This window comes from Gemmatimonadales bacterium, assembly GCA_036500345.1.
GTDB lineage: Bacteria > Gemmatimonadota > Gemmatimonadetes > Gemmatimonadales > GWC2-71-9 > Palsa-1233.
Window position 1 is genome coordinate 1 of the sequence record DASYCE010000013.1, and the last position, 57,671, is coordinate 57,671.

Here is a 57,671-nt window from a genome sequence, read left to right on the forward strand (position 1 = left end):
TCCGATTCTCCCTCGGGATTGAGCAACACCGTCGACGCGGCATGCCAGATCGGCTTCCGCGATGCCGGCGCCGTCCGAGCCGATGCGGGCCGCGATTCGGGGAGCCAGATCCACGCGGCAATGACGTTGACGAAACAGAGAGCGGACGCAATGAACCCCGGGGCCTGCCGTCCCCAGTGCGTGGTGAGCGACGCGATCCCGGGGCCGAGGATCACGCCGGCATTCGTTGCCGCCGACAACCATCCCAGTGCCCGCGCGCGGTGTTCTCGTTCCACGGTGTCCGAGACGTAGGCCTGCGCGACGCCGGTCGTTCCACCGCCGAGCCCCTGCACGACCCGCGAGAGAAAGAGGAGCCAGAGGGAGTCCGCGAGTCCGAAGACGAGAAATGCCACCGACGATGCCAGCAGGCCGATGATCAGCGCGGGGCGCCGTCCATATCGATCGGAGACTCGTCCCCACAGCGGTGCCGCCACCAGCTGCGCGATCGAGAATGAGGCGATCAGCCATCCGACCGTCTCGGCCGTGGCGTGGAAATGAAGGGCGTAGAACGGGAGGAGCGGGATCACGATCAGTGATCCGAGCATGTCGACGAAGTTGAGCCCGATCAGGACGCTCAACTGGTTGAACTGTTCCCGTTTGGTGCGCGGTGCCGCATTCATGCGATTCGACGACTCCGTTCGGCCAGCAGGAATGCCCCGGTGCTGATCACGGTGAGGACCACACCGTACGCCGCCGCTTCGCCGAACGCCCCACCCCGGATCGCACCCAGGATCTCGAGCGAGACCGGCCGGGTGTCGTAGGTGTAGAGAATGATCGACGTCATGAAATCTCCCAGCCCCGTCACAAAGGCTAATGCCGCAGCACCCGCCAGGACCGGAAGCAGGAGCGGAAAGATCACGGTCCGAAATGCCCGCCACGCCCCCGCGCCCAGCGATGCCGCTGCCTCATCGAGCGACGGATCGAGCGCCCGGACCGCTGCAACCATCGGCCGCCCCACCACCGGAAGTGAGCGGATCAGGTAGGCCAGGGGAAGGAGCCAGAGCGTGCCGATCAATACGATCCGTCCGGCGGCTGGTTGCAGCACCGAGAACATCGTCGCCAACGCAATCGCGTAGACTGTCCCCGGGACCGCCCACGGCAACGCCAGCCCGGCTTCGAGCCAGCGGGAGAATCGCCGCCGCGGATCGCGCGCCACCATGGCCACCGCGAGAGCCAGCGCCGCCGCAACGCCGGCAGCAAGTGTCGCCATCCACAGCGATGTGGCGAAGGGGCGCCACTGTACGGGATCGGTAATAAGCGATACGTAGTTGCTGCCGGTCCATGCCGCGGGCAACGCGGTCGAGGTCCACCCGCCTTGCGCGACGAACGAAACCATCAGCAGCATGAGGTGTGGCAGCAGCAGCCAGCCGGTTACCGACCATCCGATCACACCGAGCACGATCCGCCTGCGCCGCGACCCGGTTCGTACCGGCGCCGGCGCGATCCCTTTCCCCGCCCCGCGGACGCCGGCGCCGCCAATTCGTGATGCCATCACCAGTGCCACAATCGCCAGTGCCACGAGAGACAGCGTCTCGACCATGGCGATCGGGATGTCACCGTTGAGGCGGGTGCTGACGATCTGCGTCGGGAGCACGCGAAAGCCGCCGCCGAAGACGTATGGCGCCGAGAATGACGCCAGGGACGAAAGCGCGGTGAGGAGCGCGCCGTTGCCGATCGCCGGACGCAGCAACGGGAGGAGGATCGTACGGATCGCGCGGCTGCGACCTGCACCGAGAGCAGTGGCGGCCTCAAGCAGCGCCGGGTCGAAGGTGGCCAGCGCGCCGCGCACCAGCAGATAGGTGTAGACGTACATCGTGGTGGCGTGAATGAGGATCACCGCGCCCGCGCCGTCGAATCGCCACGGCGGCGTGTCCGAGCGGGCGATTGCCATCACGAGGTGCGCAAAGATGCCGCTCTCGCCGTAGAGGAAGAGAAAGGCGACCACGCCAACCAGCGGCGGGAGGACTGCCGGGAGCGCCAGCAGAGCGGACACAACCCGACGGCCCGGGAAGTCGGCGAGCCGGGTGAAGAGTCCGAGCGAGACGCCGAGGATGCCGCCGAGCACGACGCTGGCGATTGCGAGCCCGGCCGAGTTGATGACAGCGCGCCATTCATTCGGATCGGTGAGAAACGAGTGGATCGGCCCCGTGGTCCACGCACCGTGCACCCGGATCGCATCAACGCCGACGAGCACCATCGGCTCTACGACGAGCCACGCGAGGGCGGCGAGGAGGAGCGGCGCGATCAATCGGCGCATCACGCCGACGCGCCCCAGGCGTGAGCACCGATCCCCGTCGGCTGCAGGCGGACTGCATCGCCTTCTGCCGCCGCATCGGGGCGCGCCGCCACTTCGATCTCCTCGCCGCTTGCGAGGCGCACCGTGAGCACAGCATTCGCACCAGCGAACCGGCGGCGAGCGACTGTTCCCGCGAGCGTGCCTGACGGCGCCAGCTCGACCGCTTCAGGCCGCACCAGGAGACGCACCGCGCCGGCAGTGCCGGGCGCTGCGGTCGCTCGCCATTCGCCACCGCCGGCGGTGACCCGGACGATATCGCCGTCAGCGCCGACAACGGTCCCGGCAAGCTCGGAAGTCCGGCCAACGAACTGCGCCACGAACGGCGTCGCCGGCTGCTGATAGAGATCCTCGGGACGCCCAAGCTGCTCGAGGACGCCACGATGGAGGAGCGCGATCCGGTCGGCCAGGTCGAACGCCTCTTCCTGTTCGTGCGTCACCAGGATCGTCGTGATCCCGGTGCGGCGCACCAGATCACCGAGTTCCTTCCGCGTCCGCTCACGAAGCGAGGGGTCGAGGTTCGACAGCGGCTCGTCGAGGAGCAGGACTCGCGGACGTGGTGCGAGGGCGCGCGCGAGGGCGACCCGCTGCTGCTGGCCGCCCGAGAGCGATGCGATGTTCCGGGACTCGAAGCCGCTGAGATCGACCATCGCCAGCACCTCGGCGGTGCGCGCGTCGCGTGCTTCGCGCGGCATCCGCTCGGAGGCGAGACCGTACGCGACATTCTCGCCGACCGTGAGATGCGGGAAGAGTGCGTAATGCTGGAAGACCATGCCGCAGCGACGCTCGAGCGCCGTCCGCGACGTGACGTCGTCGCCGTCGAGGATGATCCGCCCGGCGTCGACGCTCTCGAAACCGGCGATCATTCGCAGCAGCGTCGTCTTGCCGCTGCCGCTCGGCCCGAGCAGCGCGATCAGTTCACCGTTGGCGACCTCGAGCGACACGCCGGCCACGACCGTTGTCGCACCGAACCGCTTGGCCACATTGTCGAGACGGACGGTGCTCATTTCCCCTCCTCGCGACGGCCAGTCCCGCGGACGCGGTGATCCCAGTATCGCATCCAGTCGGCTCCGTGCGCCGCGAGCATCGCCCAATCGATCGGCGCGGTCACCATCTGATGATCGACGTCGCGGACCCACTGCGGGACGCGATCGGCGGGGAGATCGGTGCGCGCCGGAAGACGCCAGCTCTTCTGCGCGGTGAGAATCTGCGCGTCGATGCTGCCGACAAATTCCTCGAACCGTTCGGCTGCTCGGCGGTGCTTCGTTCCCTTCACGATTGCGATGGCGTCGTCGATCACCGGTGTCCCGCTGGCGGGAAAGGTGTACCCGAACGGCATTCCCTGGCTTTGCCAGATCAGCATGTCCGGAAGATCCCACAAGGTGATGGTCCCTTCGCCCCGTGCGAGCTTCTCCGCCAGGATCGCCGGATTGAGCGCGTAGGTGCGCGTCTGCGCGTCGAGACGGCGGAGCCACGCCATCCCCTGCGCCGTGTCACCGGTCCGCTGCATGCTACGCATCACGATCATCCCCCAGATGGCACGCATGGTGCCGCTGGCGACGGGATCGCGAATCAGGATCTGGTCGCGCCATCTGGGAAGGAGGATGTCGTCCCAGTCCTTCGGCGCGTCCGCTGCGGTGACGAGGTTGCGGTTGTAGGCGATGACCGACGGCGTCCGATAGACCGGCCAGTACAGATCGTGCGGACCGATCCCTTCGGAATCGACATTGCGCCACCAGCTGGGACGGTATGGTTCGATGAGCGAGTCGGCAACGCCGGCGTCGAAGAGGGTCGTCGGTCCGCCGAACCAGATGTCGGCCACGGGATTCGGCTTCTCGAAGCGGAGCCGATCGACGACGTCCTGGCTCCCCATGTCGAGCCAGCGGACGTCGATGTCGGGATTCGCCGCTTCGAAGGTCCGCTCCATCAGCTCCAGCAGGCCGCGATCATGCGGTGAATAGATGGTCAGGTGTTCGCGATGGTCGCGGGAGCAGGAGGAACACAACAAGATCGCGAGCGTGAGGCCGATCCTTCGACTGCGCAGGCGCTGCGCGCCCGCTCCGCTCAGGATGACAGGCTCACGACGCACGATCACTAGTGCGCGGCAGCGTTTGGCCGCTGGCCCACCGCAAGAAGGTTCGCCCAGAGGCGCCACGCACCGGGAACCACGACGGGGAGCTGCCGGTGGAACGACAAACCGGTGTACACCGCGATGCCCTTCCCGACGTGCGCAATCAGCAGCCCACCTTCGCGCGTGATGTCGCCGGCGTCGTGCGTTTCGAGAACAGGTGTCCACGCCGGATCCCAGCTCGCGGGGAAATCGAGGCCGCGTTCCTGCACCCAGTTGTCGAAGTCGCGCGCGCCGATCGGATTGGGCCAACGGAGCACCTGCTGTTGCGGAGCGATGAGATGCACCGGTGCGGTTTCGTCGGTCACGCGGTTCTGCGTCGGCGCGCCGATGTTGAGCGGGCGCGGCGCATATCCGCCGCGAACGTACGGCGTCTGCTGGTACTGGATGATCAGCGTCCCGCCGGCCTCGAGCCAGCGCATCAGGCGCGGATTGGCGCGATCGAGCGACTCGTCGGCCTCGTACGCGCGCGGTCCGATCACGATCACCTTGTATGGCGCGAGCGATCCACGTTCAAGCGCATCGCCGGTGAGCAGTTGGACGTGGAGCCCGGCGTCGGTCATCGCCTCGGGCATCAGGTCGCCGCCGCCGCGCACGTATCCGATCGTCCCGACCGGCGCGAAGGCAATGTCGGTGACGACGATCGCGGACCTCGCATCGGTGACGATGTTCCGGTCGCGGATGTGCGGATAGCGGATTCGCTCGAGCCCGGTGTCGAGGGTGTCGTGGCCGCTGACGACGCGCGCGGAGATCTCGTATCGCTGCGCCGGCGTCGCAGCCGGCGTGGTCACGGTGAACGCCACCGTGGCGCGTTCGCCGACGCGGGTGAAGTGGACGTGCTGCGGCGCGGCGGTGGTCCAGCCGCGCGGCAACGCCAGCGAGACGACGGCGTCGGCCGAGTCCTGTTCGAGATGCTGCAGCACCACCTGGAACTGGTGCTGGCGCGTGCTCGCCGGCCAGAGGAGTTGCGACGGCTGGAGATCGACGGTGATCGGCTGGACGATTATCACCGGATGGCGCACTTCGCCGAGGACCGGATCGCGGAATCGCGCGGCAAGTTCGCGAGTGACGGTCATGTACTGACTGCCGGCCACGTGAAAGAGGAACGCCGCTTCGATCGGTGGCGCCTCGGGTTCACCCCAGAGCGACGGCGGACCGCTCCACTGGAACATCGCTCCCGCCAGCGGCTTCTCCAGATAGTACGGCGACGAAGGCGCGGCGTGATTCGCGACCGTCATCGTTGCCGTGCATCGATAGAGCGCCCCCGGTGCAACCGACGGCATCGAGCCGGCACAATCGCCTTTCCCAATGCTCACGCCGTCGTGCGGAACGAGCGCCGCGGTCACTCGAGCGGTATCGTGGCCGGCATTCCATACGGTCAGTGTCACGGGGACCGCTTCACCAGGCGTCACCTCGTCGCGGTCGGTCGTGGCATCGACGACGATCCCCTTCTCGATCAACTGCACTTCGTTGGCGTGCACGTCGTTTGCCGGCGGTGCTTCGCGCGGGATCCCCGCGAAGAGTGAATCGTCATTGCCGGTGATCGACGGGATCCGCTCAACCAGCCGCAGGCCGGTCCGCGAAGGGCCGAGCTCTTCGAGACCGCCCTGATTCTGGGACCGGTGCTGGGACCGGCTTCGTGCGGCGATCTGGCGCAGCGACAAGCCGACCGCGGGGTCGATCACGCCGCCGTCGAAGGTCAACGTGCCGCTCGTCCCTCGCGCATCGCGATAGAGCTTCGACGGCTGCCACGGAGGGAGATGCTCCTGCGAGACCAGCTCGGGGAATCGTGCCGGGTCGCCGGCGGCACGGTATGCCTCGGGGGTAAGAATTCCCGCGACCTGGTGATGACCGTGCCCATCGGCCGGCGTGCCGGAGAACACGGACACCACCACCTGCGGACGGAAGCGCCGGATGATGCGCACCATGTCCTTGAGGACCGAGTCGCGATTCCAGAAGCGGAACGTTTCGTCGGCCGTCTTGGAGAAGCCGAAGTCGAAGGCGCGGGTAAAGAACTGCTGGGCGCCGTCGATCTTCCGCGCCGACACCAATTCCTCCGTCCGCAACACGCCGAGCGACTTGCCAAGCTCGCTGCCGATCAGGTTCTGACCGCCGTCTCCGCGCGTGAGCGACAGATACCCGGCGGTGATCCCATCGCCACGCGCGAGAATGGTGAGGAGTTCGGTGTCCTCATCGTCGGGATGGGCGCCAATCATCAGGACGCGCCGCCAGCTTCCGGCGAGCTTCTGCTCCTGCGCGAGACGGGCGAGTCCGCCGGTGCCGGCACCACCGGTCTGAGCGGCAATGGGCGAAGCGACGGCTGCGATACCGACAATGAGGCACCCGGCAAACGCCAGGTGACGATATATACGAGTCATGGTTGCGGGGGCGGAGGTTCGACTGGTGGCGAGCCGTCGCGGGGACGGTCCTTCGGCGTCCGCTCGCGACCAATGGCGAACGCCAGAATGAATGAGATCAACGCAGCCAGGAGCAGTGTCTCTCCCGCGCCGCCGCCGCTGCCGTGCAACAGCAACAGCATCCCGACCGACGCGGAGATCGTCCCGATCCCCCGGAGGACTTCCTCCAGGTTGCGCCAATGGGTCTTGATCCCCCAATGGATGGCGCCGATCAGCCCCGCGATCCCCATCGCCAGGATGACATACCAGATCCCAATCCAGTAGCGCTTTCCGATCATCGGCGACCCTGGCGCGGCGGACGGACTGCTTGGCGATGAGAGAGCGAAACCGGAACGCTAGCGGTCGATGGGACGGGCGCCAAGGGGCAACCACCGTTTATCCCCGGTGCTCCCGGAGGAAGTCGAACGTGTAGATCCCGGTTCCGTGACCATCGCTCCAGCGAATTCGGAGACCATAGGCGCCGACGAGTTCCAGCGCCTCGGCGTGAACATCCCCGGGAACGCTGGACGGATCGAGGATCCGGCGCCCCGACATCTCATCCACGCATGCGGCGCAGGGGCAGGCCAACCGCAGCGATCGGAGGCCAAGAATCTGCGGCTCGGCGCCCTCTCCCCAGTCGATTTCGATCGCGTCGGGCCGTCGGCGAATCGCCCGCGGGACCTGTTTATCTTGGTGGCGCATGATCGAATCTTAGCCCCGGACCCGATGCCGATGCCCGAAACCGCGACCACCATTGCCTCCGGCAATCGCACCCTCACGATCCATTCACTTCCCGCGCTGCAACAGGCCGGACTGACGCGCCTCGACCAATTGCCGTTCTCGATCCGCGTCCTGCTGGAGAATGCGCTGCGGCACCGCGGGCACGGCTTCGTCACCGACGAGCATGTGCGCGCCCTCGCGTCGTGGACCCCGGCAAAGGCGGGGACGGCAGAGATTCCGTTCCTTCCCGCGCGCGTGGTGCTGCAGGATTTCACCGGCGTTCCGTGCGTCGTCGATCTTGCGGCGATGCGCGACGCGATGGCCGCGATGGGAGGTGATCCGGAGCGGATCAATCCAGTCGTCCCGTGCGACCTGGTGATCGATCACTCGGTGCAGGTCGACCACTACGGCACCGCCGAAGCGTTCAAGCTGAATGTCGCGCTCGAGTTCGATCGCAATGCGGAGCGGTACCAACTGCTGAAGTTCGCCCAGCGCGCCTTCAAGAACTTCAGGGTCGTGCCCCCGGGCACCGGGATCGTGCATCAGGTCAACCTGGAATATCTCTCGCCCTGCGTGCAGGTCCGCGAACAATACGGCGCGGTGACTGCCTATCCCGACACACTGGTCGGTACCGACTCGCACACCACGATGATCAACGGCCTCGGCGTCCTCGGCTGGGGTGTGGGCGGCATCGAGGCGGAAGCGGTCATGCTCGGCCAGCCGTACTTCATGCTCCTCCCCGAAGTGGTGGGGATGAAGCTGACCGGCGCGCTCCCCGCCGGCTGCACGGCCACCGACCTGGTCCTCACGGTCACGCAGCAGCTGCGCAAGCACGGCGTCGTCGACAAGTTCGTCGAATTTTTCGGACCGGGGCTTCATCAACTGCCGATCGCCGATCGCGCGACGATCGCCAACATGGCGCCGGAGTACGGTGCCACCTGCGGCTTCTTTCCGGTCGATGCCCAGACGTTGCGCTACCTCGAGCAGACCGGACGCGAGCCGGCGCAGGTCGCGCTGGTCGAAGAGTATTGCCGCGCCCAGCAGCTCTTCCACACGCCGGAAGCTGCCGATCCGCAATTCAATGCGATGCTCGAACTCGACCTCTCCACCGTCGTGCCGAGCGTGGCCGGTCCCAAGCGTCCGCAGGATCGGGTGCCGCTCGACGGACTGCACCGGAATTTCGACGAGAACCTCCCCGCGCTGATGCAGCCGACCGTTCCCGCGGCACGGCGGAAGCAGGCGGAGGTCGCGCTCTCGCGCTGGAACGGCGAAGGGGGCGCACCGCCGACCGGACATCCCGGGGCACCGGATCACTATCCGGTCGAACTCGAAGGAGCGGTCCACCAGGTCCACGACGGTTCGGTGGTGATCGCCGCGATCACGTCATGCACCAATACGTCGAACCCGTCGGTGATGGTCGGCGCAGGACTGCTGGCGCGGAAGGCGGCGGCCCGCGGGCTCAAGGCGCGGCCGTGGGTGAAGACATCGATGGCACCGGGGTCGCGCGTCGTTACCGACTATCTCAAGCGCGCCAAGCTCGACGGTGATCTCGACGCACTCGGATTCCAGACGGTGGGATACGGCTGCACCACCTGCATCGGCAACAGCGGCCCGCTCGCTGATCCGATCGCCACGGTGATCGACGAGCATTCGCTGGTGACGGCGTCGGTCCTCTCCGGCAATCGCAACTTCGAGGCGCGGATCCACCCGCAAGTGCGCGCCAACTATCTGATGTCGCCGATGCTCGTGGTCGCGTACGCGCTCCTCGGCCGCGTCGACGCCGATCTCAATCGGGATCCGCTCGGCACCGACCGTGATGGCAAGGAAGTCTTCCTCCGCGACGTGTGGCCAACGCCGAAGGAGATCGCCGAGACGATGAGCGCCTGCCTCGGGCCCGATCTCTTCCAGAAGCAGTACGGCGCGGTCTTTGATGGCGACGAAGAGTGGCGCGGGCTCAATGTTCCGGGCGGATCACGGTTCGCGTGGGATCCGAAGAGCACCTATATCCGGAATCCGCCGTTCTTCGCAAACCTGCCGAAGAACCCACAGCCGCTGACCGACATCAGCGACGCCCGCGTCCTCGCGCTGCTCGGTGACTCGGTGACGACCGATCATATCTCGCCGGCCGGTGCGATCCCCAAGAGCGGCCCTGCGGCGCGATACCTGCGCGAGCATGGCGTCGAACAGCCCGACTGGAACACGTTCGGATCGCGGCGCGGCAATCATGAAGTGATGATGCGCGGGACCTTCGGGAACGTCCGCATCAAGAACCGTCTCGTTCCGGACAAGGAGGGGAACTGGACGATTCACTTCCCGTCCGGCGAGGTGATGAGCATCTATGACGCGGCGATGAAGTACATCGACAGCGGAACGCCGCTGGTCCTTCTCGTCGGCAAGGAATACGGCACCGGATCGTCGCGCGACTGGGCGGCGAAGGGGACGACGCTGCTCGGTGTGAAGGCGGTAATCGCGGAGAGCTACGAGCGGATTCACCGGTCGAACCTGGTTGGCATGGGGATCCTGCCGCTCGGCTTCGAAGAAGGAAAGAACGCCGCGAGCCTCGGGCTTACGGGGAAGGAAGTCTTCTCGATCAGCGGGATCGCCGCAGCGAAGCCGGGTGGGACGGTCACGGTCACGGCGACCGACCCCGACACGAAGAAGACGACGACGTTCAAGGCGCTGGTGCGGCTCAACTCTCCCGTGGAAGTCGAATACCTCCAGCACGGGGGAATCCTGCAGCGCGTGCTGCGGATGTTCGCGAAGGGCTGATTGCCCTAGCGGTGAAACCAGAGCGCTGTCGCGGCGCCGACGATCGTGACCCACATCGTGATCCACATCGTCACCAGCCAGCGCGACTGTTCGCCGAGGCGGCGTTCGAGCATCACTTCGAGTGCGACGAGGCGATCATCGAGTCGCTTCTCCATTCCGTGGATCATTCCGATCAATTCGGTGCGGAATTCCGCGAGCCGCTGGTTGAGCTTGGCGTCAAGCCGGTCGAAATTGCGCTCGTTCAGCTCGCGCAGGTCATTCCGATATGTGATGTCCATCTGATTGAACCAATCGACCAGCTCGCGGACGATCTGCTCGCCGAACCGGTCATAGAGGGCCTTTGAAAGTCGCGCGGTCACCGGCATCAGTCGCTCGTGGTTGAGACGAGCGAATACAATAAAGACAGCTTTCCTGCTCAACGCAGCAGTTGTACGCGGTGGTGGTGCGAATTAGTGCGAATGCGGGCCCGAGGGATCATCACCTGAAGGGGCCGAAATATCGTCCGCTCCTTTGTGCCGCGTGAACGGACCTTCGACAGTCCGCGCATTGATCCATCCGGCAAGCGTGCTCTCATCAGGGATCGCCGCGGCGCGGTAGTACGTCTCGATCACGTTGATCGCGCGACGGCAATTGTCGATCGCCTTGCCGTAGGTCCGGACTGCACCGACATGGAGGCCGCGGCCGGTGTCGATCGTGGTGCCGGTCGCCTCGAACTGATCGAGTGCGGTGCCGAGGTCGTCGACGAAGTGATCGCCAAGGCCGAGGGGAATCAGCGTATCGACGCGGGCCGCCGTCGCTGCGAGCAGCGATCGGGCTTCGAGGAGAAAACGCTTGTTCGGGCCGGAGCGCGGCATGGAGAAGACGCCGAGAATGGTTGGATCGTCGTCGATCGCCTGGGCCGCCACGCTGACGACGCGTATCAGGAGCTCATCGCGAATCTTGCGTCGCGCGGCCCGGCGTTGAAGCACGCCTGCGCGCCGGCCGCTCCGACCGGCGGACTCCTGCAAGCCGAGATTGGTGACCAAGGTGACGGCGGCTTCGAGGCGTTGCAGCGCGACCCTGAAGCCGTTGTCGTCGATCGGGTGTCGCTGCGCGTAATCGAGGGCGCGCCGCGCGGCAGAGAGTTGTTGCCGAATCCTGGCCTTCATGGTGGACCTCCTGATTGCCCCGCCGCCTTGCGGCCGGGTAGTGAATCCGTGAGCGAGATCGGAATAACCTCGCGGGCATGCGATTGACGACATTGCGGTTGCAGCGGTCGTGCCATGAGCGATGGCGTTGTTGCGCAAGGAGTTAGCCGAGCCGTCAGGGACGGCGTCGAGAGAATCGTCCGGAAATCGGACAATGTGTCAAGTTGCGGAATGGTACGGGCGAGGTGTTGAACCACTCCGCTCACGGCGAAGTGCGGTCGGCAGCGCGAGCAAGTGAGCGGGCGCAGCGATAGGGCGGCGGTACGATCGGCACCTGGAGGGCGATTGCCGAATCGAACGATCGGTCGATTCGAGCCGTGATTCTGCGGCGCGATCAGCGGATCGGCAGTTCAGTGACTGAGGCCGACGAACTCGAGCAGCTGTCGGTTGCGCGATCCGCGATCCGGACGAACCAGGAACGTCGATCGACGGCGGGGCGACCTCTCCTGCAGTTGCAATCCACCCGGTGATTGCGAACCGATGAGTGCGATCGACTTCGGGACGGGCCCGGTCGGCGGATTCATCGATCCGGCAGGGGGTGTGATGATGTCGATTCGCCGAGGATCGAAGTGGATCGGATCGTACGTGAAGCGACGGCTGAGAATCGCAGCCGGGGTAGCGAAGGATGCGCGCGGTGCTGTCAATGGTCCGACCGGCGGTCGTGATCCGGTCAGTGCGGGAAACGCGGAGGTGCGGGGAGCGACAGGCTGAGGGCAGCAGCTCAGGATTGGCATCGGCACGGCGCCGCAGCTTTGGGCAGCATCGTCGCCGGGGTCGGCCGCGGGATCCTCCGGTCGGCACAGGTGGATTGGCTGCTGACAGCTCGCCGATGGGATCGATCAGACGCGGCATGTCAGGGGCGGCTGGCCGGCTGAATGACGTCAGAAGGATAGTTTTCATTGGTACCCCCTGACGCGGAACGGCCCGAAGCGACGCGTCGGAGCTAATCAATCAAAGGATTTCCAGATGGCCGACCAGCCGCCGAAGCAGTTCGTCTTCTACATCGCCGCAACACCGGAGAAGGTGTGGGAGGGATTCGTCTCATCCGAGTCGAATCGAATCCTCTTCATGGGGGCCGACCTCGAGACCGATCTCACGCCCGGCGGCCCGATGAACTGGGTCGGCAGCGGCAAGGACGGCCAGCGCGTCGCGTTTGTTCACGGGAAGGTGCTCGAAGTGGACCGGCCGAAGCGACTCCGGTACACCTTTGCAGTGGGACCGTCGGAGAAGTATTCCCGCGTGACGGTCGACCTCGTGGCCGAGAGCGAGGCGACGCAGGTCACGTTGACACACGACCAGTGGGCGGAGGACGACACCACCTACGGGGCGACCGCAGACGGGTGGCCGCGGATCCTGTCGCGGCTCAAGACGCTGATCGAGACCGGAAAGACGTTCAAGCCGCACTGACGCAGCGACTTACTGCTTCCGTCCGAACACCAGCGTCGGCGACCCCATCGACTGGCCGGCATACACGGCTTCACGATGGATTCGCAGCTCGGTCCCGTTGGCGCCAAGCGACCATCGATCGATCTGCACCAGATCGGCATCTTCCGGGCGACTGGTGGTGTGTACCACCAGCGTGTCGCCGATCCATTCCACCTTGCTCGTGGCCTCGGTCGAGGTACCGATCAATCGAAGCGTGTTGACGCGAGGCGTTCCATCGAGCGCGTAGACGGCGTGCTGCTTCCCCGTTCCCGATGTCTCGCGATCGACGATGATGGAGTCCGCAGCCTGCGTGACGACATACGTCGCTGATTTCGGAGTGAACGAACTCGAATCGCTGCGCGCGACGTCGAGGATCCAGGTGCCGCTCAAATCGGGATGCGATGCGCGCTGCGCCAGCGCGTTCCTGCCGCCGGCGAGGCTGAGCAGCAGGGTGACCTCCGGCGCGATCGACCGGGCGCGCGTCATGGCTTCTTCGAAAAGACCATCGTCAGCGGCACGTCCTGCCCGCCGACGTGCAGCGTGCGGAGCATCGTCATCGTCGATTTGTCGGCCGAGAGCGAGAGCCGGTTGTCTTCGCTGAACTCTGTTCCCTGAAGCGACCCACTCGAATGATCGACAAGCGTATCGTGCGACCATCCGGCGGTGGTTGACATCTCCACCGTCTGCCCTGCGACGGTGGCGGTATTCTTCCAGACCTTCCCGTCGACTCCCTCGACCGTGTGTACCGACACGTTCCCCACGGTGGTGCTGGTCTGCCGATCCATCGTAACGGTGTCACCGTGCTGGACGATGGTGTAGATCGCGGACGCCGGGAGAAACTGACTCGCCGCACTCCGGATCGGGTCGAGCACCCAGGTGCCGCTGAGGTCGGGACGCGGGCCCTGCGCTGCGGCGGACAGCGCAATTGCGGCGGAGAGCACCAGGGCGCTCGAGAGGGTTCGGAACGAGTGTGACATGATGGTGCTCCGAGGTGTCGGAGGGAGCGAGCGGGAGGTTACGGCTTGCGATTGAACACGAGGGTGGCCGACAGCACGTTCTGTCCGCCGACATCCACCACGCGGCTTGACGTCAGCGTCTTCCCGTCGGTGCCGAGGGTCCAATGGTCGGTCTGGGTGAAGTCGTATCCCTGCGAGGTGCCGGTCGTGATGACGACCAGTCCCTGCGAGTCGAACGTGGCGGTGCTGGTGGTGGTCACCGTTTCGGGGCCGATGGGCAGCGTGTTCTGATAGGGCTTCCCGTCGGTCGCGACAACGACATGCGAGGTCGACGTCCCGATCGTCGGCGCCGTCGTCTCGCGGTCGATCGTGATCGTGTCACCGTGGGTGGTGATCGTCCACGTGGCCGAAGTGGGGAGTGGAGCAGGTTCCGAGGTGCTCTTCGACGCGTCGAGGACCCAGGTCCCAGCGAAATCGGGGTGGGCGCCCTGCGCCGCACCCCGGTTGGCAATCATCGCGACGGCAAGGACCGCCGCGCCGATCCCGCGGCGTATCATGCGACGAGATCCTTGAGCTTTTCGCCGGTCTCACCTTCGCGCAGGCGAACGAGAGCACGATCGCGCAACTGGCGGATCCGTTCCCGCGTGACGCCCATCATCCGGCCGATCTCCTCGAGGGTACGCGGCTGGCCGTCGTCGAGCCCGAAGTAGAGGCGCAGGACCTTGGCGTCGCGCGGCGGCAGCGAATCGAGTGCGGCTTCGATGTCGGCGCTCTGCGAATTCGCCATCGTGTGCGCATCGGTCTGTTCCTGCTCGGCCAGCGCGAAGCGCTCCATCCGCTCGTTGCCATCGCCTTCGCGCGTCGGATGATCGAGACGGACCGCCTCGGTGTTGAGCGACGACAGCGAACGAACCGCTTCCTCGGTCAACCCGGTGGCGCGGGCGAGCTCGTCGGTGGTGGGCATCCGCCCGAGCTGTTCCTTGAGATACGTCGTGGTCTTGCCGAGGCGCGACAGATCCGCCGTACGGTTGAGCGGCACCCGAACCGGACGGCCATGACGGGCAATCGCCGCCTGGACCGCCTGGCGGATCCACCAGACGGCGTACGAGATGAACTTGACGCCGCGATCGGGATCGAACTTCCGCGCCGCGGTCATGAGGCCGAGGTTCCCCTCGCCAATCAGGTCGACGAGCGGCACGCCGCGGTTCTGGAACTTCTTGGCCACGGACACGACGAAGCGGACGTTGTGCCGTGCCAGCCGTTCCTGGGCGAGGATGTCACCCTGAAACGCCCGGCGCGCCAGCGCCATCTCTTCTTCACGATTGAGCAGCGGGACCCGCGAGATCTCGTCCAGGTACAGATCGAGACTCTCCCGGCCTTCATCGACCGCCCGGGCGATCTGCGCCGGACGGAGCGACCGCCGCTTTCCGCGAGCACGAATGGTCACGTCCAACTCCTATCCCCTCGATCCCGCCGTCAGGGAGCGACCCCAAGTCGCACCACTACGCGAGAATATCGGCCCCGCAAGCGAGGCGAAAATAACTCTGCCGCAGCACTTTAGCAAGCTATTGATCGTAAAACCCTGTGAAACATGAACTTCGCTTTGACGGTCCACCGTGAAACAGGAGCCGATCATCGGCGCTGTCATGCCACATACGCGCTCGCGGTGCCCGGCGTTCCCGGTTGACAGCTGTCTGACATGAATGCCCGGACTGGGGCTCTCACTAGGAGACGCCCGAGCGGCGGGATTCGTCACTACAGCGCTTTGATCTCGGTGACGAGGCGGGTAAGCGAGGCCTTGGCGTCGCCGAAGAGCATCGACGTCCGGGGCTCGTAGAAGAGGGCGTTTTCGATCCCGGCGAATCCGGCACTCATCCCCCGCTTCAGCACGATGACGCTTCGCGCCTTGTCCACATTGAGGATCGGCATGCCATAGATCGGGGAGGATGGGTCGGTCCGCGCGGCGGGGTTGACGACGTCGTTGGCGCCGACCACCAGCGCCACGTCGCACTGCTCGAATTGGGGGTTGATCTCCTCCATGTCGAGGAGCTTGTCGTACGGCACGTTGGCTTCGGCGAGAAGGACGTTCATGTGGCCCGGCATCCGTCCCGCCACCGGATGCACGGCATACTTCACGTCGCCGCCGCGCTTCTCGATCTGTTCGGCGAGCTCCTGCACCACATGTTGCGCCTGGGCCACCGCGAGACCGTACCCCGGCACGACGATCACGCGTGAGGCATACGCCAGCTGCACGGCGGCGTCTTCGGCGGAGATGCTGCGCACCGTGAGACCGGCCGACGACGTCGTGCTCGCCGCCACCGCCTGGCCGCCGAATGCCCCGAAGAGGACGTTGGCAAACGACCGGTTCATCGCCTTCGACATCAGGATCGACAGGAGGAAACCCGACGCGCCGTTGAGTGCGCCGGCGATGATCAGCACGTTGTTGCCGATGGCAAAGCCCGTCGCGGCGGCGGCGAGGCCGGCGTACGAATTGAGGAGCGAGACGACCACCGGCATGTCGGCGCCGCCGATCGGCACCACGAAGAGGACGCCGATCAGCAGCGACACGCCGATCATCGCCCAGAACGCCATCGGGTTGGCGGGATTGATCACCAGCCAGACGAAGAGGCCGAGGGTGACGGCGAGGAGCCCGATGCTGGTGGCGTTCTGCAGCGGCCAGGTGATCGGGCGGCCGGGGAGGAGTTCCTGCAGCTTCCCGAACGCCATGATCGAGCCGGTGACGGTGAGCGCGCCGAAGAGCGTCTCGAAACCGAGGGCGACCATCGTCCCGTGGCTGATCCCTGCGCCGAAACCCTGGACGATGAACTCGTTGACGCCGACCAGCGTCGCCGCGAGCGCGCCGAAGCCGTGCGAGATAGCGATCTGCTGCGGCATCGCGGTCATCGGCACCTTGGTCCCCATCGGAATGCCGATGAGCGTGCCGACGATGAGCCCCACGATGATCCATTCGTATGTCACGATCTGCTGCTGCACCAGCGTCCCGACAATGGCGAGCAACATGCCGATCGCGGCCTGATTCATCCCGCTACGGGCACGATCGGGATGAGTCAGTGATCGCAGGCCGAGAATGAAGAAGACCGACGCCGCGAGATAGGTGACCTGAGTGATCAGTTCGCGAATGTTCACGTGCCGGACTCCGGGCGCTTCGGCTCGGAGGGTTTGTGCCGGAACATCTTGAGCATGCGATCGGTGATGGCGAAGCCGCCGACGACGTTGACCATCGCGCACGCCACGGCGATGCAGCCGAGAATGTTGCTGATCCGGTGATCGCCGGATCCGGCGGCGACGATCGAGCCGACCAGTGAAATCCCCGAAATGGCGTTGGTGGCCGACATGAGCGGGGTGTGCAGCAGCGGCGGGACACGCATGATCACCTGGTAGCCGAGGAACGCTGCCAGCACGAACACGTAGATCTGGATGACGGCGGTTGCGGACATTCAGGTCACCATCGCTTTCACGATATCGTCATCGAGATTGAGCAGGAGCTTTCCGTCCTTGCGCAGCAGGTCGAGCAGGGTGATCACGTTGCGCGCGAACATCTGCGAGGCATGGATCGGCATGGTGCTCGGCAGGTTGAGCGGGCCGATGATCGTGACGCCGTTGTGCTCGACCGTTTCGCCGGGGCGAGTCAGCTCGCAGTTGCCGCCGGTCTCCGCCGACACGTCGATGATCACCGATCCCGACTTCATCGATTCGACCATCGCCGTGGTGATCAGCTGCGGCGCGGGACGTCCCGGAATCGCGGCGGTCGAGATCACCAGGTCCATTGGACCGATGGCGCCCGCGATCGCGGCGAGTACGCGCTGCTGCTGATCCTGCGCCAGCTCCTTCGCGTATCCGCCCGCTGTCGCGGCGTCGGCGGCGACAGCTTCGGGGGCGAGGAATTTTGCGCCGAGCGACTTCACCTCCTCGGCAGCCGCGGGACGGACGTCGAAACCGGTCACGATGCCACCGAGACGACGCGCCGTCGCGATTGCCTGGAGACCGGCGACGCCGGCACCGAGGACGAGAATCTTCGCCGGGGTGAGCGAGCCGGCGGCGGTCGTCAGCATCGGAAGGAATCGTCCCAGCGCGCCGGCGCCAATCAGCGTCGCCTTGTACCCGGCAACCGTGGCCTGCGACGACAGGACGTCCATCGATTGCGCCCGCGTCGAGCGCGGAACCTTCTCGAGGGCGAGGAGGGTGATGCCATTGGCTGTGAGCGTCTCCACCGGCGCCGACGGTTCGCGGCCGGCGAGGGCGATCAGTACGGAGCCGCGCCGCAGAACGTCGACCTCTCCCGGCGCCGGGCGTTGCACCTTGCAGACCACATCGGCCTGAGCGACGTCGCGCGGATCGGCGAGATTGGCGCCGGCGGTTGCATACGCGGCGTCGTCGAACCATGCCGCTGCTCCGGCGCCGCGTTCGACGGTGACGATATCACCCGCCTTGACCAGGCGCACGACCGCGTCGGGGGTGAGCGCAACCCGGCGCTCGCGCGCAGCGGTCTCCTTCAGAACTCCGACGTGCATGAGGTGATGCTCCCCGATCCGAGGCGCTGCCAAGGTAACCCCCGCCGCGGTGGACTTTCAACGGAGCATTTGACAGGTTGCGCCGATGCATCAGACCGCAACGGCGTGTGCACCGGGCTCCATCGGCAACGTGGGGCCCGGGATCGACATTGTCGGGCTCGCGGTGGCGGGGCTCGGCGACCGTGTCACACTGACCCGCCGCAGCGGGACGGGGATCACAGTCGTCGCCGCGGGACATCCCGATCTGCCGACCGATCCCGCGCGTCATTCGAGCGCCATTGCCGCGGCGGCGGTCTTCAGGCGCGCACGTTTCAACGATGGCGTCGACATGGTGGTCGAAAAGGGATTGCCACTCTCCGGCGGGCAGGGCGGCAGCGCGGCGTCGGCGATCGCCGGGGCGGTGGCGGCAAATCACCTCTGCGACGCGAAGCTCGACACCATTTCCCTGCTCGAATGCGGACTCGAAGCCGAATCGACGGTCGCGGGTCACCACGCCGACAACCTTGCACCGGCGCTGCTCGGTGGGTTGATCCTGATCAGGTCGCTCGACCCGATTGACCTGGTGCAGCTTCCGGTCCCGCCGCAGTTGCGCATCGTCCTGGTCCATCCGGCGCAGCAGCTTCGCACCAGCACCGCGCGCGCAGCGCTTCCCGAGATGATCACACGGGAGATCGCCCTCACGCAGGCAGCCAACATCGCGGCGATGGTTGCTGCGGCGTACCTCGGTGACTTGGCTCTTCTCGGGCGGAGCATCGACGATCGGATTGCCGAGCCGGCGCGCCGTCATCTCCTGCCCGGTTTTGACGATGCCAAGCAGGCGTCGCGCGAAGCAGGTGCCCTGGGCTGTTCGATCAGCGGCGCCGGGCCGACGGTCTTTGCGCTGGTGGATGATGACGAGACTGGCCGGCGCGTCGGCGACGCGATGGTTGCAGCATATCAGCGAGCCGGCGTGGACGCGACGGCACGAGTGGAGAAGGTGGACATGAACGGCACGAGGAATGGATGACCAACGCAGTGTCCTGGCAGCGGTGTGATGATTGCGGACATGAAATCGGCGAGCTGGAACGCGCCGAACGATGTCCAGTGTGTCGCGGCCTCCTTGCCGTGGTGCATCGTGTCGAGATCGACGGGCTCCGGGCGCGGCTCGACGCCAATGGGTCGTCGTCGGGGGTGTGGCGCTTCGGTGAATTGATCATGCCGACTGGTGTGCAGGGTGCGGTGTCGCACCCGGAGGGGAACACGCCACTGCTCGAGCGCGGCGACATCTCCCGCTGGACCGGCGTGGAGCGCCTGCACCTCAAGCACGAGGGGCACAACCCGACCGGTTCATTCAAGGATCGCGGGATGACGGTCGGTGTCACGCAGGCGAAGCGGATCGGTGCGCGAATCGTCGGCTGTGCATCGACCGGCAACACGTCGGCGTCGATGGCATCGTACGCCGCACACGCCGGGCTCGCTGCACTGGTCCTGGTGCCGGACGGACAGGTGGCGCTCGGCAAGCTGACACAGGCGCTCGCGTACGGCGCGCGGACGCTGTTGATCGAGGGCGATTTCGACCGCTGCCTGGCGCTGATGCAGGAGGCGAGCGAATCGCTCGGCGTTTATCTCCTCAACTCGATCAATCCATACCGCCTCGAAGGGCAGAAGACGATCGTCTTCGAGCTGCTGCAGCAGCTCCGGTGGGATCCTCCCGACTGGATCGCACTGCCCGCCGGCAACCTTGGCAACACGTCGGCGTTCGGCAAGGCGATCGAGGAAGCGTTCGCGTGGGGGCTGATCGATCGCAAGCCACGGATCGCGGCGATCCAGGCGGCAGGGGCTGCGCCGTTCGCGCACGCGTTCGCCCGTGGCTTCGATCAACTGATCCCGGTGCACGCCGAGACGGTGGCGAGCGCCATCAAGATCGGGGCGCCGGCATCGTATCAGCGCGCGGTGGCAGCGATCCGGTCGACGAACGGTGTCGTTGCCAGCGTGACGGATGCGGAGATCGTCGCGGCGAAGATCGCGATCGATCGTGCCGGCGTGGGATGCGAACCGGGGAGCGCGGCGTCGGTTGCCGGCGTGCGGCAGCTGCGCGCCAACGGGACGATCGGCGCGAACGAGCGGGTTGTTGCGGTGCTCACCGGCCACATTCTCAAGGACACCGGCATCCTGCAGCGGATTCACGAAGACGGCGCCGGGCAGTTCGACGGTGCCAATCCGCCGGTTCGCGTTGCGGCGACGGTCGGCGCAATCGGCGAGGCGCTCGACGCGATGGTGCGCGGAGGGTAGCGAGTTTGCGTCGAGGCCGGTGGATACTCCTCGCGCTGGCAACGACGCTGGTACACGGCGCATCCGCGCAACGCCGCATCGCCGCGACGCTCGACACCGTCTTCATCATCCCGGGTTCGCATCTCGACATCGGGTTCACGGCGCCGATCAACGATGTGCGGCGCGAGCGGATCGCGATCCTCGATCGCGCGATCGACCTCGCCACACGCGATCCGCATTTTGTCTGGTTCGAAGAGGGAGGCTGGTCGGTCGAAGCGTGGCTCGACCAGTATCACCACGACCCGGCGCGGATCGCCCGGTTGCGCGATCTCGTGGTGCACCACCGGATCGGCATCGGCGCCACGTTGCTCTCGCCGCATGCGGCGGCGTTTCCCGCCGCCCTGCATCTCCTCACCATGCATCTCGACCGCGTGCAGCAGGAACTCGGCGTCCGCCCCAGCGTCGCGGTGATCAATGACGTGCCGGCGATTCCGGAGGCGATGATCGACGCGCTCGCGACCCACGGCATTCATTACCTGCTGATGGGTCCGAACTTCAACTTCACGCCGCCATTGCCGGCTGCCATGACGCGGGACCCGTTCTATTGGGAATCGTCGCGGGGCAACCGTGTCCTGGTGGCGATCGATCCGAAGGGGTATGGCGACGCGCTCACCAACTGGCTCCTCCCGCCCGACTGCATTCGCCATCTCGACCCGCAGGAGTTCCCGGCAAGCCTGAGTGATGACAGCATCCTCACCCTCGGTGTGGCGCGCCAGCTCTCGGCGTGGGCAGGCCACGAGCCGTTCGGAATCATCCAGCATTCATCGGACAATGGCAGTCCCGATTGCGCAGCAACGCTCGACGCCGCGGCAGTGCGGTGGAATCGACGGCGCGGCGTTCCGCGGCTGGTGATCACCACGCCCGAGCAGTACTTCCACGATCTCGAGGCGCGCGTGGGATCACAGCTTGCGGTGCGCCGTGGCGAGTGGGGCGGTGACTGGGACCTGCTGCGAGCGAGCGAACCGGTGTGGAGCTGGAGGTTGCGGAAAGCGATCGCTGCGCTCACGCCGGCGTCGTCACGGGAGTTGCTGCTCGCCGCTGCGACGGTGACCGATCACAATATCGGGCTCGGCCCGCGGTGGATGGACGGCGTTCCCGAGCAGGTTGCCGAAGCGCACGTGGCGCAGGTGGCGGAGCTGTACCGGACCGTGGTCCGCGGGGCGCTGGGCGAGCGCGGGTTGACGATGGTTCCCCCGGCAATTGCGGCCCCGCCTGCCGGTCCGTGGCCCGACGCGTGGCGGCAAATCGTCGGTGACCAGCGCGACGCGGCACGAGTGCGTGCGGGAGTGTCATTCATCTATCCGCTGGTGCCCCCTGACGCTCCAGCGATGCCGACGCCGGTCACCGTGCGTGCCGACGCGCAGCGACTGGTGATCCACACCGCCATCGATCGGGTCGCACTGGAGCAGGCGATCGGTCCCCGCTACCAGGCGGTGATCGACATCACCTTGCGCGCGCCGCCGGCATCGGTCCGACTTGCCCCGCGCAACTCTCCCGCGGCGCGGGCCGGACACTGGCTGACGGGAATGCCCGATCCGCGCGTCGTGGCACCCGACGGTGTCGTGGTGAACGGCCCGCAGTGGTCGATCGAAGCGAGTGGGCCGCTGATCATCGGATGGACCCTCGCCGCCGATGCGCACGACCCGTCGATCACGCACCTGCAGGCGCTTGCGGTGGTGCACGCGGTGGAGGGAACGGTCGCCGGCGGGCAGCATGTCCGAGGGCGATTTGATCAGATGTATCCCGGCGAGCCGCCGACGCCGGTCTTCGATCTCGAACTGCACCGGTTGCCGAAGTAGCGGTCAGCGCGAGTCGAGTACTTCCTGCGCGGCGCGCCACCCCGATTGAATTGCTCCATCCATCGTGGCGTTCGACCCTTCACCACATGTCGCCTCGCCCGCGAAGAAGAGCGTGTCGTCCAGCGGAGCGGCGAGAATCCCGTGCGCATCCAGACCGTCCACCGCCACCCAGCTGTATGCGCCGCGACTGAGCGGGTCACTGATCCAGTCGTGGTAGTGCCAGGTGCGGAGGCGTTCTCGCACCTGGTTCACCGGCCGGCCGAGTGCGTGCGCCAATGAGATCATGGCATCCTCACGGAGAACGTCCGCACCGCGCACCGCTGCGTGCGTCGATGGCGGACCGCCGATCCAGCCGGTAATGACCGGCGACTCCTCGTCCGCCGGTGTCCACCAGGTCGGAATCGACTGGGTGTAATCCTGGAAGAACAGCGCATCGCGCAGCTCGGGGACCTCACGCCAGATCGGGCGATCGAACTGGAGGAGGAGTTTCGTCACCGGTCCCATCTGAAGCGTGTCGAAGGCATGGCGCTTCATGGTGAGTGCGGGCGAGAAGTTGACGGCGCCGTGCAAGTCTGCGGGTACCGCGAGGAGCGAAATCGGGATCGTGACGAGGAGGATCGGCGCGCTGACCGTCTCGACGCGACCGTGGTGCGACAGGTCGAGGTCGACATCCCCTCGCTGCCACCGGACGGCAAGCGCCAGTGACTCCAGTCGCAGGTCGGTATCCGGCGCGAGCGACCGGCGCATCGCATCAATGAGAGCACCGAGTCCGCCGGGTGCCCGACATGACGCGGCGCCCGCGGGTTCGTTCGCTTCCACTTCGAGAAACCATCGGAGGCTCAGTCGTTCCGGATCGGCTGCGTGAAAACCCTGGACGTAACCGAGGAGGTCATTGCGCTCGCGTTCGAACTTGTCATCGGCGCAACAGGCATCGAGCGCCGCGCGAAGCGAGATGTCACCGGCGACCGGCGGCCGGAGCTTCGATCGGAGGGAAACAGCCTCCTCCCGATCCCAGTCGATCGGGACCAGCGCCGCTCCTTCGCGCCGGACAAACTCCCCCGGGGACTGCGCCACGTCGGCGCCGGCCTTTCGCAGCAGCTGGTGGACCGGTCCATCGTGGTCGAGCCATTCCGGTCCGAGTTCGATCGGCACCCCCTCAGACCGCACCGGCCATGCACGGCCTCCGATCCGGTCACGGGCTTCGACAATCGTCACGGCCATGCCGGCCTCCCCGAGACGTGCCGCCGCCGCGAGTCCGGAAAGACCAGCACCAAGAATGATGATATCGCTCGACATGATTCCGCCGCGACAGGTTGTCTCTCAGACGTCCAGTACGCCGTCACTGGCACGACGAGTAGCATAGGTTCCAGTGGGGCTCAGTTTTCCAGCGAGGTCAAGATGCGCAACTCGTGGTTCCTCCGGGCAGTATTGGTGCTGGTCGTTCCGATCAGCGCGTGGGCACAGGCGCCGCAATCAAACCAGGCGTTGATGGCCAACGACCATTACACGCGATCGCACGACTACGACCTGGTCCATCAGCGCATTGCAGTGTCGCATTTCGACTGGACCGCGTTGTCATTCGAGGGAACGGTGACCACGACGCTGATCGCAAGGCGCCCCGCGCTCGACTCGATCATCCTCGACGAGGGCGCGCTTCTCCGCAATACCACCGTCACCGATCGCAGCGGCGCCGCACTCGTGACCACGCGCGCCGGCGACACGGTCGTCGTGAAGCCGCGACGGCCGCTCCCATTCGGCGACACGCTGGTCTTCACCATCGCATATCACGGGACGATCAAGAACGGGGACGGGTTGACGTTCATCACGAACGATGGCCAGGAACATCGCCCCGACCAGATCTGGAGTCAGGGGGAGGACCACAACAACCATGACTGGTTCCCCACCTACGACTTTCCCAACGACAAGATGACGTGGGAGTTGAGCGCGACGGTGCCCATCGCGGACCTGGCCGTTTCCAATGGGCGGCTGGTCTCGAACGTGGTGTCGGGAGCGACCCGCACCATGACCTGGAGCCAGGAGTCACCGTCGGCGACGTACCTCGTGTCACTCGTCGTCGCACCGCTTGCCGTCGTGCACGACCGGTGGAACGGGGTACCGGTCGACTACTACACCTATCACGAGGACAGCACCCGCGCGTGGCAGCTCTTTCACGTCACGCCGGACATGATCGATACGTATTCGCGTCTCACCGGCATCCGGTACCCGTGGGCGAAGTATGCCCAGACGACCGTCGCCGACTTCTTTGGCGGGATGGAGAACGTCAGTGCCACGACGCTGGTCGACTGGCTCCCCGCTGCCCGCGATTACGTCGACCGGCCGTGGTACCAGTACATCCTCATTCCGCACGAACTCGCGCATCAGTGGTTCGGCGACTACGTCACCACCGAGAACTGGGCCAACATGTGGCTCAACGAGGGGTTCGCCGAGTTCATGCCGGGCCAATACTGGGGGAGCAAGCTTGGCGCACATGCCGAGGAGGATTACTACGCCGATGAATACCGGCAGTTCGAGCAGACCGAGCACCAGCGGTCGATGCCGCTGGCGTCACTCGGGTCGAACAACATCTATCCCAAGGGTGCACTGGTACTCGAGATGCTCAAGGAATATCTCGGCGCCGAGCGCTTCTGGGCATCGATCCACACCTACCTGACGGAGCACGCCCTCGGCAACGCGACGTCGGATGACCTGCGCCAGGCGGTCCTCACGGCAACCGGAGAGAATCTTGACTGGTTCTGGTCGGAGTGGGTCTACGGTGCGGGGATGCCGCACATCACCGTGAGTGCGTCGTACGATTCGTCGCGCGCGACCGTGGCCCTCGCCATCAAGCAGACGCAGGTCGATTCATTCCACGTCGACAGCACCGGCCGGATCTTCAACACGCCACAAGCGTTCGAGATGCCGGTCGACATCCGGGTCGCGTTCGCCGGCGGCGAAGTGACGCAGCGAGTGCAGATCGCGGGACGCGAGCAGCAGGTCGTCATCCGGGGCGTCCGAAGCGCGCCGACGATGGTCCTCTTCGATGACGGAAACCGGATGGTGAAGGAGCTGTCGTTCGATCAGCCGGTGTCGTGGCTCGCCAATGAGCTTCGGCTCGATCCCGATCTCTGGGATCGGCAATGGGCGATCGGGCAGCTTGGCCTGCATCGCGAGGACGCCGGTGCGGTCGCTGCGCTGACGCAGGCGGCCACCGGAAGTGACTATTACCTGACGCGAGTCCAGGCGGTCGGCGCGTTGGCGGATGTTCCCGGCCCCGCCGCCGCCGCTGCGATCGCGGAAGCATCACACGACACGTCTGCGGCGGTTCGCGTTGCGGCGATCCGGGCGGCGGGCAGCGCAGGCGGGGAGTCGGTCGCGACGCTGGCGCGGTCGGCGTTCACGCACGACGCCAGCGATCAGGTGCGGGCCGCCGCCGTCGCCACGCTGGTGCACGTCGATCCGGGCCATGCGCACGATGCGCTCGCCACGGCACTCGGCACGCCATCGTACCGCGACGCCATCGATGACGCGGCGTTGCAAGGGGTGGCACAGACCAACGACACCTCACTGATTGCCGCGGTGGACGCGCTCAGCGGCCATGAAGAGACGCCGGTGCATGTGCTCGCGGTGCTCGGCGCGCGAGGCAACACGCACGCGCTCGATCTCGTCACGGCGCACCTCAACGACAAGCGGACCGCCGTGCGCCGGTGGACGGTCAGCGCCTTCGAGAATACCATGCCGCGAGTCAACAAGGCGGTCGCATTGCAGCGATTGCAGGGAGCGCTCCCGACGCTGACGTACGCCGACACTCGCGCGCAAGTGGTCGCGCTGATCGCAACGCTGCAGAAGTAGCGGCCGGTCGCCCGTGCCAGAACTTCCCGACATCACGGTCTATCTCGAACAGATCGACCGCGTGGCCGGAGGCGAGGTACTGGAACGGTTCGAGCTGTACAACCCCTTCGTCCTTCGCTCGGTTGACCCGGCTCCGTCCGAGTTGATCGGCGCGCAGCTGGAATCGACCGCGCGGATCGGCAAGCAGATCGTCCTCGGCTTCGAGGGCGACCGGTACGCAGTGATTCACCTGATGATCGCGGGCCGCCTGCGATGGAGACTGCCCGGAAAGCGGATCGCGGGGAAGCTGGCGCTCGCCGCGTGGACCTTTGCCGGTGGCACCCTCTACCTCACCGAAGCGGGGACGACCCGGCGCGCCGGGATTCATCTGGTGCGCGGCGCGGCAGCCCTTGCGGCGTTCGACCGCGGCGGACTCGATGCGCTGACGCTCGACGCGCCGGCGTTCATCGCGCGATTGCGCTCGGAAAACCACACCCTCAAGCGCGCCCTCACCGATCCACGACTCTTCAGCGGAATCGGGAACGCCTATTCCGATGAAATCCTGCACCGGGCCAGACTGTCACCGCTGCTGCTGACCTCGCGGATGACGGACCAGCAGGCGATGACGTTGCACCACGCGACCGGCGCGACGCTGGTCGAATGGACCGATCGCCTTCGCCGCGACGCTGGCGACCTCTTTCCGGAGGAGGTCACCGCCTTTCGGGACGGAATGGCAGTCCACGGGCGATTCAAGCTTCCCTGCCCCGATTGCGGCACGCCGGTGCAACGGATCCGGTATGCGTCCAACGAGACGAATTACTGCCCCACGTGCCAGACCGGCGGAATCCTCCTCGCCGATCGCGCCATGTCACGGCTCCTCCGCGAAGACTGGCCGCGAACCCTCGGCGAGGAGAGCTGAGGCCGCGGGGACGCGCCCCTTACCGCCTTCCCGCGCGAGCGATACCTTCTCCCCATCGCAGTACATCCAATCACAATCCCGGAGGAACCAGTGAATCTGGCCGATCGTGTGAAGTCGATTCTGCTCACGCCGCGAAGCGAGTGGCGAGTGATCGATGCGGAGCCCGCGACAGTGGGTTCGCTGTACACGACGTACATCCTCCCGCTGGGTGCGATTCCGGCGGTGGCAACACTCATCGGATTCTCTCTCGTCGGCACCAGCATTCTGGGATCATCGTTCCGGATTCCCTTCGGGAGCGGAATCGAATGGGCGGTCTCGCAGTACGTCAGCACGCTGGTGGGTGTCTTCATCCTGGCGCTCATCATCGATGCGCTGGCGCCGACGTTCGGTGGCACCCAGAACCGGGTGCAGGCGCTCAAGGTGGCGGCATACTCGATGACCGCGGTGTGGCTCTGCGGGATCTTCTATCTCCTCCCGTCGCTCGCTCCGCTCGGCATCCTGGGTCTCTACTCGCTCTTCCTCCTCTTCCTCGGATTGCCGGTGCTGATGAAGGCGCCGGAGGACAAGGCGCTCGGCTACACCATCGTCAGTTGCATCGCAGCCATCGTGATCTTCGTGATCATGCGGACAATCACCGCGCGCTTCGGATACATGACCGCGATGACGCCGTGACGCTGGGCCACGCGGTGGATGCGGACCGGACCATTGCGGCTCCGCCTTCCACCGCGTGGCGCATGCTGGTGCTCCTCACGCTGGTCAACCTCTTCAACTACATCGATCGCTACATCGTTCCGGCGATCGCATCGTCGCTGCGCGCGTCGTCGCTGCATCTCGATCGCACGCAGATCGGCCTGCTCGCGACCGGGTTCATCGTGGTGTATGCGCTGGCATCGCCGCGATTCGGCGCGCTGGGTGATCGCCGCCACCGGCCACGGCTGATCGCGCTCGGTGTCGCGATCTGGAGCGCCGCCACGGTCCTCGGCGGATTCGCGTGGGGATTCATCTCGCTCTTCGTGGCGCGCGCCGTTCTCGGCGTCGGGGAAGCAGCGTACGGGTCGATCACGCCGAGCCTGCTTGCCGATGCGTTCCCGAAGGCGAAACGGGGCCGCGTCTTTTCCATCTTCTTCGCGGCGATCCCGATCGGGTCGGCGCTCGGCTATCTCCTCGCCGGAGAGATGAATGCGCATTTTGGCTGGCGGTCGGCGTTCTGGGTTGCGGGAGTGCCGGGGCTGATCCTCGCCGCATTCCTGCTGCGGCTGCCGGAGGTTCCGCGCGGCGCGCACGATCTCGACGAACCGACGGATACCCCGCCGTCGCCCGGTGTCGCCGGCTATCGGACCCTGCTGCGAAATATTCCATATCGCCTCACCGTGCTCGGCTACGCCGCGTACACGTTCGCGATCGGTGCGCTGGCGTGGTGGATGGCCGACTTTCTCACCGCGATGCGTGGGCTTCCCGCACAGATCGCCGACCGGGAAATCGGCCTGATCGCGGTGGCGACGGGATTCGTCGGCACGCTGGCGGGCGGGTGGCTCGGCGACTATCTGCTGCGATATACCAGGCATGCCTACCTGCTGATGGCCGGCGTCGTGACGATCCTTGCGGCGCCGTTCGCGTATCTCGCGCTCACCGCCAGCACACCGAAGTGGTATCTCACCGGACTGATCGTGGCTGAGCTTCTCGCCTTTGCGTCGACGGGTCCGATCAACTCGGCGATCGTCAACGTCGTCGCCCCGGCGCAACGAGCCAGCGCGATGGCGCTCAGCCTGCTGCTGATGCACTTGCTCGGTGATGCACCGTCGCCGTGGATCGTCGGCTGGATCGCCGATCGCCGGCTGCATGCGGGATGGAGCGACGGCGCAGCACTCCGCCAGGGGATGCTGATCCTGCCGGTTGCATTCCTGGTCAGCGGCGTCATCTGGATGGCCGGCGGACTCCGACGCGATTCGTAACCGATGAAGCGCGCCGCGGGATTCGTCGTTCGTGTCTTCTTTCGCCGGACCGCCGTTTCGGGTAGCGAGCAGGTTCCGCGCGACGGCCCGGTCATCCTCGTACTCAATCACCCCAACGCGCTGATCGATCCGCTCTTCGTGCTCGCGTTCGCCCCGCGGCCGGTCTCGTTCCTGGCGAAGGAACCGCTCTTTCACATGCCGATCGTCGGGAGATTGGTCCGGCGAGCCGGATCGATTCCGGTCTACCGCCGGCAGGACGCGGCTGACATGTCGCAGAATCGCGCGACGTTCGACCAGGTGCGCGCCGCACTGCTCGCCGGCCGGGCGATCGCGCTCTTTCCGGAGGGAACCTCCCACAGCGACGCACGGCTGCGTCCGTTCAAGACCGGCGCGGCACGAATGGCACTCGACGCCGCCGCCGCTGGCAACGCGCCCGTCACGATCGTCCCGGCTGGCCTCTATTACACCGCGAAGGCGCGATTCCGAAGTTCCGCGCTGCTTCGCTTCGGGGCGCCGATTCGGGTCGATGCCACGATCACCGATTCGTCGGGCGAGCCCGACGCCACAGCCGTCCGGGAGCTGACAGCGACACTCGAAGCGGCACTCGCCCTGGTCACGTTGCAAGCAGATCACGACGCAGCACTGCAGCTGGTGACTCGGGCGGAACGGATCTACTCGTCCGGTGATCCGGCGCCGCGGCCGTCGCACGACCTCGCAGATCAATTCGCACTCCGCCAGCGCTTCGTGCGAGGGTACGCGCGCCTTCGGATCGACGCTCCGGCGGAACTGGATCAGCTCGAACGCCGCCTCGAACGATTCGACGGGGCACTGGCGCGAGTGAGGTTGGCACCGGAAAGCATTGCCAGTTCGTCGTCAATTCCTGCTGGTGACGTCTTGCGGCGAGGCACGGTCATCGTTGCGCTGTTTCCGATCGCCATGATCGGGATGGTGATCCACTGGCCCGCGTATCGGATCATCGGCCCGCTGCTGACCCGCGGAATGAAGGTGGAGACCGATGCACTTGGCACGGCCAAGATTCTCGTCGCAGCGCTGCTCTTCCCGTTGAGCTGGATCGTCGCCGGCGTGCTGGTGGGTTGGCGCGGCGGATGGATCGCGGGAGTCGTTGCCGGACTGGTCGCACCGGCGTGTGGCTACGCGGCGCTCCGGTTTCTCGAATTGCTCGATCGCAGCGTGGGGATCCTCCGCGGGATCGTGCTGCGGTCGGTTCGCCCCCGGACCTTCCGCCGGCTCGAAGCCGAGCGGCGGAAGATTCGGGAAACGATCGTGGCCCTTGGAGAGCGGGCCGAACGGTAAATCGTTACGGCGTCGCGGCGGCGTACCCTTCCTGGATCCGCTCCGGGTGCTGGATCAGGTTCTCCAGGAAGAATTCCATCATGCGCTGATTGTTGACCCCCGAGTGGCCGACGTCGGGCTGCACCTGGAGATCGAAGCTCTTGTGCGCTCCCTGCAGCGCCTGGATCACCTGCATCATGTTGGTGTTGTGCACGTTGTTGTCGATGGTGCCATAGTCGAGCATCAACCGGCCGCGCAGGTTGTCGACGTACGACATCGCCGATCCCTTGTCGTAGCCTTCCTTGTTCTCTTCCGGAATCCACATATACCGCTCGGTATAAATGGTGTCATAGTTGCGCCAGTCGGTTGGCGGCGACGACGACGATGCGACGGTGAATGCCTCCGGATGCCGGAGAATCTCCATCAGCGATGTGTAGCCGCCGTACGACGTGCCGTAGATCCCGACGCGGGCCTTGTCGATGTAGGGCCTCGGCCAGAGCGCCTTGATCCCGTTCGCCATGTCATCCATCTCGGTCTGGCCGAGCTTGAGGTAGACGTCGTCAAGCGTCCGCTTCCCCATTCCCGGCTCCCCGCGCGACGACAGCGAGACGACGATGAAACCGTACTCCGTCTGCGCGTTGCCGCCGCTGAAATTCTCGGTGGGGACGTTGTTGCCGGCGCCGGGACCGCCATACACCGACGTCAGTACCGGATACTTCTTCGACGGATCGAAGTTCGACGGGAACCAGATCTCGCCGTACAGCTTCGTCTTCCCGTCGGCCGCGAGATAGGTGTACATCTCGGCCTTGTGGATGCCGCGCTGGTCCATCATCGACACGTCGCTCCGGCCGAGGTCCGCGACCGGTTTTCCGGTGGCAACGCTGACCAACCGCGACACCGGCGCCTGATCGTGCGTCTGCGCCACGTCGATGAAGTACTTCCCGTCGGGCGAGAGATCGACCTGATGCGCGAACGCCGGGTCGGTGAGGCGCCGGTCGCCCTTGCCGTCGAGCCCGACCTTGTGCAGCTGGACCTTCATGAAGTTGTCGCCGTCTCGCGCGGTGTACCACAGCGTGTTGGACTTCTCGTCGACGCGCGTGATCCCCGCCACCTCGAACGGATTCGACGTGACCGTCGCGAGGAGCTGCCCGTCGAGATTGTAGAGGTAGTAGTTCTTGAACCCGCTGCGCTCCGATTCCCAGAGGAAGCGGTTGCTGTCGGCGAGGAACCGGATCGGGGGATGATTCTCGACCCATCCGGTCGGCCACGACTCGTGAATGAGGGTGCGGCACTGGCCGGTATCGGCCGAGCAGCTGGCGAGCTCGAGGGTATTTTGCCGCCGATTCATGCGGTGAATCAGGAGATTCCTGCCGCCCGGCGCCCAGGCCACGTCGTACACGTAATAGCCGACGACATCATTGGTGAACGGCTTGCCGTCGCGCGCATCGACATGGACGCTGCGCTTGGTGGCGACGTCGTAGACGAAGAGATCGACGACCGGATTCGGCACCCCTGGCTTGGGATACGCTTCGACATCGACCTTGGTCTGGAGCTTGGTCTCGTCCTGCGTGATGTAGAAGTCGGGGACCTTGCTTTCATCGAACCGGAAGTAGGCGAGCTTGGTGCTCGACGGATTCCACCACATCGCGGTGCGCTGGGCGAGTTCCTCGCCGTAGACCCACGAGGCGGTGCCGTACTTGACGCGATTCGCTTCGGTGCCGTCGCTGCTCACGGCGGATTCCGCGCCGCCATTCGATGCGCAGACGTACAGGTTGCGGTCGCGATACTCGGCCAGGAAGTTCCCGTCGGGCGACGGTGTCACCGACTGCTGCCGACCGCGTTCCGGCGGCGGGACCGTCGCACCTTTGCAGTCGTGCAACTGGGCGAGTGCTGCAGAACCGCCCGCGGCGGCCGCGCCCCGCCCGCCCGCACGACCACCGCCGCCGCGCCCGCCTCGCCCACGACCGGCGCCCGCGGCATCGGCCGGCGCCGCGGCATCAGTGGCGACCTCGGTGGGCACGGTCGCGGCGAAGTCGAAGTGATAGCGCTTGCCGTTCCATGAATAGTCGACGCCCTTCCCGTCCGCGGACCAGACGACAGGATCGGCCGGCGCTGCACCGCCGCCACGTCCGCCTCGCCCCCCGCCACCGCCGAGGACAGAGCCGGAGGTGAAGTCGCCCTGATACATCGGCGACATCTTCTGGAACTGATCGTACCCCGGGAGTGCCTTGAGGCGATCCTGGGCGTGGGCCACGACCGGAATCACGGCCAAGACGGCGACCAACCTGGCTGGCTTCATCAGTTGCGCTCCGGAATGTTGACGATGGAAGATCGAGCGACCGGCGGGCGAACCGCGGCATCTCTCGGCGGGTCCATACTATCCCCCGCACCGCTGGCTGTAAAGCCGCGTTGCAGACCGACATGCGTGTACCTGGGCCGCGATCGGCTCGTCTCCCGTTTCAGAGACCATTATCACCTGGAGGCCCGCGATGACCGGCAGGCAGCCCTTCGTGCTGTACGAGTGCGGCCTGGCACGCCAGGGGTGCGCCGCGAGCTGTTCGACGCTCGACGACCTCCTCCGGGCGGTCAAGACCGAATCGGACTCCGTCATCGAGCACCACATGATGCGCTGCGTGCTGGAGGATCATTTCGAATTGCACGAGTTTCCCAACGACCTCGCCCGCTGGTGCTGGGACTCGCTCGGCGACCACGTTCTCGGCGAGCAGCTCGGCCTCGTCGACCCGTACCGGCACGCCTCGATCGCGTCGCTGCGGGAGTCGCTGGCGTCGATGATCACCGATCGCGTCGACCACCAGGAGGTGCCGCTCGTCTGCCGGCCCGGACTCGAGCTGCAGCTGATGCGGTCGCGATTGATCGCCTATCCGACCGACGAATCATTCGCCACGCCGGTGGCGCTCGCCGAAGCGCTCCCCAGCTTCTCCCTCGCCTCGATCTTCTTTCACGTGCACGAAGCGCGTCGCCGCTCCGACAATCGCACCGACGACTTCTCGCAATGGCTCGAGGAGTGCGACAGCGACCCCGGCATCGTGGCGTCGATCCGCGGCATCGACTTCTACTTTCTCAATCTGCACCAGTTGCGCGACGAGCTGCAGCGGGTCTTCCACCGGTTCATGCCCGATGCGCCGAGCGTCACCGGAGCGGCAGCATGACGCTGCTCGACCGGTACGAAGAGGTCGTGGGGCATCAGGCGGTGCTGCACCTGCGCCAACTCGCCGAGCGGCTGCAGGGAAAGCGGGTGGTCCATGTCAACTCGACACGTAGCGGAGGGGGTGTCGCAGAAATCCTCGGGTGGATGATCCCGCTGCTCAACGAACTCGGCGTGGAGGCGCGCTGGGAAGTGATCAGCGGCCCGCCGGAGTTCTCCCGTATCACGAAGGCATTTCACAATGGCATCCAGGGGATGCCGGTCTCGCTGTCGAAGCACGATTTCGACCTCCATCGCGAGGTATGCCGCGACAATGCCCGGCGCCTCAACCTCGATGCCGATGTGGTCTTCGTGCACGACCCGCAGCCGATCTACGTCCCGGTGTATGCGTCCGCGAATGAGGCGCGCTGGGTCTGGCGTTGTCACATCGACGCATCGCGTCCCGACGAGGCGATCTGGAAGCATCTCGAGGGAGCGCTTCCGAAGTACGATGCGACCGTCTTTTCCATGGCCGCGTTCGCACGGCACCTGGAGAAGCCGGCCTTCCTGATCGCGCCGTCGATCGATCCACTGTCGGAGAAGAATCGGCCGCTCACGGAGCCGGAGCGACTCGAGACGCTCGAGCGGCTCGGGATCGATCGCGACCGGCCGCTGCTGCTGCAGGTTTCCCGCTTTGACAAGTTCAAGGATCCCCTCGGCGTCATCGAGGCGTTCCGGCTCGTCAAGCCGTATCTCCCCGAGGCGCAGCTTGTCCTCGCCGGCGGATCGGCCGACGATGATCCGGAAGGGCCTGAGGTGTACGCGAAAGTGCAGGAAGCGGCAGGCAACGATCCGGACATCAAGGTGCTGATGCTGCCGCCCGACGCTCCGCGCGACATCAACGCACTGCAGCGGTCGGCGACTATTGTGCTGCAGAAGTCGATCCGCGAGGGATTTGGCCTCACGGTCACTGAAGCGCTCTGGAAAGGCGTCCCCGTCATTGGTGGTGCGACCGGAGGGATTACGCTGCAGGTGCACGACTACCAGACCGGGTTCCTCGTCTACTCGCCTGCCGGCGCGGCGTACCGCATCCGGTATCTCATGCGCTACGCCGACAAGCGCGAGCGGATGGGACGCGCCGGGCACGCATTCGTCCACGAACACTTTCTCCTGATTCGCCAGCTTCGCGAGGATCTGCAGATGCTGCTCTGTCTTGACCGCCCCGGCAACGAAACCCTGGTGGTCTGACGATGGGTCCAATCCAGGCGCCTCCGCGGGCCCGTTCGCAGACCAGTCGCTCGTTCCGCGCGGCAGTCATCATCGCCGTGGTGTTCGGCCTTTGCGCCACGATCCTGAAATGGCACCAGACCGAGGTGCAGAAGTCGCAGGATGTTGCCGAGGTCGACCGCCGTGCCCGCGATCTCGCCAACGGCCTCATCCCGCCGGTGCGCGAAGCGCTGGCGCGTCATGATTCAGCGGCGGTTCAGGCGCTTGCACCGCGGCTCGAAGGATTCGGCAAGGTCATCGGCTTTGCGGTCTATCGCAGCAACGGGCAGCTCTTTGCATCTGCGCGCGCCGTACGCGGCCTCGCCGACACCTTGCCGGCCGCGCTGCGGGCCGGCCTCCGGAACAACAACGAAGCGGTGACCGCGACGCGCTGGCAGGGGCTGCCGGTCCGCCTCTTCGCCATTCCGGTGCGAAGCGAAAGCGGTGGCGAACGCGGCGTCCTCGTCGTGGTGCACGACGTGTCGTACATCACCGACCTCGCGACGCAACGGCTGACCCGGTCGGCGCTCTGGATTCTCTTCCTGATGCTGCTGCTGATGATGATGGTGGTCGCCACGACGTGGCTCGTGTACGACCGCCAACTGCACAAGCTCGCCGAGTGGATGCAGCGGCTGCGCACCGAGAATGTCCCCGAATCGCCGCCGCCGGGGCTGCCGGTGGCGTTGCTGGTGAGCGAGAGCAACCGGCTGGCGGCGTCGTTGCGCGCTGCGCGATCGGTCGGTCTCTCCGAGTCGGAAGCGGCGCTGCGCGCCGAGCAGTCGTGGACCCGCGACCGGTTGCGCACCCGCGCCGTGGCGGTGCTGAAGCACGGTCAGCTCATCGTGGTGAGCAATCGGGAGCCGTATCTGCATCGCAAGGTGAACGGACGTCTTCAGGTCACTATGCCGCCCGGCGGCCTCGTGTCGGCGCTCGATCCGGTGCTGCAAGCCTGCGGCGGCCTCTGGGTCGCCAATGGGTCGGGCGACGCCGATCGCGAATCGGCCGATCAGTTCGGGCGTCTTACGGTCCCGCCCAAGGACCCGCGCTACACGTTGCGCCGGGTGTGGCTCACCGAGGAAGAGGAACAGGGGTACTACTACGGCTTTGCCAACGAAGGGCTCTGGCCGCTCTGCCATCTCGCGCACGAACGTCCGGTCTTTCGCGCCGGCGACTGGGAGCAGTACGTCAAGGTCAACCAGCGCTTCGCCGACACCGTGGTCGAGGAGATGGGCGCCGGCAGCGGGATGGTGCTGGTGCAGGACTATCAGCTCGCACTGGTGCCGCAGATGGTGAAGGCGGCGCGTCCCGACGTTCGCGTCGGGCTCTTCTGGCACATTCCATGGCCCAATCCCGATTCGTTCCGGATCTGCCCGTATCGCGCCGAGCTGCTGAGCGGCATCCTCGCCGCCGACCTGGTCGGGTTCCACTTGCAGCAGTACTGCAACAGCTTCCTCGACACGATCGACCGGATGCTCGAGACACGCGTCGACCGCGATCACTTCGCGGTGGAATCGCGCGGTCACACGGCGCACGTACGCGCCTTCCCGATCAGCGTGGAGAGCTGGCGCGATCGCGCACCGACCACCGAAGCGACCGAGATTCTTCTCGCCGACATTCGCGACCGGTATCTCACCCCCGGCACGCAGCTCGGTGTCGGCGTCGACCGGATCGACTATACCAAGGGCCTTCCCGAGCGGTTTCGCGCCATCCGCTGCTTCTTCGAGCGCTATCCGCAGTACCGCGAGCGCTTCACCTTCGTGCAGATCGGCGCGCCGAGCCGCACGAACATCAGCCGGTACCGGGACCTCGTGTCGGAGCTCGAACGGCTGGCCGATGAGATCAACGGCGCATTGCAGACCGATACCTGGAAGCCGATTCACCTTCTCGTCGGTCCTGCCGACGGCGCCACGGTACACGCATTCCTCAGGCTGGCGTCGATGTGCGTCGTCTCGTCACTGCACGACGGGATGAACCTCGTCGCGAAGGAATACGTGGCGGCGCAGGAACATGACGACGGCGTGCTGATCCTCTCCGAGTTCGCCGGCGCCGCGCGCGAGCTGAGTGACGCCATCATCATCAATCCCTACGACATCGATCGCTTCGCCGACGCGATGCGCGCCGCGCTGGAGATGCCGGCGACCGAACGGCGGGAGCGGATGCAGCGGATGCATCGCGAAGTCGAGGAGCACAACGTCTACCGCTGGGCGGCCAACCTCCTCACTGCGCTCGCGGCGATCGACCCGCTCCCCGCCACCGTGCTGGCGTCGCGCGATACCGCGATCCCCGCATGACGCGCGCGGGCCAGGAGATCGTCGCGCGACTCGCGACGGTGCATCGCAACGGCGGCACCGTGGTGATCCTCCTCGATTACGACGGCACCCTCACGCCGATCGTGGCCGACCCGCGCCTCGCCGTCCTCGATCCAGCGCGGCGCGAACTCCTCGCGGCGCTCGCCGCGATTCCGCGGGTCGCAGTCGGCGTGATCAGCGGACGGATGCTGGTGCAGCTGCAGGATTTTGTCGGCGTCCCGGGTCTCTATTATGTCGGCACCGGTGGGATGGAGATCGATCTCCTCGGCCGCCGGGTGCACCACCCGGCCGAACGGGAATGCGGCGAACTGATCGACACCGTCGCGCGGCAGCTGCAATCGCTGCAGGATCAGTGGGTCGGTTCGTGGATCGAGCGAAAGCCGGTCGGCATCACCATCCACTATCGCGGTGTTGCCGCTGACGCGAGGCCGCGCTTTCTCGCGGCAGTCGACACCACGCTGGCGCCGTGGATGCCGCAGCTCTCGCTGCTCGGCGGGCCGATGGCGCTCGAAGTCCTGCCGCGACTCGGATGGAACAAGGGGAACGCGGTCGAGATCATCCTCGATCACATCGACGGCGCGCTGACAATGCCGATCTACGTGGGAGATGAAGCGAACGACGGCCACGCCTTCGCGGCAGTGATTGCTGCCGGTGGCCTGGCCGTCGGTGTCGGAGCCCAGGCGCCGGGGGCGGCCTCGTACTGGCTGGCCGATCCCGACGCGCTCCGTGACCTCCTCGGCGAGCTGCGAAGCGCGCTCGCCGCGGATCGCTCTAGCTCTTCATCGCCATCGCGTCGTTGATCGCCCGGCCGAGGGCGGCATATGCCATCGGGTCGATCACGTTGAACGCCGACACGTAGGTCACCTTTCCATTCGGTGCGACCACGAAGACAAATCGACGCTCGTAATTTCCCTGGGCAGGCCAGGTGCCGTACTCGTGGCCCGCTTCGCCGGCTGCGTCGGAGAGGAAGGTGAACTGGAAATGCGCTTCGGCCGCCCACGAATTGAGGTCCGCCGGCGGATCCGAACTCACGGCGAGAAGGCGGACTCCCTTGCCCGCGTGGAAGAGCGAGTCGTACTCGTCGCGGTAGGTCTCCATCTGCTTGGTGCAGCCGCTGCTCCGCTGCTTGGGGAAGAACGCGATCACCACGGTCTGTCCCTTGAGACTGGACAGCTTGAGCGGTGTCGAATCGATTCCCTTCGCATTCGCCGCCGTCAGGGAGAAATCCGGCGCCATGTCGCCGACCTTCGGCATGTTGGCCGGGGGCGCCGCCATCTGCTGCGCCATGAGTCCCGCCGGCATCAGGAGTGCTGCAGCTGCCAGTGTGTAAATCGTGGTGCGCATGCTATTGCCTCGCGTTCGTGGGAACTACGCGCCAGATCTTGCCGGCGCCATCGGAACCAATGTAGAGCGCGCTTCCATCGGGAGCCATCGCCACCGCACTTATACGGGCATCGGTCCCCGCACCCTGCGCGAATGTCGAGTAGGTGCCGACCGCCTTCCCCCTCTTGAACGGAATGAAGACGAGCCGGTATCCGGCCTGCGGCAGCGGCGCGCGGTTCCATGATCCATGGAAGGCGAGGAACGCACCACCGGTGTACTCCGCTCCAAAGTTCGCGTTCGGTACGAAGGCGAGCATCATTGGCGCCCAGTGGCCCGGAAAGCCGATCGCCGGCTGCGTCTTGCCGGCGCAATCGCCCTGCTTGATCCCGTCGCCGCCATACTCCGGTGCCTGCACCTTCTTCCTGGTGATCGGGTCGAAGTAGCAGTATGGCCAGCCATAGTCCGCGCCCTTCGGGACCGGCCCGAATTCCTCGGCCGGCTTCTCGGCGTTGTCCTCGTTGGAGAAGCCCCAGTTGTCGCCGAGCTGGTCGCGCCCGTGAATGGCGGCCCAGAGTTCTCCGGTCTGCGGATTGATCGCCAGCGCCTCGGCGTTGCGCATGCCGAACCCCCAGTGCTCGCCGGTTGCGGGCGTCTGTCCCGGTTTCCGCGAGTCATAGCGCCAGACGCCGCCGCGCATGTCGCGTTCCTTGCAGGGATTGATTCCGGGAACGTGGGCGGTGCGGTCCTTCTCCTGACATGAATTCGTCGCCGATCCGTGATCGACGAAGAGCGAGCCGTCCTTCCCGAGCGCCATCGTCTTGGCCGGGTGATTCCCGCCGACCGGGAGTCCGGTGATGATCGCGGTCCCTCCATCGCTCGGCGTGAGCGATCCCGGCTGCCAGGAGAACCGTACCACCTTGTCGTTCGGCGAGAAGAAGATCGCGTCGGAGCTGAGTGCCACGCCGGTCCCCGCGCCGAATGATTCGCCGAAGGTCACCATGCTATCGGAATGGCCATCGTGGTCGCGATCACGGAGCGCGGTGACGCCGGGGCGCCGCTGCATTCCGGCAAAGACGTCGCCGTTGGGCGCGACGACAATGTTGCGCACGCCGGGCACTGACGCGAAGACGGTGGCACAAAACCCCTTGGGGAGGGTCAGGCCGCCGTTGTTGGCGTCGCATGCCGGCGGCGGCGAGGGTCGATGGGCGGCGAGGGCGGCGGCCGCGATGACAGGGACAACCAGAAGAGCGAGACGTCGATGCATGGGCCCCAACCGGGTCAGGAGTAAAGGCGCAGACGGTGCCACGGCGCGCAGGGAGACCGGCCCCAAAGATATCGGTGCACTGGCGGCGCATCGCGTGCCCTCGCCCCGGCGCCGGGAACCACTATGTTCTCTCCCCCATGGCCGGCGAATACATCTTCACGATGCGGGACCTGCGCAAGATCGTCCCGCCGCAGCGCGAGATCCTCAAGGGGATCTCCCTCTCGTTCTACCCCGGCGCCAAGATCGGCGTCATCGGCTCGAACGGGTCCGGGAAGTCGACGCTTCTCAAGATCATGGCGGGTGTCGACCAGGACTTCCTCGGCGAAGCGAAGCCGATGGACGGGGTCCGCATCGGCTACCTCCCGCAGGAGCCCGCCCTCGACGCGTCCAAGACGGTGCGCGGCAACGTCGAGGAGGCGCTGCAGCCGATCCGCGACCTGCTGACCCAGTTCGAGGCGATCAGCGCAAAGTTCGCCGAGCCGATGGACGACGACGCGATGCAGACCTTGCTCGACAAGCAGGCGTCACTGCAGGACCGGATCGATGCTGCCAACGCCTGGGAACTCGATCACACCATCGACATCGCGATGGACGCCTTGCGTCTCCCGCCGGGCGATGCCGATGTCGCGCATCTGTCGGGCGGCGAGAAGCGCCGGACCGCGCTCTGCCGGCTGCTCCTCTCGAAGCCCGACATGCTGCTGCTCGACGAACCGACCAACCATCTCGATGCCGAATCAGTGGCGTGGCTCGAACGGTATCTCAAGGAGTTCCCGGGAACGGTCGTGGCGATCACGCACGACCGCTACTTCCTCGACAACGCCGCGGCGTGGATCCTCGAACTCGATCGCGGCGCCGGCGTCCCGTGGAAGGGGAACTATTCCTCGTGGCTCGAGCAGAAGGAGAAGAAGCTCGAGGTCGAGGAAAAGCAGGCGTCGGCGCACCGTCGGACGCTCGAGCGCGAGCTCGAATGGGTGCGGATGTCACCGCGCGCGCGCCAGGCGAAGAACAAGGCGCGTCTCTCCGCGTACGATGCCCTCGTCGCCGAAGAGGAGAAGGCCGACGACAAGGCGCATGAGATCCTGATTCCCCCCGCGCCGCGCCTCGGCGACGAAGTGGTGATTGCGAAGAAGCTGACCAAGGGATTCGGCGACCGGCTGCTCTTCGACCAGCTCGATTTCTCGTTGCCGCGCAGCGGGATCGTCGGCGTGATCGGCCCGAACGGCGCGGGCAAGACGACGCTCTTCCGGATGATCGTGGGCCAGGAGCAGGCCGACGGCGGCGAACTCGTGGTCGGCAAGACGGTGCAGCCGGCGTACGTCGATCAGTCGCGCGAGGCGCTCGACGGCGACAAGACCGTCTACGAAGAGATCGCCGGCGGCCTCGACTCGCTGCAGTTCGGCAACCGGTCGATCAACTCACGCGCCTATTGCGGCTGGTTCGGCTTCCGCGGCAGCGATCAGCAGAAGAAGGTCGGCTTGATGTCCGGCGGTGAGCGCAACCGGCTGCATCTCGCCAAGCTGCTCAAGGCCGGCGGCAATCTTCTTCTCCTCGACGAACCGACCAACGATCTCGACGTCGACACGCTGCGGGCGCTCGAGGATGCCCTGCTCACCTTCTCCGGGTGCGCCGTGGTGATCTCCCACGATCGCTGGTTTCTCGACCGGATCGCAACGCACATTCTCGCCTTCGAAGGCGATTCCGAGGTGGTCTGGTTCGAAGGGAACTACCAGGACTACGCCGCCGATTACCGCAAGCGCAAGGGTGTCGCGGTCGACCAGCCCCACCGGATCAAGTACCGCAAACTGACGCGGTAGCCGCGCGCGCCGGGTCGCACTCCCCTAGATGTTCTGAGGAAGCAACGGTATACTCCCTTAGCGCATCTAAGGGAGCATGCCCGTGGCCAATGATTCCATCGACCTCCTGCAGGGGTCACTCGACCTCCTGGTCCTCAAGACCCTCTCGTGGGGCCCGATGCACGGGTTCGGCATCGCGCGCTGGCTGCGGCAGCTGACCGACGACGCGCTGCAGGTGGAAGAGGGATCGCTCTATCCGGCGCTCTACCGGATGGAGAACAAGGGGTGGATCGCTTCGGAATGGCGCGTCACCGAAAACAATCGGCGCGCCAAGTACTACCGGCTTACTCCTGCCGGCCGGCGCCACCTCACCGCCCAATCGAACCAGTGGCTCCGCTTTGCCGGGTTGATGATCGAAGTCCTCGGCATGCGCGAGCAACCTGCACCGCAATGAACCTCGGCCGGCGGATCGTCCACCTCTGGCGACGCGACACCGACGTCGAGATCGCCGAGGAGTTGCGATTCCATCTCGACGCGACGGCGGACGAGGAAGTCGCCCGCGGGATGACGCCGACTGCGGCACGCGCTGCCGCCACACGGCGGTTCGGCGATCTGACCACGATCACTCACACGCTTGCTTCGTTGAGAGAAGAGGGAGATCGGATCATGGGACGCAAGGAATGGTTCGAAGCGCTGGCGCAGGATGCCCGATTCGGCGCGCGCCAGTTGCGCAAGCATCCCGGCTTCAGTGCGGTGGCGCTGCTGACCCTGGCGCTCGGGATCGGTGCGAGCACCGCGATTTTCTCTCTGGTCTACTGCGTCCTGTTGCGCCCGTTGCCGTATCAGGACGCCGATCGCGTCGTTTCGCTCGGTCAGGTGCTGACCTCCGGCGACGCACAGCGGTACGTGCCGGTGCCGAACTTCCTCGCGTGGGAAGCGCAGAACCGCACGCTGAGCGCGATCGGTGCCACCGACCAGCGCTCGATGACGTTGACCGGCCACGGCGACCCGTTGCGACTGCGCGGCAATAACGCGACGTCGGGGTACTGGCGCGCTGCGTACCTGCCGCCGCGACTCGGCCGCTACTACGACGCGACGACGGATCACCCGGGATCGAGTCACGTGGTTGTCCTGTCTTACGCGACCTGGCAGACTGCGTTCGGCGGCGACACGACGATCGTCGGCCAGCTGATCCATCTCGACGGTGAACCGTACACCGTGGTGGCGGTCGCACCAGACGCCTTCTCGACAACCACCAACGGACCGGCGTTCTGGACGCCGCTCGCCCCGTCGCCCGACGACGCCGTGCGGTGGGGCGACCACGAGTTGACCGTCACTGGCCGGCTCAAGCCGGGGGTCACGCCCGTCGCAGCGGCCGCCGATCTCGGGCGAATCGAAACCGCCGCACGGGTGGCGCATCCGGACGACGGGCTCACCGGTGCCATCGCAGTGCAGCCGCTCCTCGACGCGACGGTCGGCGTCACGAATCAGCGACAGCTGCTGATCCTCCTCGCCGCCGTCGGGCTGGTGCTGCTGATCGCGTGCGGCAACGTGGCGAACCTGCTGCTGGCGCGAGCGGTGGCGCGGCGCGGTGAAATCACGGTTCGCCGCGCGCTCGGAGCCGGGCGTCGGCGCCTCGTCCGCCAGCTGATGATCGAGAGCGGCATCCTCGCCGCAGGTGGGGTGGTTCTCGGCGTGGGTGTCGCAGCGCTGGGGCTGCGCCTCCTGCTCGCCAACGCGCCGGCTGGAGTGCCGAGACTCAAGGATGCGTCGCTCGACACGCCGGCACTCCTCTTCGCGATCGGCGTCGCGGCACTGTCGGCGCTGCTCTTCGGGCTGATGCCGGCGCTGCAGGCGGCCGGTCGCGATCTCCAGACGACGATCCGTGAAAGCGGGCGCGACAGCCGCGGTGGGCGCGATCCGCTGCGCCGCGGGCTGATCGTGGCAGAGATTGCCCTCGCGCTGGTGTTGCTCACTGGCGCGGGCCTGCTGCTGCGCAGCGCAGCACGGATGCACGCCGAACCGACCGGCTTCGTTGCGGGAAATCTGCTGACGGCGCGCGTGGCGTTGCCGGAAAGCCAGTACGCGACGGATGCCGCCGTGGTGGCGGGGTTCAATCAGGTCCTGACACGGGTCCGCGCCGTTCCCGGTGTTGCGTCGGCGGCGTTCATCTCGCGGGTGCCGATCGGCGCCGGCGGTGCCGATTGTACCGTTGCGCCGGCGGAGCGGCCCTACGAGTCAGCGTCGGGAGTTGACGCGGATTTCCGCAGCGTCTCGGATCGCTACTTCAGCACGATGGAGTCGCCAGTCCTCCGCGGCCGCGCCATTGCTGCCGCCGATGATGCGACCGCACCACCGGTCGTGATGATCAATGCGTCGCTGGCGGCCAAGCTGTTCGGCAACGCCGATCCGATCGGACGGCAGGTCCGTCATTGCATCGGACTCGGCAACGGCTATTCCAATAACACCGTGCGCACGGTGGTCGGCGTCTTCGCCGACGTCCGGGCCAACGGCCTCGATCAGGAGCCGGTCGATCAGGTCTTCTATCCGGTCGCACAGTTCTACGAACGGCAGATGACGCTGGTCGTTCGGGGATCGGTGCCGGTCACCTCGCTGGTGCCGTCGCTGCGGCGTGCGATCGCGGCCGTCGATCCGCAGCTGCCGCTCGCCGCGCCGATCACCATGGGTGACGTGATCAGGCAGTCGACCGCGGTATCGCGCTTCACCATGCTCCTGCTGCTGGTCCTCGGCGTGAGCGGTCTCTGCCTGGCCGCGACCGGCATCTACGGTGTGGTGTCGTACCAGGTCGCCCAGCGGGTGCAGGAGATGGGGATCCGCCTCGCACTTGGCGCCACGCCGGGTCAGGTCCGCGGCCTCGTGCTGCGCAACGGCTTCACCACGGCGCTGATCGGCGTCGCGATCGGGGAGGCGGCGGCGGTGGTCGGAACGCGGGCACTGCGCGGGCTGGTGTACGGCATCACGACCCGGGACCCGGTGACGTTCGTGTCGGTGGGCGGCGTGCTGGCGTTGACAGCCGTGGTGGCGAGCATCGCGCCGGCGCTGCGCGCCACGCGGATCGACCCGGTCAAGGCGCTGCGCGGGGAGTAATCGGCGGTATCTTCAGGGATCCGCCACAGGAGTCGTTCGGTGCGCTCCATCTTCGTCCGCAGCATTCCCTGCCTCGGCGTTGCCGCGGCTGCCATCGCCCTCCCGGTTGTCCTGGCCGCACAGGGTCCGGAATCGGCGCGCACCACGGCGTCGAGGCCTGCTGCCGCGCCAACGACCAGCGACGCCATCCTCGCCAAGGAAGGGTACGTCGCACCGCCCGATCCGATCGCACGCCTCGTGAACGCGCCGCGCCAGTCGAACTACACCTACACCGCGGTCACGCCCGGCACGCGACGCTATCTCGTCCACCTGCTGAGCGATGGGCTCCCCACGCTCGACGAACTGGGGCGCCCGCATTACAACCTCGGCGGATTCCAGGTCGACTACGTCGCCAATCGCGCGCGCGCACTCAACACCAGCAGCGACGTCGGCCTGCAGCTGTATGACTGGGCTTCGGGGAAGACCACGTCGATCGAGATTCCGAGCGGTGCGCGGATTTCGCGGACGCTGGCGTGGTCGCCCGAGGGAAATACCGTCGCATTCCTCGCCGAATTGCCCACGTCGAATCAGATCTTCCTCGCCGACCCGGCAACGGGCAAGTCTCGTCAGCTGACCACGACGGGACTGCTTGCGACCGAAGTGACCAATTTCGAGTGGACCGCGGATGGCAAGTCGATCGTCGCGGTGCTGGTGCCCGATGCGCGCGGTGCCGAGCCAAAGGACGCACCGATCGCGACCGAGCCGCTGGTCCGGTTGAATGAGGGGCGGAAGCTTCACACCGAAGTCTTCCCGTCGCTGCTCGATTCGCCGCGCGACAAGGCGCTCCTCGAGTACTACACCACCGGACAGCTGGCGGTGATCGACGTGAAGACGCGCGCGATCCACAGGATCGGGGGGGCGGGAATGATCCGCACGCTCGATGCATCGCCGGATGCGACGTATTTCCGCGTCTCCTACCTCGACAAGCCGTTCTCGTATCTCCTGCCGGTGTCGAGCTTCGGCACCACCGATCTCATCATCGACGGCGCGGGGAAAGTGCTGACACGAATCACCAACCGGCCACTGCGGGAAAACCCCGATACCACGACAACGGCGCGTCAAGGGGGTGCTCCGGGCGGGGGGCGTGGCGGGATCACTGCCGTCGACACCGGCAAGCGCGATCTGACGTGGCACCCGGTGGATGACGCGCTGGTCTACTTCCAGGTGGCGCCAGGTGCCGCGGGGGCGCGGAACGATTCCGCATCGGCTGCGCGCCGCGACGACCGGATTATCGAATGGATGCCGCCGTTCGATTCGTCGGCGGCGAGCGAGAAGGAGCTCTATCGCACGTCGGGACGGGTGACCGGAGTGCAGTTCTCCGACAATGGCCGGATCATGTTCGTGAGCCAGACCGGCGGCAATGCCAGTGAAGTCGCGGTCTATTTCGACGAAGCGAACAAGGCGTACCCGGTCGTTGCCGCGGCGAATGGGCGCGGCGGTGCGCGCGGCGGACGCGGCGGAGCCGCCGGCGGTGGCGGCCGCGGCGGCCGAGGTGGCGCGGTGGCAGCGCTGGTGTCGAAGACCGGCACCCACGGCTCGGCGGTGGCGATGCTGTCGAGTGATGGGCAGCATGTCTTCATGCAGGGCGGCGGCAACGCGCCGGCCGCACCGGACGCTGCCGACAGCACTGAGGGACGCCCCACACCAAAGGCGTGGGTCGACCGGATTGCCATCAAGACCGGCGAACGCGAGCGGATCTACGAGAGCACCAGCGATCTCGCCGAGACGATCGCGGCGCCGCTCGACGATGACTTCAACAAGGCGGTGATCACGCGCGAATCCGCGACGGTGGTGCCGCAGTCGTTCATCCTCGATCTCAAGACGAAGGACGCGAAGCAGATCACCAGCAATCGCGACTTGATGCCGGAGATCACCAGCGCGATCCGGAAGACGGTGATCGGCCGCCGCGCCGACGGGCACTCGTTCAAGATCATGGTCACGCTCCCGGCCGATTGGCGGCCCGGCGTGAAACTCCCGGCACTCTTCTGGTTCTACCCACGCGAGTACGACAGCCAGCAGGCGTACGATCGTCCCGCGGCCGGGGGCGGTGGCGCGGCCGCCAACCGTTTCCCGAACTACGGGCCGCGGTCGATGGCCTTCATCGTGACCGACGGCTACGCGTTGATCGAGCCCGACACGCCGATCTTCGCGCAGAACGGCCAGCTCCCCAACGATCACTATGTCGACGACCTGCGTGACGATCTCGCCGCGACGATCGACGCGCTCGATACCCTCGGGATGATCGATCGCAACCGGCTCGCGATCGGCGGGCACAGCTACGGTGCGTTCAGCACGGCGAACGCGATGGTGCATACGCCGTACTTCAAGGCGGGGATCGCCGGCGACGGCGACTACAATCGCACATTGACGCCGACCGGCTTCCAGAACGAGCGGCGCGACCTCTGGCAGGGGCGCGAGACCTACCTCGACATGTCGCCGTTCCTCTACGCCGACCACCTGAGCGGTGCGCTCCTCATGTATCACTCCGAGGAGGACCAGAACGTCGGCACGGCGCCGATCAACTCGATCCGGATGTTCCAGGCACTGCAGTCGCTCGGCAAGACCGCGGCGCTGTACATGTATCCGTACGAGGATCACGGTCCGATCACGCGGGAGACCGATCTCGACCAGTGGGCCCGGTGGATCGCGTGGCTCGACAAGTACGTCAAGAACGCCGGACGGACCGGCGATCCGATGGCGACGCCGGCATCGACGAAGCAATGACGCCGTAGCCGGTCACCCGGCCTGCATGACTCCCTTATCTTGGGCGAAGCAGCTCACCGTTGTCGGAGTCATGCATGACCGGATCGCACTCGAAGATTCCCGCGCTGCCGTCGCGGCTCGAAGGACTGGCGGCGCTTGCAGTCAATATTGCGTGGAGTTGGCATCGTCAGGCCCGGGCGCTTTTCCGCCGCGTTGACGAAGCGCTCTGGCGCGATTCCCATCACAATCCGATCGTCCTGTTGCGAGGCGTCGCGCCGGAGCGTCTGGAGGCGCTCGCGCGCGATGCCGATTTCTGTTCGCACTACGATGAAGTCATGGAATGGTTTGCCGGAGAGCAGTCGCGCGCGTCGGGGTGGTTCCGCGATCACTACGCCAGCATCGACGGCGAGCATCCGGTGGCATACTTCTGCGCCGAGTTCGGGTTGCACGCCTCGGTGCCGATCTACTCCGGCGGTCTCGGCATCCTGGCCGGAGATCACTGCAAGGCGGCGTCGGATCTCGCCGTGCCATTCGTGGGCATTGGCCTCTTCTACAAGAAGGGGTATTTCGACCAGCGGATCACGCCTGATGGGTGGCAGGAGGACTCGGATCAATCAGTCGACCCCGACAATACGCCGCTGACCCGCGTCGAAGGGGCCAACGGTACGCCGTGGGTCGCCATCCTCAACTGCTTCGGACGCGCGGTGCACATCGGCGTCTGGTCGATGATGGTGGGACGGGCGCCGGTGTACTTCCTCGACACCGACCTCGACGACAATCACCCCGATGATCGGCCGCTCACGTCGCGCCTCTACTCGGGCGGCGCCGAGATGCGCCTGCGGCAGGAGTGGATCCTTGGCACCGGCGGCGTTCGCGTCCTCCGCGCCCTTGGCGTCCAGCCGGCTGCGTGGCATGCCAACGAGGGCCACGCAGCGTTCATGATGCTCGAGCGGCTGCGGGAATTGACCGGCTCGGGGACGCCGCTCGCCGAGGCGACTGCCATGGTACGGCGCACCTCGATCTTCACCACCCACACGCCGGTCCCCGCCGGGCACGACACCTTCGATGTCGGGCAGTTCGCCGAGTGCGCCGGCGCACAGTATCTCGCCGATTTCGGCGCCGATGCCGAGCGGGTGGTGCGCCTCGGTGTGCATCCGCACCACGACGAGCGCGAGTTCCACATGACGGTTCTGGCGATCAGGCTGGCCGGGCACGTGAACGGAGTGGCGCAGCGTCACGGCGTGGTGTCACGCGAGTTGTGGGGGCAACTCTGGGGCGATCGTCCCACTGACAAGGTGCCGATTGGCGCAGTAACCAACGGCGTTCACCTCGCCACGTGGATGGCCAATCCGATCATGCGGATGCTCGACTACCATCTCGGCGACGACTGGGGGCTTCGTCTCGACGAGGCTGCGATCTGGGATGCCGTGCTCGGGCTCGACGCGCGCGAAGTCTGGTTCACGCATGAAGAGTTGAAGCACACGCTACTCCGGTATCTGCGCGAGGAGGCGCGGCGCCGCTGGCGCGATGAATGGCGCGAAGCGGGACAGGTCGTGGCGGCAGGAACGCTGCTTGATCCCACCGTTTTCACCATCGGGTTCGCGCGGCGGTTTGCAACGTACAAGCGCGCCAACCTCCTCTTCCGCGATGTGGAGCGGCTGCGTGCGTTGATCACTAATCCACGACGTCCGGTCCAGATCGTGATCGCAGGAAAGGCGCATCCTCAGGACACGCCCGGCAAAGAGGTGCTCCAGTCGCTGTATCACTTTGCACGGCACGCCGAGTTCGAGGGACGAATCGCGTTCCTCGAGGACTACGACATGCACCTCGCGCATCTGCTGGTGCAGGGAGTCGACCTCTGGCTCAACGTGCCGCGCGTTCCGCTCGAAGCTTCGGGCACCAGCGGGATGAAGGCAGCACTCAACGGCGTGCCGCAGCTCAGCACGATCGATGGGTGGTGGGAGGAAGGGTTCAACGGCAAGAACGGGTGGGCGATCGCCAAGGCCGAGCCGGGCCAGGATGCCGACGCCGCCGATGCCGCGAATCTGTATCAACTATTGGAGAACGACATCGTCCCGCTCTGGTACGACCAGGACGACAACGGAATCCCGCGGCGCTGGGTGCAACGGATGAAGGAGGCGATCCGGGTTGCCGGTCATCAATTCACCGCGCGTCGGATGCTGCAGGACTACGTGGAGCGCTACTACGCGCCGATCCTTCGTGGCGACCCGTTTGTCGATGATCCCCCGCTCGGATGACGCCATGACCAGACCCTCCGCGGTGGCACTTCCTTCGATCGGCGGCGAAGCGCCAATGGTCGTGCACCTCGCCGCGGAGTATTACCCGTACGCTCGCACCGGCGGATTGGCCGAGGCTGCGTGGGGACTGCACCGTGACCAGCACCGCTCCGGACTCGCGACGATGGCGATCGTCCCGCTCTACCGGGCGGCGCGCGCGCACCTGCGCCACCTCGACCCTGTCGGCGATCCCTTCACACTGCAGCTTGGTCCGACGCCGGAGACCTTCCGGCTCTGGCGCGAGCGGGATCCGGCGTCGGAAACTCCGACCTGCTTCATCGAACACGACGGGTTCTTCGGCCGCAACGGCCTGTACGGCGAAGGCGGCGCCGACTATCCCGACAATTACCGGCGCTTCGCGGCATTCGCTGCGGCATCAGTCGCGGCCCTTCCGCGCCTCACCAGTGGACCGGTGTTGCTGCACGCCCACGACTGGCACGCAGCACTGGCGCCTGTGTATGTCCGCACCTGGTTCCGCGGCAATCCATGGTATGATCGGATTCCGCTGGTTCTCTCGGTCCACAACGGCGGCTACCAGGGGCACTTCCCGCCGGAGGTGATGCCCGACATCGGCCTGCCGTGGTCGATCTGGACGCCCGAGAAGATGGAGTGGTATGGCAAGACGAATTACCTGAAGGGCGGCCTCACGCACGTCGACATGGCGACAACGGTGAGTCCGACGCACGCCGAAGAGTTGCGGACGCCCGCTGGCGGCTTCGGCCTGCACGACGTATATGAATGGATGGGACACCGCTTTACCGGCGTGCTGAACGGGATCGACCAGAGCGTGTGGGATCCGCAAACCGATGGGCAGATTGCTGCGCGGTTCAGCGCCAACGCGATGGAGGGGAAACGCGCCTGCAAGACAACGTTGCAGCGGCGATTCGGGCTCCCGGAGAATCCGTTCATTCCCCTCATCGGGTTCATCGGACGGATGGCGACGCAGAAGGGGCTCGACATCATCGTCCACAACACCGCGCTCTTCCACTTCGCGGCGCAGTACGTCTTCCTCGGCAGCGGTGATCGCCGGCTCGAAGAATCAGTGCATGCGTTGCACGCCGCATTGCCAAGCCGGATCGGCGTCGAGACGACATTCGCCGATCCCCTCGAGCATGAGGTGATCGCCGGCGCCGATCTCTATCTCATGCCGTCGCAGTACGAGCCGTGCGGGCTCACGCAGATGCGCGCCCAGCGGTACGGCACCATTCCGGTCGCCCGGCGCGTCGGCGGTCTCGCGGACACCATCGACGACGGCGTGACCGGATTTCTCTTCGAGGCGTTCGACGAGCGTGCCGTGGTCGGCGGCGTGTGGCGGGCGATGACGGAACATCGGTCGGCCAGTGCGTGGCGCGAGATGCAGCGCGAGGCGATGTCGCGGGATTTCGGATGGGACCGCGTCGCCGAGCGATACATCGACATCTATGTCCGCGCCATTGCGCTGGCGGCAGGGCGTGGCGGGTGAGTCTTCGGTTTGTCCTGACGCTTCATAGCCACCTCCCGTGGGTGCTCAATCACGGCCGGTGGCCGCACGGCAGCGACTGGATCTGCGAAGCGGCGCTCGATAGTTATCTCCCGCTTATCGCAATGCTGGAGCAGCTCGAAGCGGAACACGTCCCCGCGGCGCTCACCCTCGGCATCACACCGATTCTCGCTGCACAGTTCGCGGACCCGGCGTTCCGCGACGAGCTCGATCATTACTTCGCCCATCGACTCGAGACGATTGACGAAGCGCCGGCATCGCTGCGTTCGACCGGTGACGACGATCTCCTCCCGCTGGTGTCGTACTGGCGCGACCATACGCTCGGACTGCGCGCGATCTGGGAGCGGGTCGACAAGGACCTGATCGGTGAGTTCCGCCGTCACGCCAACGACGGACGGATTGAATTGATTTCGTCCGCAGCGACACACGGCTTTCTTCCGCTCCTCGGCCGTGATGAAAGCATCCGGCTGCAGCTGCTCGTGGGTCGCGCCGAACATGCCCGCCATTTCGGCGATCTTCCGCGCGGCTGCTGGGCGCCGGAATGTGCCTATCGCCCACGCGGCCCGTGGCGGCCGATCCCGGGTGCACCGTCAGCGACGATCCGCGGCGGCACTGAAGAACATCTTCGATACGCCGGATTCGGGTGGTTCTATATCGACGCGCATCTCGCCGATGCCGGTGAGAGCATCGATCAGTACGGCGGGGCGCCGCGGGCGCGACGCACCGAGCCAGCCACGCGCTCGCCGTACCGCGGCTACCAGGTTGGCGTCGCCCCGCGCGGTGGACGCCCGGTCTATGCGCTGGTCCGGGATCCGCGATCGACCGAGCAGGTCTGGAGCCGGCACGGCGGCTACCCCGGCGATGGACGGTACCTCGAATTCCACAAGATCAGGTTTCCCGGGGGATTGAAGTACTGGTCGGTCACCGATGCCAACGCAGACCTCGGCTCCAAGGCACCGTATCAGCCGGATCGCGCTCGCGAAGCTGCGGCGATCCATGCAGCGCATTTCCAGGAGATCCTCGATCAGCTGAGCGCGGGAGCCGAGCGTGGCGACGATGCGATCATTGCGCCGTTCGACACCGAACTCTTCGGCCATTGGTGGTTCGAGGGGATCAATTTCCTCCGCTACCTGTTCGAGGACCTGACCGCCAATCGCGACACGGCGAACGGTTCGTCCCCGTCGACATCCGGCGCGGCGCTCCGGGCTGCTCCGCCGACTACGGCGGTGCGTCTGGCGGAAGGATCGTGGGGGAAGGACGGCGACTTCTCGATGTGGATGAATCCGGAGACCGAATGGACGTGGCGCCGGCTCTGGCCGCTGGAAGATCGCTTCTGGAATGCGGTGCCGTCCGCCTTGCAGCGATGGGACGCGCGACCGATTCTCGAACAGGCGGCGCGCGAACTGCTCCTGGCGCAAAGCTCTGACTGGCAATTCATCATTTCGACCGGCGCCGCCGGCGACTATGCCACCAAACGCTTCGTCGAGCATTGTGACGCGCTCGAGCGGCTGCTCCCGTTCGTCGAACACGGCGACTCCGATCTCGGCGCCGGCCGCCAGCTTGCGGCCGAACTCTTCGCGATCGATGGGCCATTTGCGGAGCTGGGTGGCGCGATCGCCGCCGCTTCGGACGTTCGCACCCGCGCCTGACCATGCATCACGTCATCATCCACGGCCATTTCTACCAGCCGCCGCGCGAGGATCCGTGGCTCGACCTCGTCCCGCCCGAACCGAGCGCCGCGCCAGCCCATGACTGGAATGAGCGCATTACGCGCGAGTGCTATCAGCCGCTCGCCGCGGCGCGCGTCCTCGGCGCCGACGGCAAGATCATCGACGTCGTCAACGCGTACGCGTGGTGCTCCTTCGACGTCGGCCCCACCCTGCACCGCTGGCTCGATCGGTACGCACCTGCGGTCGGCGCCGCCTTCGTGGAGGGCGATCGTGCCTCGGTTGCGCGACTCGGCCATGGCAACGCAATGGCGATGCCGTACCACCACGTCATCCTGCCGCTGGTGTCACGGCGCGACAAGGTCACCGAAGTGCGCTGGGGAATCCGCGATTTCACCACGCGCTTCGGCCGGCCACCGGAAGGGATCTGGCTCCCCGAGACTGCCGTCGATGAGGAGACGCTCGATGTCGTCGCCGGCGAGGGGATTCGCTTCACCGTCCTGGCGCCGAGCCAGGTCGATGTCGTCCCGGCATTCGGGCGGCCGGGTCGGTGGCGCGGCAGCGCCGGGCGCGAGCTGGCGGTCTTCGTCTACGACGGGATGCTGGCCCACCAGGTTGCATTCGGCGATGCGTTGACACGCGCCGACGAATGGGAGAAATCGCTCACAAGTCCGTTTCCCTCGCGCGACGGCGGCCCGAGCGTGGTGTCGATCGCCACCGACGGCGAAACATTCGGCCACCACCACCGATTTGGCGATCTGGCGCTCGCCGCGGTGATCCATCGCATCGGCCGCCGCTCCGACGCGTCAATGACGAACTACGCGACAGTGCTCCGCGCATCGCCACCGCAGCACGATGTGAGGATCGTGTCCCCGAGCTCGTGGAGCTGTCCGCACGGCGTCGACCGCTGGCGGCTGGCGTGCGGGTGCCGGATATCGGCCGGATCCTCGCAAGAATGGCGCGTCACGCTGCGGCAGGCGCTCGATCGGTTGTACGCCGGGATCACGGCCGCGGTGGAGCACCGCTGGCCGTCCGCCGCGGGCGACCTCTGGAACGCGCGGGACGCAGCTGGCCCATCGATCGAGCATGTCGACGCGCTGCCGGCCGAGGCGCGACGGTTGCTGGCTGCTGAGTCGCACGCGCTGGCGATGTTCACGTCGTGCGCCTGGTTCTTTGACGATCTCGGACGCATCGAACCGGCGATCGTAATGCGACACGCCGCGCGCGCGTTGCAACTGCTCGGTCCGGAGGATCGCACGCAGCTCGAGGGCACGCTGGTCGAGACGCTCGCTGGTGCGCACAGCGCCGACCCCGCGAAGGGGAGCGGCGCTGCGATCTGGCATCGAGACGTGATCACCGGCGCCGATGGGTTTGTGAAGCTGGCGGCCGGCCTCGGTGCGATGCGTGCGCTCGCACCAGACCTCCTTGACGACATCGCAGTGCCGCCGCATCGCTGGCGCCTCGACGGCGACGACATCGTCGTGACCGACGGAGAATCCGGCGAAGAACTCCGCTGGCGCGTCGACGTGGTCACGCCGGGAATTCTCCCCTCCGTCGCCTCCGTTCGCGCGATTCCAGGCCACAGCGCGGTCCGGGTCACGGCCCGCGAGTATCCCGATCCAATCCGCACGGCACTCCGTGATGTCGTTACGCCAATGGCGTACGACGCGGCACTGCTGCCGAGCGATGCGGCCCTCGTTCGCGCCGGGCTTCTGGACATCCCGTCCGCGCGGTTGCGCGCGGTTGCCGGCGCCTGGGCATTGATCGACCGCGACGGAATCGATGAAGCGGGAGTCGTTCTGCACGCGGCACTCGATCTGTTCGACGCTGACGGAACGCCGATTCCCGATGAGGTTCGCACCCAGGGATACCTCCGATTGTTCCCGCTCGCCACGTCACCAGCGCGCCAATCTCTCGCCGACCGATTGGGAGTGAAGGTTGCCCACGCGCGCTGATCTCTCTCCAGCTCCTGGCGCGTCGGGCGCGGCTACCGAACCGCTCCGCTTCTCGTTCGCACTCCACCTGCATCAGCCGGTCGGGAATTTCGACTCGGTCTTCCAGCAGCATCTGGACGACGTCTACCGGCCGCTCCTCTCTGCGCTCATGTCAGGTGAGTGCTGGCCGGTGGCGATGCACATCTCCGGGCCGCTTCTCGAGTGGCTGGAACACCACGCTGGCGATTTCGTCGACGAGATCGGCCTCTACGCAGCGGCCGGACGGCTCGAACTCCTCGCCGCGGGTCACGACGAGCCGATTCTCGCCGTGCTGTCGCGCGAAGACCGGATCGAACAGGTGGTGCGGCACCGCGAATGGCTGCGACGACGCTTCGGTGTCGACGCGGTGGGGCTCTGGCTAACCGAGCGCGTCTGGGAACCGACGATCGCCGAAGACCTTGCCACCGCTGGTGTGCAGTTCGTCCTGGTCGACGACCGCCATTTCCGCGTGACTGGCTTCACGCAGGACGAACTGCATCGGCACTTCATGTCGGAGTCGGGTGGCAAGGTGATCCGGATTTTCCCGATCGACGAGAAACTCCGATATCTCGTGCCATTCCGTCCACCGGTGGAACTGGCCGAATACTTCCGTGCACTTCGCGCCCGCGGACACTCGCTGGCCGTCCTCGGCGATGACGGCGAGAAGTTCGGCGGGTGGCCGGGGACGCGCCAATGGCTCTACGACGAGGGATGGCTTGACTCGTTTCTCGGCACGATGCGTGAATTGCGCGATCGCGGCGAGGTGCATCTCACTCGCTTCGACGATGCCATCCGCCGGACGCCGTCGGCCGGTCTCGCCTATCTCCCGACGGCATCGTACCGCGAGATGGAAGGATGGTCGCTCCCGTTCGAGCCTGCCCGCGCGCTCCTGCGGCTCGAAGAAGCGTGGAACGGCGAACGACTCGACGGCGTCGAGGGCGGGCTGCTGCGCGGCGGCCACTGGCGACATTTTTTCGTCAAGTACCCGGAAAGCAACCGGATGCACAAGATGATGCTCGCGCTCTCCGCGCTCTGCCGCGAGCGTGGCGACCCGGAACCGGTGCGGCGCATGATCGGCCAGGCGCAGTGCAACGATGCCTATTGGCACGGCGTGTTCGGTGGGCTCTATCTCCCCTTCCTTCGCGGCAGCGTCTGGTATCACCTCGCGAAGGCCGAAGCCGCCCTTCGAATCAATGAATCGCTGACCGCCGAAGTTCGTGATATCGACGTCGATGGACACGACGAGGTCTGGGTGCACTCGTCAAAGATCAGCGTCGTCTGGGCGCCGGCGCGCGGCGGGATGATCGACCTCTGGCTTGATCTCGACCGAGCGGAGAACTTGCTCAATGTCGTCGCGCGACACCGCGAGGCATATCACGAACCGCTCACCGGGCTGGACGACGGTGCACCGATCGAACCGGCGCCCGGCGACGACGACGCAGCAGGCGGCGCGCCATCGATTCACGACCTGGAAAGCCAGCTGATCGAGATTCCGCCGCGCGACTCCGCACCGCGAGGCCTTTTCGTCGATCGCATCGTCCCCGCGAAGACGACGCGGGACGACTTCATCGCCGGAGAGGTCTCGTCGATCCGGAGCTGGTCGACCGAAGTGATGAGCTCGTCACATCAAATGACCGGCGATCGGATCGAACTGGTGGCCGATGCAGACGACCTGCACAAGGTGATCTCGGTTGGAGACGACGGGGTGATGCGCTGCCGGTGGCAATGGCCGGCCGCGCGATTCCCTGACGGTGCCTGGTTTGCGACGGAGCTATCGTCGTCGGCCGAATTCACGATCGATGCACCGGGCGCGGAGCAATGGGAGTACCCGATCGAGACGGTGGCGAAGAGTGAGAAGGGTTTCGATCGGACCGTGCAGGGGAACGCGGTCGTGCTGCGGTGGCCGGCCCGCGCCGGCGAGGCGTCGCTTACTCTGCGGGCACCGACGTAACGTGCCGGTGGCCGAGGATCACATCCATCGGCGCACGAATCACAAGCCGGTACGAGATTTCCCAGTGCGTGTTGAAGAACGCGATGCTCTTCAGGTTGTCGATGTTGTGGAAACGGAACTCGGCGTCGAACGTCACTCCGCCTTCGATCGGTGTCCGGCGGATCATCCCGATCTCGGTGTACACGCGGTGAGGCTGGTAGAAGGTCGGATCGTAGCCCGTTGAGTTGTAGTTGTTGTCGCCGTCATCCCCGTTGTAGTCCTGCCCGATCCAGTGAATCGCGAAGACTTCCGCCCAGTTCCATGGATTGATCGACGCCCGCAGATAGGTCCCGTGCCCATGATCGGGGCGGCCCGGCGGAGTGTCGGGGTCGATATGTCCCTGGCTCCAAAGTGCCCACGCCGCCAGCGATATCGGGCCGAGCCACCCGAGTGAATCGTGCGCCTCGGCGCCGAGCGCTTCCGCGTGATTGTTGGTCACCGGCACCGGATTGAAGAGCTGCCCGCCACGATGGTACCAGAGATGCTGACCCTGCAGATCGAAGTATTTCCCGGCATTCACGCGGAGAACATTGCCGATCTCGAATTGCTCTCGCTGCGTCGGCGTGTTGAGCTTCTGCCAGTTGATCCAGCTCTCGGCGTGCACGGGACCGGCATTCTCGATCCATTGACCACCGTACTCGATCGGCGTCGTCAATTCGCGAGTGGTGACCATCAGCGGTTCGAGGAGGCCGTGCCGGTTGACCGTTTCCAGCGTCCCGAAGACGCCGAGCGCGTGCCGCGTCTGGTAACGGAAGGCGAGAATCGGCT

Annotated in this window: 45 protein-coding genes (1 of these 45 running past the window's edge); 24 read left to right on the plus strand and 21 right to left on the minus strand. The window is 66.1% G+C overall.

Annotated elements, in window-relative coordinates; genetic code table 11:
- The 7 genes from VGM20_07335 to VGM20_07365 form a co-directional block, all read right to left on the minus strand.
- Window positions 1-659 (minus strand): MFS transporter (locus VGM20_07335; GenBank protein HEY4100674.1); only part of this gene is annotated, 659 nt, incomplete at its 3' end.
- Window positions 656-2,296, minus strand: coding sequence for an iron ABC transporter permease (locus tag VGM20_07340; GenBank protein HEY4100675.1), 1,641 nt, complete (start codon window positions 2,294-2,296; stop codon window positions 656-658). The genes VGM20_07335 and VGM20_07340, both read right to left, overlap by 4 nt.
- Complete coding sequence (locus VGM20_07345; protein ID HEY4100676.1) at window positions 2,296-3,339, minus strand: ABC transporter ATP-binding protein; 1,044 nt, start codon at window positions 3,337-3,339, stop codon at window positions 2,296-2,298. The genes VGM20_07340 and VGM20_07345 overlap by 1 nt, the downstream gene beginning before the upstream one ends.
- Window positions 3,336-4,421 (minus strand): extracellular solute-binding protein, encoded by a 1,086-nt coding sequence (locus VGM20_07350; GenBank protein ID HEY4100677.1) that lies wholly within the window; start codon window positions 4,419-4,421, stop codon window positions 3,336-3,338. The genes VGM20_07345 and VGM20_07350 overlap by 4 nt, the downstream gene beginning before the upstream one ends.
- Before the next feature lie 5 nt (window positions 4,422-4,426).
- Complete coding sequence (locus VGM20_07355) at window positions 4,427-6,838, minus strand: PIG-L family deacetylase (protein HEY4100678.1); 2,412 nt, start codon at window positions 6,836-6,838, stop codon at window positions 4,427-4,429.
- On the minus strand, window positions 6,835-7,155 hold the full coding sequence (locus VGM20_07360) for a hypothetical protein (protein HEY4100679.1): 321 nt from the start codon (window positions 7,153-7,155) through the stop codon (window positions 6,835-6,837). Before VGM20_07360 ends, VGM20_07355 begins: the two co-directional genes overlap by 4 nt.
- A gap of 97 nt (window positions 7,156-7,252) precedes the next feature.
- Window positions 7,253-7,558 carry a DUF971 domain-containing protein gene (locus tag VGM20_07365; GenBank protein ID HEY4100680.1) on the minus strand — a complete coding sequence of 102 codons (306 nt, stop codon included), beginning with the start codon at window positions 7,556-7,558 and terminating at the stop codon, window positions 7,253-7,255.
- 24 nt (window positions 7,559-7,582) lie between these two features.
- Here VGM20_07365 and acnA point away from each other — a divergent pair, with 24 nt between their 5' ends.
- Complete coding sequence (gene acnA / locus VGM20_07370; protein HEY4100681.1) at window positions 7,583-10,345, plus strand: aconitate hydratase AcnA; 2,763 nt, start codon at window positions 7,583-7,585, stop codon at window positions 10,343-10,345.
- A gap of 5 nt (window positions 10,346-10,350) precedes the next feature.
- Here the strand turns inward: acnA and VGM20_07375 are convergent, their stop codons facing one another.
- Together VGM20_07375 and VGM20_07380 are read right to left on the minus strand one after the other, a co-directional pair.
- Window positions 10,351-10,710 carry a hypothetical protein gene (locus VGM20_07375; protein HEY4100682.1) on the minus strand — a complete coding sequence of 120 codons (360 nt, stop codon included), beginning with the start codon at window positions 10,708-10,710 and terminating at the stop codon, window positions 10,351-10,353.
- 84 nt (window positions 10,711-10,794) lie between these two features.
- On the minus strand, window positions 10,795-11,493 hold the full coding sequence (locus tag VGM20_07380; protein HEY4100683.1) for a hypothetical protein: 699 nt from the start codon (window positions 11,491-11,493) through the stop codon (window positions 10,795-10,797).
- Window positions 11,494-12,012: 519 nt separating this feature from the next.
- Here VGM20_07380 and VGM20_07385 point away from each other — a divergent pair.
- Together VGM20_07385 and VGM20_07390 are read left to right on the plus strand one after the other, a co-directional pair.
- The gene (locus VGM20_07385; protein HEY4100684.1) at window positions 12,013-12,243 is read left to right on the plus strand and encodes a hypothetical protein; all 231 of its coding nucleotides are present in this window, start codon (window positions 12,013-12,015) and stop codon (window positions 12,241-12,243) included.
- Window positions 12,244-12,498: 255 nt separating this feature from the next.
- Window positions 12,499-12,939, plus strand: a complete 441-nt coding sequence (locus VGM20_07390) for an SRPBCC domain-containing protein (GenBank protein ID HEY4100685.1) — start codon at window positions 12,499-12,501, stop codon at window positions 12,937-12,939.
- 9 nt (window positions 12,940-12,948) lie between these two features.
- Here VGM20_07390 and VGM20_07395 read toward each other — a convergent pair whose 3' ends face one another.
- The 7 genes from VGM20_07395 to VGM20_07425 all read right to left on the minus strand — a co-directional run bounded on the left by VGM20_07395 (window position 12,949) and on the right by VGM20_07425 (window position 18,445).
- The gene (locus tag VGM20_07395) at window positions 12,949-13,443 is read right to left on the minus strand and encodes a hypothetical protein (protein HEY4100686.1); all 495 of its coding nucleotides are present in this window, start codon (window positions 13,441-13,443) and stop codon (window positions 12,949-12,951) included.
- Window positions 13,440-13,934, minus strand: coding sequence for a hypothetical protein (locus VGM20_07400; protein HEY4100687.1), 495 nt, complete (start codon window positions 13,932-13,934; stop codon window positions 13,440-13,442). Before VGM20_07400 ends, VGM20_07395 begins: the two co-directional genes overlap by 4 nt.
- Before the next feature lie 38 nt (window positions 13,935-13,972).
- On the minus strand, window positions 13,973-14,470 hold the full coding sequence (locus tag VGM20_07405; GenBank protein ID HEY4100688.1) for a hypothetical protein: 498 nt from the start codon (window positions 14,468-14,470) through the stop codon (window positions 13,973-13,975).
- Window positions 14,467-15,360, minus strand: coding sequence for an RNA polymerase sigma factor RpoD/SigA (locus VGM20_07410; GenBank protein ID HEY4100689.1), 894 nt, complete (start codon window positions 15,358-15,360; stop codon window positions 14,467-14,469). Before VGM20_07410 ends, VGM20_07405 begins: the two co-directional genes overlap by 4 nt.
- Before the next feature lie 308 nt (window positions 15,361-15,668).
- Window positions 15,669-17,060: an NAD(P)(+) transhydrogenase (Re/Si-specific) subunit beta gene (locus tag VGM20_07415; GenBank protein HEY4100690.1), complete on the minus strand. Its 1,392-nt coding sequence runs from the start codon at window positions 17,058-17,060 to the stop codon at window positions 15,669-15,671.
- Window positions 17,057-17,371, minus strand: coding sequence for an NAD(P) transhydrogenase subunit alpha (locus VGM20_07420; protein HEY4100691.1), 315 nt, complete (start codon window positions 17,369-17,371; stop codon window positions 17,057-17,059). Before VGM20_07420 ends, VGM20_07415 begins: the two co-directional genes overlap by 4 nt.
- Complete coding sequence (locus VGM20_07425) at window positions 17,372-18,445, minus strand: NAD(P) transhydrogenase subunit alpha (protein HEY4100692.1); 1,074 nt, start codon at window positions 18,443-18,445, stop codon at window positions 17,372-17,374. It abuts the gene before it with no gap.
- Between the two features lie 85 nt (window positions 18,446-18,530).
- Between VGM20_07425 and VGM20_07430 the strand changes: the two genes are divergently transcribed.
- Genes VGM20_07430 through VGM20_07440 form a run of 3 tightly spaced genes read left to right on the plus strand, consistent with a single transcriptional unit; the run spans window position 18,531 to window position 22,554 of the window.
- Complete coding sequence (locus tag VGM20_07430) at window positions 18,531-19,451, plus strand: homoserine kinase (protein ID HEY4100693.1); 921 nt, start codon at window positions 18,531-18,533, stop codon at window positions 19,449-19,451.
- Entirely contained in the window at window positions 19,448-20,716 is a 1,269-nt protein-coding gene (gene thrC, locus VGM20_07435) for a threonine synthase (GenBank protein ID HEY4100694.1), read from the plus strand. The genes VGM20_07430 and thrC overlap by 4 nt, the downstream gene beginning before the upstream one ends.
- A gap of 5 nt (window positions 20,717-20,721) precedes the next feature.
- On the plus strand, window positions 20,722-22,554 hold the full coding sequence (locus VGM20_07440) for a hypothetical protein (protein ID HEY4100695.1): 1,833 nt from the start codon (window positions 20,722-20,724) through the stop codon (window positions 22,552-22,554).
- Window positions 22,555-22,557: 3 nt separating this feature from the next.
- On the opposite strand, the gene VGM20_07445 is transcribed toward VGM20_07440, so the two are convergent.
- On the minus strand, window positions 22,558-23,850 hold the full coding sequence (locus VGM20_07445) for an NAD(P)/FAD-dependent oxidoreductase (GenBank protein ID HEY4100696.1): 1,293 nt from the start codon (window positions 23,848-23,850) through the stop codon (window positions 22,558-22,560).
- Window positions 23,851-23,952: 102 nt separating this feature from the next.
- Between VGM20_07445 and VGM20_07450 the strand changes: the two genes are divergently transcribed.
- The 5 genes from VGM20_07450 to VGM20_07470 all read left to right on the plus strand — a co-directional run bounded on the left by VGM20_07450 (window position 23,953) and on the right by VGM20_07470 (window position 30,567).
- Complete coding sequence (locus VGM20_07450; protein HEY4100697.1) at window positions 23,953-26,403, plus strand: M1 family aminopeptidase; 2,451 nt, start codon at window positions 23,953-23,955, stop codon at window positions 26,401-26,403.
- A gap of 13 nt (window positions 26,404-26,416) precedes the next feature.
- Complete coding sequence (locus VGM20_07455) at window positions 26,417-27,301, plus strand: DNA-formamidopyrimidine glycosylase family protein (protein ID HEY4100698.1); 885 nt, start codon at window positions 26,417-26,419, stop codon at window positions 27,299-27,301.
- A gap of 90 nt (window positions 27,302-27,391) precedes the next feature.
- The gene (locus tag VGM20_07460; GenBank protein ID HEY4100699.1) at window positions 27,392-27,973 is read left to right on the plus strand and encodes a Yip1 family protein; all 582 of its coding nucleotides are present in this window, start codon (window positions 27,392-27,394) and stop codon (window positions 27,971-27,973) included.
- Entirely contained in the window at window positions 27,970-29,253 is a 1,284-nt protein-coding gene (locus tag VGM20_07465; protein HEY4100700.1) for an MFS transporter, read from the plus strand. The genes VGM20_07460 and VGM20_07465 overlap by 4 nt, the downstream gene beginning before the upstream one ends.
- A 3-nt stretch (window positions 29,254-29,256) precedes the next feature.
- Entirely contained in the window at window positions 29,257-30,567 is a 1,311-nt protein-coding gene (locus tag VGM20_07470) for a lysophospholipid acyltransferase family protein (protein ID HEY4100701.1), read from the plus strand.
- Window positions 30,568-30,571: 4 nt separating this feature from the next.
- Here the strand turns inward: VGM20_07470 and VGM20_07475 are convergent, their stop codons facing one another.
- On the minus strand, window positions 30,572-32,845 hold the full coding sequence (locus VGM20_07475) for a DPP IV N-terminal domain-containing protein (GenBank protein HEY4100702.1): 2,274 nt from the start codon (window positions 32,843-32,845) through the stop codon (window positions 30,572-30,574).
- 190 nt (window positions 32,846-33,035) lie between these two features.
- On the opposite strand from VGM20_07475, the gene VGM20_07480 reads away from it, so the two are divergent.
- From VGM20_07480 to otsB, 4 genes are read left to right on the plus strand one after another with little or no spacing between them, the layout of a single operon-like run.
- Window positions 33,036-33,716 carry a DUF5752 family protein gene (locus VGM20_07480; protein ID HEY4100703.1) on the plus strand — a complete coding sequence of 227 codons (681 nt, stop codon included), beginning with the start codon at window positions 33,036-33,038 and terminating at the stop codon, window positions 33,714-33,716.
- Window positions 33,713-34,939, plus strand: coding sequence for a glycosyltransferase (locus tag VGM20_07485; protein ID HEY4100704.1), 1,227 nt, complete (start codon window positions 33,713-33,715; stop codon window positions 34,937-34,939). The genes VGM20_07480 and VGM20_07485 overlap by 4 nt, the downstream gene beginning before the upstream one ends.
- A gap of 2 nt (window positions 34,940-34,941) precedes the next feature.
- A complete protein-coding gene (locus VGM20_07490) occupies window positions 34,942-37,248 on the plus strand; it encodes a trehalose-6-phosphate synthase (protein HEY4100705.1) in 2,307 nt (768 codons plus the stop codon).
- Entirely contained in the window at window positions 37,245-38,066 is an 822-nt protein-coding gene (gene otsB, locus VGM20_07495; GenBank protein HEY4100706.1) for a trehalose-phosphatase, read from the plus strand. The genes VGM20_07490 and otsB overlap by 4 nt, the downstream gene beginning before the upstream one ends.
- Here otsB and VGM20_07500 read toward each other — a convergent pair.
- Window positions 38,038-38,610, minus strand: a complete 573-nt coding sequence (locus VGM20_07500) for a redoxin domain-containing protein (GenBank protein HEY4100707.1) — start codon at window positions 38,608-38,610, stop codon at window positions 38,038-38,040. The two genes, otsB and VGM20_07500, sit on opposite strands and share 29 nt — an antisense overlap.
- 1 nt (window position 38,611) lies before the next feature.
- The gene (locus tag VGM20_07505) at window positions 38,612-39,853 is read right to left on the minus strand and encodes a PQQ-dependent sugar dehydrogenase (protein HEY4100708.1); all 1,242 of its coding nucleotides are present in this window, start codon (window positions 39,851-39,853) and stop codon (window positions 38,612-38,614) included.
- A gap of 137 nt (window positions 39,854-39,990) precedes the next feature.
- On the opposite strand from VGM20_07505, the gene ettA reads away from it, so the two are divergent.
- The 9 genes from ettA (at window position 39,991) to VGM20_07550 (ending at window position 56,864) form a co-directional block, all read left to right on the plus strand.
- Window positions 39,991-41,667, plus strand: a complete 1,677-nt coding sequence (gene ettA / locus VGM20_07510; GenBank protein ID HEY4100709.1) for an energy-dependent translational throttle protein EttA — start codon at window positions 39,991-39,993, stop codon at window positions 41,665-41,667.
- Window positions 41,668-41,749: 82 nt separating this feature from the next.
- Window positions 41,750-42,100 (plus strand): PadR family transcriptional regulator, encoded by a 351-nt coding sequence (locus VGM20_07515; protein ID HEY4100710.1) that lies wholly within the window; start codon window positions 41,750-41,752, stop codon window positions 42,098-42,100.
- Window positions 42,097-44,754 carry an ABC transporter permease gene (locus VGM20_07520; protein HEY4100711.1) on the plus strand — a complete coding sequence of 886 codons (2,658 nt, stop codon included), beginning with the start codon at window positions 42,097-42,099 and terminating at the stop codon, window positions 44,752-44,754. Before VGM20_07515 ends, VGM20_07520 begins: the two co-directional genes overlap by 4 nt.
- 39 nt (window positions 44,755-44,793) lie before the next feature.
- A complete protein-coding gene (locus VGM20_07525; protein ID HEY4100712.1) occupies window positions 44,794-47,517 on the plus strand; it encodes a prolyl oligopeptidase family serine peptidase in 2,724 nt (907 codons plus the stop codon).
- 74 nt (window positions 47,518-47,591) lie between these two features.
- Window positions 47,592-49,754, plus strand: coding sequence for an alpha-glucan family phosphorylase (glgP, locus tag VGM20_07530; protein ID HEY4100713.1), 2,163 nt, complete (start codon window positions 47,592-47,594; stop codon window positions 49,752-49,754).
- A gap of 4 nt (window positions 49,755-49,758) precedes the next feature.
- The gene (locus VGM20_07535) at window positions 49,759-51,255 is read left to right on the plus strand and encodes a glycogen/starch synthase (GenBank protein ID HEY4100714.1); all 1,497 of its coding nucleotides are present in this window, start codon (window positions 49,759-49,761) and stop codon (window positions 51,253-51,255) included.
- Window positions 51,252-52,922: a 1,4-alpha-glucan branching protein domain-containing protein gene (locus VGM20_07540; GenBank protein HEY4100715.1), complete on the plus strand. Its 1,671-nt coding sequence runs from the start codon at window positions 51,252-51,254 to the stop codon at window positions 52,920-52,922. The genes VGM20_07535 and VGM20_07540 overlap by 4 nt, the downstream gene beginning before the upstream one ends.
- 2 nt (window positions 52,923-52,924) lie before the next feature.
- Window positions 52,925-54,895 carry a DUF3536 domain-containing protein gene (locus VGM20_07545; protein HEY4100716.1) on the plus strand — a complete coding sequence of 657 codons (1,971 nt, stop codon included), beginning with the start codon at window positions 52,925-52,927 and terminating at the stop codon, window positions 54,893-54,895.
- Window positions 54,879-56,864: an alpha-amylase/4-alpha-glucanotransferase domain-containing protein gene (locus VGM20_07550; protein ID HEY4100717.1), complete on the plus strand. Its 1,986-nt coding sequence runs from the start codon at window positions 54,879-54,881 to the stop codon at window positions 56,862-56,864. The genes VGM20_07545 and VGM20_07550 overlap by 17 nt, the downstream gene beginning before the upstream one ends.
- Here the strand turns inward: VGM20_07550 and VGM20_07555 are convergent.
- Window positions 56,842-57,671: the 3' portion of a hypothetical protein gene (locus VGM20_07555; GenBank protein ID HEY4100718.1), read on the minus strand. The gene runs 271 nt beyond the window's last position; only the last 830 of its 1,101 coding nucleotides appear in the window; its start codon lies off the right edge, out of view; the stop codon is at window positions 56,842-56,844. The two genes, VGM20_07550 and VGM20_07555, sit on opposite strands and share 23 nt — an antisense overlap.

Bases quoted from the DNA above. Each gene is read 5' to 3' on its own strand.
- VGM20_07340 (HEY4100675.1), bottom strand. From the start codon at position 2,296: ATGCGCCGATTGATCGCGCCGCTCCTCCTCGCCGCCCTCGCGTGGCTC.
- VGM20_07345 (HEY4100676.1), bottom strand. From the start codon at position 3,339: ATGAGCACCGTCCGTCTCGACAATGTGGCCAAGCGGTTCGGTGCGACA.
- VGM20_07355 (HEY4100678.1), bottom strand. From the start codon at position 6,838: ATGACTCGTATATATCGTCACCTGGCGTTTGCCGGGTGCCTCATTGTC.
- VGM20_07360 (HEY4100679.1), bottom strand. From the start codon at position 7,155: ATGATCGGAAAGCGCTACTGGATTGGGATCTGGTATGTCATCCTGGCG.
- VGM20_07365 (HEY4100680.1), bottom strand. From the start codon at position 7,558: ATGCGCCACCAAGATAAACAGGTCCCGCGGGCGATTCGCCGACGGCCC.
- acnA (HEY4100681.1), top strand. From the start codon at position 7,583: ATGCCGATGCCCGAAACCGCGACCACCATTGCCTCCGGCAATCGCACC.
- VGM20_07375 (HEY4100682.1), bottom strand. From the start codon at position 10,710: ATGCCGGTGACCGCGCGACTTTCAAAGGCCCTCTATGACCGGTTCGGC.
- VGM20_07380 (HEY4100683.1), bottom strand. From the start codon at position 11,493: ATGAAGGCCAGGATTCGGCAACAACTCTCTGCCGCGCGGCGCGCCCTC.
- VGM20_07385 (HEY4100684.1), top strand. From the start codon at position 12,013: ATGAGTGCGATCGACTTCGGGACGGGCCCGGTCGGCGGATTCATCGAT.
- VGM20_07390 (HEY4100685.1), top strand. From the start codon at position 12,499: ATGGCCGACCAGCCGCCGAAGCAGTTCGTCTTCTACATCGCCGCAACA.
- VGM20_07395 (HEY4100686.1), bottom strand. From the start codon at position 13,443: ATGACGCGCGCCCGGTCGATCGCGCCGGAGGTCACCCTGCTGCTCAGC.
- VGM20_07400 (HEY4100687.1), bottom strand. From the start codon at position 13,934: ATGTCACACTCGTTCCGAACCCTCTCGAGCGCCCTGGTGCTCTCCGCC.
- VGM20_07405 (HEY4100688.1), bottom strand. From the start codon at position 14,470: ATGATACGCCGCGGGATCGGCGCGGCGGTCCTTGCCGTCGCGATGATT.
- VGM20_07420 (HEY4100691.1), bottom strand. From the start codon at position 17,371: ATGTCCGCAACCGCCGTCATCCAGATCTACGTGTTCGTGCTGGCAGCG.
- VGM20_07425 (HEY4100692.1), bottom strand. From the start codon at position 18,445: ATGCACGTCGGAGTTCTGAAGGAGACCGCTGCGCGCGAGCGCCGGGTT.
- VGM20_07430 (HEY4100693.1), top strand. From the start codon at position 18,531: ATGCATCAGACCGCAACGGCGTGTGCACCGGGCTCCATCGGCAACGTG.
- thrC (HEY4100694.1), top strand. From the start codon at position 19,448: ATGACCAACGCAGTGTCCTGGCAGCGGTGTGATGATTGCGGACATGAA.
- VGM20_07445 (HEY4100696.1), bottom strand. From the start codon at position 23,850: ATGTCGAGCGATATCATCATTCTTGGTGCTGGTCTTTCCGGACTCGCG.
- VGM20_07450 (HEY4100697.1), top strand. From the start codon at position 23,953: ATGCGCAACTCGTGGTTCCTCCGGGCAGTATTGGTGCTGGTCGTTCCG.
- VGM20_07470 (HEY4100701.1), top strand. From the start codon at position 29,257: ATGAAGCGCGCCGCGGGATTCGTCGTTCGTGTCTTCTTTCGCCGGACC.
- VGM20_07475 (HEY4100702.1), bottom strand. From the start codon at position 32,845: ATGAAGCCAGCCAGGTTGGTCGCCGTCTTGGCCGTGATTCCGGTCGTG.
- VGM20_07480 (HEY4100703.1), top strand. From the start codon at position 33,036: ATGACCGGCAGGCAGCCCTTCGTGCTGTACGAGTGCGGCCTGGCACGC.
- VGM20_07485 (HEY4100704.1), top strand. From the start codon at position 33,713: ATGACGCTGCTCGACCGGTACGAAGAGGTCGTGGGGCATCAGGCGGTG.
- VGM20_07490 (HEY4100705.1), top strand. From the start codon at position 34,942: ATGGGTCCAATCCAGGCGCCTCCGCGGGCCCGTTCGCAGACCAGTCGC.
- otsB (HEY4100706.1), top strand. From the start codon at position 37,245: ATGACGCGCGCGGGCCAGGAGATCGTCGCGCGACTCGCGACGGTGCAT.
- VGM20_07500 (HEY4100707.1), bottom strand. From the start codon at position 38,610: ATGCGCACCACGATTTACACACTGGCAGCTGCAGCACTCCTGATGCCG.
- VGM20_07505 (HEY4100708.1), bottom strand. From the start codon at position 39,853: ATGCATCGACGTCTCGCTCTTCTGGTTGTCCCTGTCATCGCGGCCGCC.
- ettA (HEY4100709.1), top strand. From the start codon at position 39,991: ATGGCCGGCGAATACATCTTCACGATGCGGGACCTGCGCAAGATCGTC.
- VGM20_07520 (HEY4100711.1), top strand. From the start codon at position 42,097: ATGAACCTCGGCCGGCGGATCGTCCACCTCTGGCGACGCGACACCGAC.
- glgP (HEY4100713.1), top strand. From the start codon at position 47,592: ATGACCGGATCGCACTCGAAGATTCCCGCGCTGCCGTCGCGGCTCGAA.
- VGM20_07535 (HEY4100714.1), top strand. From the start codon at position 49,759: ATGACCAGACCCTCCGCGGTGGCACTTCCTTCGATCGGCGGCGAAGCG.
- VGM20_07545 (HEY4100716.1), top strand. From the start codon at position 52,925: ATGCATCACGTCATCATCCACGGCCATTTCTACCAGCCGCCGCGCGAG.